Here is a 57,671-nt window from a genome sequence, read left to right on the forward strand (position 1 = left end):
GAGGACCAAATTCATTTCGCGAAATTCTACGACATCTGTATCTGCCAATTTTAACTCCTCATTTGATCGTACACTATAGCCTTTCATTTTCTTTAAATTGATAAGAAAGGGATTCCATATTTTCCTGCTGATAAAGTAATTAGTCAAAGTGCCCAGCACAACCAGCATAATTGCAATAGCGATAAAGATAAATCCAATCGTAAGAGAATAATTGGACCATCCAATGTAGGTAGTCATTACTTTGATGCGGTAATAACTATTGCCAATTTTTTTGCTGCCTGCCAGGTAATAATATCCTTCATTCACATCTTGTAACCGATCGTAGATGAGCGTATCCTTAAACACTTTGGGTATTTTCATTACTGCATCAGTACCCTTTACTACCTGGACCAATGGGAATGATACCGTTCTACCCAGGTCAATCTCATGGGCAACCATATCTGTCTGAAGCTCCAGTTGTTCTTCAATTTCAGTTGAGATCTCCGTCCGTAAAAAGAGATACAGCAAAAATCCCGTTAAGCACAGTACAAATAGGCTGAGCCAAAAGTAATAGTGACTTATTTTACTAAGCAACCGCATCAATGGGAAAATTTATAGCCTATACCATAAATGGTTTTAATGTAATCCTTGCCTGATACTGTGCTTAGCTTTTTTCTTAAGTTTTTCATATGGACATATATGGTGTCAAAATTGTCGTTTTGATCAAAGTGGTCTCCCCATAAATGTTCAACAATAGAAGCTCTGCTTAAAATTCTGTTTTTGTTTATCACGAAATAGATCAGTATATCACATTCTTTTCTAGTCAGGTTAATTTCCTGGTTTTTAAATGAGACAGCTTTAGAAAGCGGCTCTATTTTAAAGTCGTCAAAGCTAATTTCTATTTCACCTTTAAGTGCTTTGCGCCTGTATATGGCGTTTATTCTAGCGTTTAATTCTTCGAGAAAAAATGGTTTGGTTAAATAATCATCAGCACCTAGGTTTAAGCCAGAAAGCTTGTCTGATAAAGAATGCTTAGCGGATAGAATGATTATTCCTGTTTCCAGATTTTTCTGCTTAATTCTCTTAATCAAATTGATGCCATTCCCATCGGGCAGCGTAATGTCAAGAATTACCATGTCATATAAGTAATCCCTCAACTTCTGTTCTGCGGCGGTAAACGTATTGGCCAACTCACATATAAAATTTAAGGAATTAAAATAACATCCTATCTCATCAAGCAGTACAGGCTCATCTTCTACGAGCAGTATTTTCATTTATTTAATTTTAATTAGAATACTTCTAAATCTTTAGAAAATCTTTAGAATCGTTTATAATCTTTGTTGCGTCACTACTATTTAGACTTATTACAAACAATATTACTAATTAAATTATACAAACCCTTATGATGAAAAGAAATTATATGAAAAGCACTGCATTGTTGGCCCTCCTGTGTATAGGTATGGTATCTTGTAAAAAAGACGATAACAAGCTACCTGAAACAAAAACACCTTTACGACCTGCAATTGACTACGCTAAATTGGTTGATGGTACTAAATATGATGCTACCAATACCATTTTTGTAGACGCCTCAGGTAAATCTACAATTGATCTTACTACAGGAAATTTCAGATACAGAGCATTTCAGGGAATCAACACTTATGCTGGTTTATGGAAAACCCAAACGCTTGATGGTAACGTTTTGAAAAAAATGTATGCCAACTCGGGTAGTCCTTTTACCGTAATTTCTAATCCAGCACCAGCTGATTTTGCCGCTTTAAATGCATCTGGTGTTCAATTGCGCAATGTTACTGCTTCTTCTTTGAGCGCTGCTGATGCAGAAGTGGTAAGACTGAAGATAGAATCTGATATGACAACGCTTGCAACCATAAGTGCTTCGGCAAATGTTCCGGCCTCTAAAGGTGTTGCCGGATTTGTATCTACCACAAGCGGTGCCAGTGTAGTTACTAAATATATTGTTGATACTAAAGGTTTTGAAACGCCTCAAATCATTCAAAAAGGATTAATCGGTGCTTTTGATCTTGATTATATTTCAAATGTATTGTTGGTTAAAGGGTTAGAGGCTGATAACTATACACTAGTATCAGGTAAAAATTACACGCAATTAGAGCAAAACTGGGATGAGGCTTACGGTTCATTAACCTTAAATCCAATTTATCTTTTAGGTTCTACTGATGCGGTAAGAGGTACTACAGAATCATTCCTTGGATCTTACATCTGGGAATATGGTAAACCAACTACCAGTGCAGATTACAACTATACCAAGGTTTATGCTGCTTTCTTAAAAGGAAGGGCTGCGATAGTAAACAATGACATCACCGAATTGAAAAAACAAGCTGATATCATCAGAAAGTCAATGGAGAAGGCTATCGCCGGAGCTGCATTAGGCTATCTTGCTAAATGGAAAACAGGTACTGATGAAGGAATTCGTGCACACGCAATGGGCGAAGGTTTGGGCTTCGTTTATTCTTTACGTTTCGCTACATTGAGTGGTGGTTCCGCAGCTTTTTCCGATGGTATTCTAACTAATCTGGTTGGGTCTGCCGGCGGGTATTGGGATCTAACCAATGATAAAATTAATGCTGCTGACGCTGCAATCAGAGCTAAATTTGGCTTGTAAGTATCTTATAGAATAAAATTGAATTGGGTTACAGTCTCCGCTTAGAGGGACCGTAACCCAATTTTATCGTTATCATAATTTGTATAATAAACTCATGAATTTATCAAAATGGAAACAGGCAGGAATACTTTGCCTAATGATCGTAAGTATTTATGCCTGCTCTAAAAACAAAACCACCGATCCTGAACCGGAGGTAAAACCAAGCGTAGACAGAAAGGCTTTGCTAACTTACCTTGCAGATGATCTAATTATTCCCTCTTACGCCAATTTTAAGATTAAGTTTGATCTGATGCTTAACAAAGGTGACGCTTTTACCGCGGCGCCAACTGTGGCTTCTTTAACTGATTTTAGGACCGCATGGGTAAACGCTTATGTGGAATGGCAGAAGATTGAATTGATTGATGTGGGGCCGGCTCAAGCGCAAACAATTCGTTCATTTTTCAATATTTATCCAACTAATGTTGCCAATATTAATGCTGGTGTGGCAAGTGGTACTGCAAACTTCGATTTGCCATCAACTTACGCGCAACAGGGTTTTCCGGCTATCGACTATTTAATTAATGGACTAGGCACTACCGATGCTGAAATTGTAGCTAAGTATACTACCGCCGCTGATGCTGCTCAAAGAATCGCTTATCTAAAGAAGGTAACTGCGCAGATGAACACCATTTTCACTAAGGTATACACGCCCTGGACAACAGGCGGCTACCGCGATGAGTTCATTAACAAAACTGGTATTGATGCCAGTTCTTCTCTAGCGGTGTTGGTGAATGGGTATGTTTTAAATTACGAGCGCTACATACGTTCTGGTAAATTTGGTATACCGTCTGGCGCTATGGCAAATGGAGTAGTTTCTGCCGATAAGGTGGAGGCGGTTTACAAAAAGGACATCTCGCTAACCTTAGCTAAAACGGCCCAACAGGCATCTGTAGATTTCTTTAATGGTAAAAGTGTTAAAACCGGTTCGGAAGGTCTCTCTTTTAAAACTTACCTAAACACATTGGGTGCTAAAGACAGCCAATCCACAGTAACCCTTTCTCAATCAATCGTAAGCCAGTTTGCCACAACTACCGGAAAGCTTAACCTACTTACTGAAAACCTCAATTCAGAAGTGAAAACCAACAATCAAAAGATGATAGATGTATATACAGAGATGCAAAAGTCTGTACGGATGCTAAAGGTCGACATGACTTCTGCCATGAGCATTACCATCACATATACTGATAATGACGGGGATTAATACCTCTTTATTAGATGAATAACTATTTTCAAAAAACAACACATGCAGCGCCTATAGCCATTTACAGAATGGCTATAGGCATTATGCTTTTCTGCAGTATTGTTAGATTTTGGACAAAGGGTTGGATTGCAGAGTTGTACATCAAGCCCTTGCACTTCTTTTCCTTCTACGGCTTTGAGTTTGTAAAACCATTGGGCAATTACACTTATTTGTTGTTTTTTGTATGCGGACTGGCCGCTTTGATGCTTGCATTTGGCTGGTTTTATCGCGCTGCCAGCGTCATCCTTTTCTTAAGCTTTACCTATATAGAGCTGATGGACAGGAGCACATACCTAAATCATTACTACTTTATGAGTGTGGTGCTTTTTATCCTGATTTTTCTGCCTGCAAACCGATATTACGCTGTCGATGCCTGGAGGAAGCCAAGCATCCTGGCCGACCAGATCCCGAAATGGAACATAGATATTTTAAAGCTGATGATGGTGATCTTGTATTTTTATGCCGGTTTGGCTAAACTCAATAGTGATTGGCTCATGAAAGCTTTACCACTTAAGATTTGGCTGCCTGCTAAGAATGACATTCCTGTTATTGGCTGGCTTTTTAATTATCCAGCTACTGCTTTTGTTTTCAGTTGGTTCGGCTGCGCCTACGATCTAAGTATTGCCTTTTTATTATGGAATAAGCGCACACGAGTTATCGCCTATATTACTGTAGTCGTATTTCACGGCTTAACAGCCATCTTATTTCCCATTGGGATGTTCCCATATGTGATGATCGTTGCGGCTTTGATATTTTTCCCGGCTAGCGTTCATCTTCGGGTCATTAATTTGCTCAATAAGCTTTTCAGGCAACCTACGGGCTTTTTGCAGCCAAATAAGACATTCCACTATCCAACTGCTCTACAACAGCTGGTACTTGGGATGTTTGCCATTTTTTTTACATTTCAATTGTTGTTTCCGTTCAGGTACCTGTTGTATCCTGGTGAGCTGTTCTGGACAGAGGAGGGATATCGCTTTTCTTGGCGTGTGATGCTTATGGAAAAAGCCGGTTATGCGCAATTTACCATTAAAGATGCCAATGGGAAATTCGCAGTAGCCAACAATAACGAATTTTTAACCGTATTACAGGAAAAAATGATGAGCACACAGCCAGACATGATCCTGCAGTATGCACATATTTTGCGCGACCATTACACCAAACTTGGGTTTATAGCTCCAAGGGTTTATATAGATTCCTACGTTGCCTTAAACGGCAGGGCAGGGAGAGTTTTTATCAATCCAAACACAGATCTGGCTAAAGAGGAGGAATCTTTCCAGCATAAAACTTGGATTTTACCACTGAACGATGAAATTAAAGGTTTTTAATATACTATGCTTCTGTTTGCTTGCAGTTGCTGCCTCGGCTCAAGACACGACCAAAACCATCAAATCGGATACCACAGCTACGGGTAATAAATTGAAGGAAGTTCAAATCAAGAACAAGAAAACCAACTTTGGTTTCTCTCACCTAAAAGGCGTAGAAAACCTGGGGATTTATGAGGGTAAAAAATCTGAAGTCATCATCCCTGATCAGCTGGTTGCCAATCTGGCTACCAACAATGCCCGACAAGTTTATTCAAAGGTTGCCGGACTAAATATCTGGGAAAGCGACGGCGCAGGACTCCAGCTAAGTATAGGCGGTCGCGGTTTAGATCCCAACCGGACCTCCAACTTTAATGTTCGCCAGAATGGCTACGACATTAGTGCAGACGCCCTGGGATATCCGGAAAGCTATTACACCACGCCAAACGAGGCCGTAGGTCAGATACAAATTGTCAGGGGTGCCGCTGCATTACAATACGGTACACAGTTTGGCGGCTTGCTCAATTTTATTATGAAAAAGCCTGTGGCGGATAAGCCTTTTGAACTAACCCTACGCCAAAGTCTGGGTTCTTATAATTTTTACAACAGTTTTACCAGCGCCAGCGGTACTGTTGGAAAGCTGAGCTATTATGCCTTCTTCCAATACAAAAAAGGAGATGGCTTTAGGGGCAACTCAGATTTTAATGCCTATACCGGATTTGCCAACGTCAATTACCAGTTCAATGAACGCACCAAAATTGGTGCGGATTATACCCATATGAATTACCTGGCACACCAGCCTGGTGGCTTATCTGATGCCATGTTTGCAGAAGATCCGTCACAAAGTAACAGGGAACGCAACTGGTTTAAGGTAGACTGGAACGTATTTGCCGCCTATTTAGATCATAAAATTAACGCGAACAGCGAATTTAACTTGAGGGCATTCGGTTTATCTGCTAACCGTTATACTGTGGGCTTCAGACCAAACCGCGTAGCCACTATAGATTTTGGCACAGAACCCCGGGATTTGATCAAGGGCGATTTCGACAACTGGGGCCTGGAAGCCCGGTACCTCAACCGATACGAATTGTTTAATAAGAGATCTGTCCTGTTGTTAGGAGCCAGATATTATAAAGGCCATAACCACAGTGTACAGGGCATGGGAAGTACCGGCGCTGATGCCAATTTTAATCTGGTACAACCAGAAATCTTTACCTTAAATGATTTCACATTCCCCAACAAAAATCTTGCATTGTTTGCAGAGAACATCTTCTACGTAACAGACAAATTTTCTGTTGTTCCGGGTGTTCGATATGAATATATCCATACCAAATCAGATGGGTTTTACGCTAATATTTCTTATGATCTGGCGGGTAACGTGATTTCCAACGTGCGCATTCCTGAGACGAGGAATGATAAACGTAACTTTCCTTTGTTTGGTCTGGGCCTAAGCTACAAACCGACTACAACTGTAAACGTATATACCAACCTTTCTCAAAACTACCGTTCTATAACATTTAGCGACATGCGGACTTCTAATCCATCTGCATTTATCTCTCCCGATTTAAAGGATGAAAAAGGCTATTCCTTTGATTTGGGTGTGAGGAGCGAGCAAACCAGTCTATACGCCTATGATGTAAGTGCCTTCTTGTTAAATTATAACAATAGAATTGGTGAGTATGACTTTTCTCCAACACCAACAACCACAGGCAGGTTAAGAGATAATATTGGTCAGGCCGTGATTATTGGTATAGAGTCCTATGGAGAAGCTGATTTGCTAAGGTTACTGACTACAGAAGAAAACAGCTACAGCGCAGTGGTTTTTGCCAATACCGCTTTCATCAAATCTAAATACCGCAGAAGTCAAATCCCGGGTGTAGAGGGAAATCAGGTAGAGTTTGTTCCGGATTTAAATATCAAAAGCGGCATTAGGTTAGGCTACAAAAACTTAAAAGCCTCATTCCAGTATACACACTTGTCAGATCAGTATTCTGATGCCACCAATGCTGTAGATGGGGGCGTATCGGCAGTGATAGGGCTGATTCCTGCCTATTCGGTCATGGATGCCAGCGTGTCTTACGAGTATAAAAGGTATAAAATTGAAGGCAGCGTAAACAATCTGGCTGATACCTACTATTATACAAGAAGAGCTACGGGTTACCCAGGTCCAGGTATTTTACCGTCTGATAACAGGACCTTCTTTTTAACCTTGCAGGTTAAACTGTAAGTCGTACAGAATTTCTACATAATTGACCTATAGTTTAGCGCTATAGGTTTATTTTATGAAATTTAAATTCGTTTTTCTAGGATGTTTGTTGGCCGTGGCATCCCTTTCAAATGTTGGTATGGCGCAAGTAAAAGATAGCCTTACCTATAAACCGAGGCTGCGGGAATTTGTTGTGCCAGTTACGTTCATTGGTTATGGTGCGCTTTCTGTTATCGGAAATAATCCGGTGCGCGCCCTGGATTTTACCACCAAAGATGAACTTACGGAAGACCATCCAAAGTTTGCAGCACATGCTGATGATTACCTCCAGTTCGCACCTGCTGCTGCGGTGTATGCCCTTAACCTTGCCGGCATAAAAGGAAGGCACAGCTTAGGTGATGCCACAGGTTACTTCTTATTGTCTGAACTCATCATGAATGCTACTGTGCATTCTATTAAAAAGATCAGCAGTCGCGAGCGACCAGATCATTCCGGCTTTAATTCCTTTCCCTCCGGGCATACAGCAAACGCTTTTGCCACAGCAGAGTTTTTAAAACAGGAGTATAAGGATGTATCGCCATGGTACGGCTACGCCGGATATGGTGTGGCTTCTGCTACTGGGATACTCCGGATGTACAACAACAGACATTGGCTAAGTGACGTGGTCGCGGGTGCTGGTTTTGGAATATTATCCACAAAGGTTGCCTACCTACTCTATCCTAAATTAAAAACCTTAGTTATGGGAAAGAGAGGTGCTAATTACAACCTGGTCCCTTCTTATCAACAAAAACATTTTGGATTTTCTTTTAATGGCAGGTTTTAACAAATATATCGCCCTCGTAATCGGTGTTCTCTGTCTCAGGGCTCAAATTACAACTGCACAGCAAAAGACGAATGCGGCAAAAACGCTCGATTTTTTTATTGAACGCGCCACCGCTACCAGTCCTCTTTTGAAAGATTACAGCAACCAGTTGTTAATGACCAGTATTGATAGTCTGCGGCTTAAAGCAAGCTATGGCTTGCAGGTTATTGGCAGCTCTACAGGTATGTATGCCCCCATTGTGAAAGGATATGGTTTTGATGATGTGATTACGAATGGTCAGGCACTTGATGCCTTGCTGAGTGCCAATTACGCCATTACTGGCAAGGGATTAAAAGCCAATCAGTTGCAGGCCATTAGGTTGCAAAGGGATTCCATTACCTATGCCACATCGCTTTCAAAGCTCGACTTACGTAAAACCATCAGTGAACAATACATTGCCGCTTATGCCAGTCAGCAGCAGGTTAATTTCAACCGCGAAATATTTAGTTTACTTAATAAAGAAGACCAGGTGCTGAAGACCTTAACCCGTGCGAATGCCTATAAGCAAACAGAATACCTTACTTTTCTGGTTACTTTCAAGCAACAACAATTGCAGTTTAAACAAGCAGAGCTACAATTCAAAAATGACCTCCTAACGCTCAATTACCTTTCAGGCATTGCTGATACTGCTACTGTTGAATTGGCTGAACCGATGTTAAGAGATAGCAATCTGATTGCTTGTGAACGGAGTTTCTTTACCAAAAGATTTGAATTAGACAGCCTCAAAGCTGAAAACGACAGGAAAGCAATTGACTTGAGTTATCAGCCCAAAGCAAGTGTTTATGTAAACGGTGGCTACAATTCTTCGCTTACGCTGCAACCGTATAAGAATTTTGGAACCAGTGTTGGTTTTACCATTGCGCTGCCATTATATGATGGCCACCAAAGGAAAATGCAGTATGACCGTGTTAACCTTCGCGCCCAAACCACCACCGCATACCGGCAGTTTTTTAGTCGCCAACAACAGCAGCAGCTCAATTTACTAAAGCAACAAATCTCTGCCACAGATGCCACATTTCAGCAAATTAACGACCAGATCAAATTAACAAAAGGACTTATAGATGTAGATGCCAAATTGTTGCGTACCGGCGATGTCAAGATCGCTGATTTTGTAATCGCAATAAACAATTACCTGGCAGCGCAGAATTTATACAGGCAAACCAATATTAACCGCTTAAAGTTGATCAGTCAGCTCAATTACTGGAACAGATAATATGAAAGCTTTTAATCTACAAAACCCAGGAATCATCTTGTTTGTCGCAGCCTCGGTGTTTATCCTGTCCTGCGGACAACCTGCTGATCAATCTGCAGATTCACCCCTGGAGACCACAACGCCAGTAGAGGTTGCAACAGTAGATACTGCCTCACTTTCAGAATATACAGAATTAACAGCAGTTTCATCTTATTTACAGAAGAGCTATATCAAAGCTAGCATTAACGGTTACATTCAATCCGCCAGTGCTCAAGTTGGTCAGCAGGTACGGGCTGGTCAGATATTGTTCAGGTTAATCACTAAAGAAGCCCGTGCAATAGGTGATGGTGTGAACGAATTGGACCCTTCCTTAAAATTTTCAGGTCAAACCAGCATCCGTGCAGATCAGAGCGGTTTTGTTACATCGGTAAGTCATCAAAAAGGAGATTATGTGCAGGATGGTGAAGCTATGGCTGTTGTGACCACTCAAAACAGTTTGGTATTTTTGTTGAACCTGCCTTATGAATTAAATGGGTTAACGAAAACCAACCACACAGTAGAACTGACTTTACCAGATGGTGTGCAGCTAAAAGGAACATTAGGTGAGGCATTTGCCGGAGTGGATTCTGCCGCTCAAACCAAACGTTTAATCATTAAGGTAAATCCTGCCTCTGTGATTCCGGAAGGGCTTGTCGCTAAGGTAAGAATGCGCAATACTTATAGGTCGGCCACTCAAACATTACCAAAATCTGCCGTGCTTGCCAATGAGACCGAAGATGAATTTTGGGTGATGAAGCTGATCAACGACACCACCGCTGTAAAGGTTCTGGTTAAGCCCGGAATTACAACCAGCAAAAAGATAGAAGTGCTCAGTCCGAAATTTAACACTAAGGACCGTTTTATTACCGTTGGAAACTATGGCATTGCCGACACTGCAAAAGTAAAAATCATAAAGCAAGACGGTCATGAATAACTTTTTCGTATCGCACAAAAATCCGCTGATCATTGTGCTCATTTTGCTGCTTGCCGGGGGTTTTTATTCCTACGAACAACTAAAAACATCCCTTTTCCCGGAAATCACATTTCCTAAAATAAAAGTGATTGCAGAGGCTGAACTGCAGCCCGTAGATAAAATGGTGTTGACAGTTACCCGACCGCTGGAAAATGCCATAAAGCAAGTACCGGAACTTAAACTGATCCGAAGTACCACAAGCAGGGGCAGTGCCGAGATTTCTGCCTATATGAACAGCGCTGCAGATCTGGATTTGAGCCAGCAGCGAATAGAATCTCAAATTGCAAAGATCAGTGCCAGCCTCCCGGCAGGGGTCAACATTTCCGTAGAGAAGATGAACCCATCTATTCTACCGGTTAGTGGCTATAGTTTAGAAAGTCATAACAAGTCGCCCATTGAGCTAAAGCAGATTGCCAACTTTATAGTAAAGCCCTTTTTATCCCAGGTTACCGGTGTTTCGGAGGTTAGAATTATTGGAGGTAAGACAAAAGAGTACTGGCTGGAGCTCGACCAGCAAAAAATGACGGCACTCCACATTACTCCGGAGCAAGTTAACGCAGCCATCAGCCAAACGAACTTTATTAAGTCGAATGGCTACCTGTCTGATTACAGTCACCTCTACCTATCAATTACAGACGCAACAGTTAAAACAACTACTGATTTGGAAAACCTTGTGGTTAGCAAGAACAGCAGCCGGATTGTCACGGTAAAAGATTTCGCTACGGTAAAAGTGAGCGAAGGGGTAGAGTACACCAAAATCAATGCGAACGGAAAAGATGGTATTCTGGTTGCGGTAATCAAACAACCTAATGCAAACTTAGTAGATCTTTCCAAAGAGATGTCTGCTCAAATAGCCAAGTTGCGGCACCTACTGCCTTATGGAGTGCAGATAAAACCCTATTACGAGCAGGCAGATTTTGTTAACGAATCTGTAAGAAGCGTGAGCGACAGTTTGCTGATTGGCCTGGCGCTTGCCATTATTGTGGCCATTATTTTTTTACGATCAGTAAAAGCCAGCGCCACCATTTTAATCACCATTCCCGTCACACTCTGCCTGACAGTGATTGTGCTGTATGCCATCGGTTATTCACTGACCATCATGACTTTAGGTGCTATAGCTGCCTCAATTGGACTAATTATAGACGATGCCATTGTCGCCGTTGAGCAAATCCACCGAACTCACGAAGAACATCCGGAAGAACCAACTGTAAAATTGTTGCAGAAAGCCATGAACTATTTGTTCCCGGCTATGCTCGGTTCATCCATAAGTACCATAGTCATTTTTGTTCCCTTTGTTTTGATGACGGGCGTGGCAGGTTCCTATTTCCAGGTAATGACCAACACCATGATCATTACCCTGATCTGCTCTTTTTTTGTAACCTGGATTTGCTTACCGGTAATTTACCTGTTGCTTACAAAAAATGCGGGTAGCAATACCAAAGATGAAGGTGTTGCAGAGCACCAAGTTAAAAACCAGCAATGGGTGGATTATTTTATTCGCCGACCATACATTAGTATCCTGTCCATGTTGGTGTTGGTTGTAGCTATAATTTTTGTATTTCCACGGTTGCAAACCGGCTTCCTGCCGGAAATGGACGAAGGAAGTATCGTATTGGATTATCATACCCCTCCAGGTACTTCCCTGGAAGAAACAGACAGGATCCTGAAAGAGATAGAAAAAGGATTGGTTAAAATACCAGAAGTCCAAGCCTATTCGCGGCGTACAGGGACACAAATGGGCTTTTTCATTACAGAGCCGAATAGCGGAGATTATTTGATCCAGCTTAAACCGAATAGGGATAAAACAACTGAAGAAGTCACTTCAGAAATCAGGCAGATGATTGAAAGTTCACAGCCATCCCTTACAGTTGATTTTGGCCAGGTGATAGGAGATATGCTGGGCGATTTAATGAGCTCCACCCAGCCCATTGAGGTTAAGGTTTTTGGCGATGATGAAACACAATTACAAGAACTGGCGCGTAAAATCTCCGGTATTATTGGTGATATTCCCGGCACGGCCGATGTATTCGATGGGATTGTACTGTCGGGCCCAACAGTAAATATACAGCCAGACTTCTCAGCCCTGGCGCGTTATGGCATCACACCGGCCAGTTTCCAGTTCCAGGTTCAAACTGCGATGCAGGGCAATGTGGCAGGAAACCTGTACGATAGGCAACTGTCACCAATCCGACTCATTTACCCAGGAAGCAAATCATTTGGAACCAATGACGTAGAAAAGCTGAAAATCTTTTCAGCAGCGGGAGCTGCCATTCCCATACAAGGACTGGCAAAGGTGTCAATCATTAAAGGCACCTCCCAGGTAGAACGAGAGAACTTGCAATCCATAGGCGTGATCACCTCAAGACTGGATGCCAGAGATTTAGGTAGCGTAATGACGGAGGTAAAGAAAGCAGTTGGTGCCAAAATCAGTTTGCCTCCTGGCTACCACATAGAATATGGAGGAGCGTATGCAGAACAACAACAGTCGTTCAAAGAATTGCTGACCATCCTGATCACTTCCAGTTTACTGGTATTTAGTGTCATCTTGTTTCTATTCAGGGATTTCAGGATTGCTATCCTAATCCTGCTAATTTCCGTACTCGGAATATCAGGCAGTTACCTTGCCTTGTTTCTTACCCATACTGCATTAAATGTCGGTAGCTATACAGGCTTGATCATGATTGTTGGCATCATTGGCGAAAATGCCATTTTTACATTCCTCCAGTTTAAGGAATCTTTGCATAAGAAAACTGTAGATGAAGCGATCACTTTTGCCATTTCTACACGCTTGAGACCAAAACTAATGACAGCCTTGGGAGCCATTATTGCATTGTTCCCGCTGGCGCTTGGAATAGGAGCAGGAGCACAGTTGCATCAGCCACTCGCAATTGCGGTAATCGGAGGGTTTATAGTAGCGTTACCGCTATTGCTGATTGTGCTGCCAAGTATGATTCGGCTTTGGTATAAAGAATTTCAGAATTAATTCAGAATTCGATATTATCCTTGCATCCACAATGCAAACAATGTTGAACAGAATACTTAAAAGCAGGTACTCCATACTTTTTTCCTTTATGCTGGTATTCGTTGCCAGTTCTTTTCTGGTAAGATCAGTCTTGTTTGCGATCTCAATCAACAAGGCTGATTTTACAGTTCTCGGAGTACTGTTCTTTTACCTTCTTGGCTTTATCTACGATATAGGAGTTGCACTATTTTTAACCGCTTTGTATAACCTTTACCTGTTGATGTTACCAGGTAAATTGCTTAGTTCCAAATTCAATAAGATAGCTACTTATGGCTGGCTATTCCTAATCTTACTCATATCTTTCTTTTCTTTTTTTGCAGAGCTTACCTTTTGGCAGGAATTTGAAAGCCGCTTCAATTTTATTGCGGTTGATTACCTGATTTATACCTACGAAGTCATCAACAACATCAATGAATCCTATCCGCTGCCATTACTGATTGGCGGGGTGGTGGTACTTGTGCTGTTGGTTATGTTTGTTTTTCATTGCAAACAAATATTTAAAGCTGCTTTCGAAGCCAAAACGCCTTTTAAAAGCAGGTTGCTGGTGTCATGTACTATGTTGATTTTAACAGTGGTTTATCCGTTTCTACTCAGCAATAGCGCCGCAGAACATAGCACCAACCGTTACCAAAATGAGCTGGCCAAGGCAGGAATTTATTCCTTCTTTTCTGCATTTAAAAACAACGAACTGAATTACAACGATTTTTATGCGCTGCTACCTAATAAAGAAGCATATCGGCTAATCAGGCAGGATTTGCAGTCGGCCAGTGCGCAATTTGTTAAGCAAGGCAACTCCATCTTGCGAAACGTCACCAATGCAGGCACACCTATAAAACCCAATGTAATCATGATCACTGTGGAAAGCCTGAGTGCAGATTACATGGAGCATTTTGGCAATACCCAGCACCTGATGCCGGTATTGGATTCGTTGGCCGAGCATAGCGTGCTTTTTACCAATATGTATGCCACCGGAACCAGGACAGTAAGAGGTATGGAAGCGCTCACCTTATCAATACCGCCAACCCCGGGTAGTAGTATTGTGCGCAGGCAGGGCAATGAAAATCTGCAAACGGTAGGTTATATCTTTAAACAGGCAGGCTACAGTCGCACGTTTTATTATGGCGGAGATGGCTATTTCGACAACATGAACGAGTATTTCGGCAGCAACGGGTTCGACATTACGGATAGGGGAAGGAACATCAAATTGGATGATAATTATTTAACCAAAAGAACGGTAATTACAGATGACCAGGTGCATTTTGAAAACGCATGGGGAATTAGCGATGAAGATTTATTTGATGCAGTGATAAGGGGATCTGATGAACAATATAAAGATGGCAAACCGTTCTACAGCTTTGTGATGACGACATCCAATCACCGCCCGTTTACATTTCCTGCCGGAAAGATCGCAATGCCGAGAGGCAGCAGGGAAGCGGCTGTGCGTTATACCGACTACGCCATAGGCGAGTTTTTAAGAAAACTAAGCAGCAAACCATGGTATAAAAATACAGTGGTAATTATCGTGGCAGATCATTGCGCCAGCAGCGCAGGCAAGAATGAGATCGACATCAGTAAATATCATATCCCATGTTTGATCTTAAACCTGCCACAAGCCAAGCCATTAAAAATTAACCAAATGTGCTCCCAAATAGACTTATATCCGACTTTGTTTAATTTGTTGGGCTGGAATTACCAAAGTAACCTCTTTGGTAAAAATGTATTAGCGCCAGGTTACCAACCCCGCGCAGTCCTGGGTACCTATCAAAAACTAGCCTACCTTAAACAAGATAGCTTGGTGATCCTTGGTCCGCATCAAAAAGTGGAGACTTTCCTTTACCAGAAATCAACCAACGAACAAAAACCAGTAAAATTAACAGGTGAGGTAGTAAACTTGGCGAAATCCAATTACCAAATAGCATACGACCTCTTTAAGAATGGAGGTCTGCATCAGTAGGGGTGTGTATCGGCAGGCTGAACACAAAGGTACTGCCTTCTCCAGACTTACTCGTTACCCAGATTTTTCCATCGTGCCGTTGGATAATCTCTGCGCATAAATACAAGCCAATCCCGAAACCAGAAATTGATCTCATTTGCTCACCCTCCACGCGATAGTAGCGATCGAACAAGTGTTTCAAATCCTTTTCGGCTATGCCCATGCCTTCATCAGTTACGCTAACCTGGGCGTAGGCGTTGTCAATTTTAGAGGATACAGTTATTGTACTTCCTGTTGGAGAATACTTTACCGCATTGCTGATTAAGTTACTGAGCACCTGACCTATCTTATCATGATCTGCCTTCACCTCAATGGGCTCAATTTGTTCAAAAACAAGCCTATGGGAATTGTTGGTCGTCACAGTTTCTTCTTCAATCTCCTTCAGCAGGTCAGCCAAATCAAATACTTGCTTATCAATATAAATCTGGCTGGATTCCAGCCGGGAAACGTTCAAAAAGCTATTGATCATGTTGGTCATCTTTTTGATCTGCACATTTGCCTTATCCAAAGACGAGATGCCAAACTCATCTCCATTTTTCTTTGCGCGATTTTGCATCAGCTGGATATAGGCATTGATTGAGGTGAGTGGCGTTTTTAGCTCATGACTTACCATACCTATAAAATCGTTCTTCCTGATCTCGTCTCTTTTTTGATCAGTGATGTCCTGTACAGTACCGCTTAAACGGGTGGGTTGACCTTGATCATCAAATAATGCTTTTCCTTTTGCCCTAACTACCCGTGGTTCAGGATTTTTTGGATTAATGATGGTGTATTCGATATCATAATTTCCGCCCAGCTTAAAGTTTAATGCTTTTTGTATGGCATCCAACACGCGCAAACGGTCTTGCTCCATAATCACATCCGTAGCCTTTGAAAGTTCTATCTCCTCATCCGGATTCAACCCAAACCAGTATTTTAGCAGGTCATTCCCGGCGAATCTTCCGCTCCGCGGATTAAAATCAAAGGTACCCAGTCCGGCCGCATCAATGGCAAACTTGAGGTCGTCCTGGCTTTTTATCAAATTGGAGTAAGTTTCCAGTTGCTGAAATTGTACTTCCGTCAATTCCCGGTTAGCCTTTTCCAGCGCCTTTTTATCATTAATTTCGTTAGTGATTTCCATGACAATGCCCGAGAACATCGAGTAGTTGCCCATTTCATCACGGATAACCCTTCCGGTAGACCGCAGCCAGATTAACTCATTGTTGTCGAAACGGTGCTGACTAAAAGTAATGTCGTAATGTCCGCCATCCCTAATTGCCACAGCGATGGCCTCTCTGATTTCTAACCTGAATTCTTCACTTACCTGACCAATTGCATCCTCGTAAGTCATGGGCTCCTCACGCGTGTAACCATAAATCTCCGCAAGTACGTCGTTGTATTCCAGTGCTTTTGTTTCAGGATGAATGTACCATGAACCGATCCTGGCAGCCTCAACGGCCATGCGCAGTTGTTCAGCAATCCGCTCCGCTTCTTTATTTAGTTTCATGCCCAATTAAGTAGTTGAAAATAGCTCATTATAAATTTCCGCGCAGTAATTGCTGGAGAGCTGTAGCCGTTATGCAAAAAAAATAGGTTCATAAATGATGAGTACCAAAATACTAAATATTTAGTATTTTGTGGCATGCAGCCGATCCAACTCTCAAAAACAGATGCCCGTAAAATTATTTTACATGCGGCAGGACTTTCAAAGGAAGCCCAGTTTGGTACAGGTATAGAAGCCGTTTACCGGTTTATTGATCATCTTGGCTTTGTACAACTGGATACGAATTATGTGGTAGAGCGGGCCCATCACCAGGTAATCTGGTCGCGCGTGCCGGATTATGAGCAGGAATGGCTAAAGGATCTGCAGGAAGAGGGCCGAATATTTGAGTTTTTTACTTCAGATTCCGGTTTTATCCCGATGCATGACTTCCGCTTTTCATTACCTGTTAAGGATTCATTTGAAAAAAATAGGAAGGAGCTAACCCCTGCTGAAAAGAACCTGATGAAGCAAATCCTGGATCGTATTGAGCGCGAAGGACCGCTGATGGTGGGCGATTTTGACAACGACCGAATTGAGGCCAGTTCAGGCTGGTGGGATTGGCGACCAGCTAAAGTGGCATTGGAGCGCTTGTACCTAAACGGGCAATTGATGATTACACGAGACCAAAAGTTTCATAAAATCTATGACCAGCCGCTGAACCTTGTTCCAGCAGATACCGATTTAACCTTACCATCAGCAGAAGAATACGCAAGATTTGTGGTCATTAGGACGCTCGGCGCATTGGGCATTGCTTATGTTAAAGACATTGCCTGGCGGGCGCGGTATGTAAAAGGTAACCTGGTCAAACAAGAACTGGGGAAGATGGTGGCGGAAGGTTCGGTCATAAACGTTCAGGTTGAGGGCTTTAAGGGACCTCTGTATATGCTTGAAGATCAAAAAACAGCAATTGAAATAAGTAATGAAGCATTTATTCTTTCACCTTTTGATATTTTAAACGTCTTCCGCCATCGTTTAAGGGATTTCTTTGATTTCGATTATCAGGTGGAATGCTTTGTGCCTGCACCTAAGAGGAAGTATGGATATTTTTCTCACCCAGTTTTAGTGGGCGATAAATTTGTGGCAAGGTTAGATGCCAAGGCGGATAGAAAGAACAAAAAGTTAATCGTTAACAACCTACATTTTGAAGAGGTAGAACTGACTTATGAATCTTTGATAAAAATTACGGAGAAGCTAAAAGCATTCGTGTTATTTAATGGGTGCATGGATGTGGAATTGGTTAAGTCTAACCGTGAAGATTACCTGTTGGCCATTAAAAGTTGTTTGTGAAGGTAGGCGCAACCTTTTGTTTAAGCGATGTGTCCCAGCGGTTTTTAGAATACGAAGATGATTTCAAATTATGGGATGGATTTGTTACAGCAGAACAATTAAAGAAAAAGATACTAGAAGATTTTTTTAAGCAATGGATTTTTTTATAAACAAATCTCAATGAGGAAATTAGATAATATATTTTATGTGATTTTTATTTTATTGTTGATGTCTTGCCATAAAAGTCTTGACGATCGTAAAATAGAGACACTCGTAAAAAGCAAAAATATAGAAGATTTGATAATCGGGGTATTTGAAGCTGGTGAACGAGGAGATAAGAGATTTATCTCATTATTACTATTGAATGCTGATAATCCTTCTGCCAGCTTGAATATTAGGTTCACAGGATTTACTGTATATCAGCAAAAAATGTCTGCGCTAAAGAAAATCTTAAAAGTTAGCCCTCCAGTCCCCATTCAACGGAGTCCAGACTCTTTAGTCATTAAATTCCATAAGAATTATGTTAAGAATCACCATTTTAGTAAGTGATTTTAAAGAAGTCAGAAGTTAATCTCAACGTAAATTTATAATTGAATATCAATCTGTATGGGAATTTTAGTTGATGTAATAACCTTTCCTGAGATTTTCGCAAAGAAGAACGTTACTCCGCGAAAATTGAGAATTAATAACCAAATTTATAGTTGGTATGATAAAATGAAACATGCTTTTTTAATCACTGCAGTAGTATCGATATTGCAGGGATGCAATTTGTATAAAAAAGATTTCTATAGTTTAGGTGGCAGGGATGAGGCAATATCAAATGCCATTTCAGATTTTTTAAAAACCGAAAGGCAACTAAATAAAGATTCTGTCTATGACGTAAGTTACTCTAGTGGTGTAGAACAAAAAATTGAAATAAGAAGATCTGATGGTATTTATCAAGATTCAATTCTAGGAGTTGATTCAACCAGAATAAAGGTTGTTTTCTTTGCTTTGCATAAACCAGTCGTTTTCACATCAACACTTGGTTCAAATAATGCCCATATCCTAGATTATTCAAAATATATTGAAAAAGGGGGAAAGCTTTTTATTTTTAGGGACAAGCAGCCTGTGACTGAAAGTACTTTAGCCGTTTTTAGGAGATTTAATATCGTAAGCGATATCGATTCACTGTATTTATTGGCTGATCATGACCAAAAAGCAGTCTTCTATTATTTTTGCAAAAAAGATCTGCGAATATTTAAGAAGGTTAAAGGAGCTTATGAGAGAAAGTACGAGTTTAAGCCCCAATTAAACTGCCCGAAAAATTAAATGGATTGACAATTCTAAATTTGCGGACTGGAGGATCAAAAGCTTTGAATATAAGAATCTTGCGCAAGGTGATACGGAACAGGCTATACCACTAAACAACTTAGTACATCACTTGGTAATGGATTTGGGGCGTCCGCAATGTATAATTATAGAACTATATGAGTATCTAAATGATCAATAAAGAGTTTATTACTAGAAAAGATAGTAAGATTTTATATTTTGTTTTTGGCGTTCCGATGCTTGTGTTAATAGGATTTGTCGTTTATACAGCGACTACCGGGCCAAGCACTCAGGAGTTAATCGCTACAGGCGATTTGGCTGAAAGTTTTACTGGACGGGTTGATTCATTGTATTTTGATGAAAGGAACCATAATGGCAAATATGCCGTTTTGGACGGCGAGCAAATATGTCCAATAATAAGGCCTTGGGAGCAATATGTCGAGGTCGGTGATTCACTGTCAAAGAAACAAGGTTCTTTTCTTCTGGAAGTTTATAAAAGAAACCATACAAAGATGACTCTTGACTACCGAGATACATATAAAAAACGAAAGATAAAAGATATTACCTTTTAGATTCTTCTACTTTTATATTTCACAAGCCAGAAATAGGATTTTGCGCAAATGGTAGCTTACAAATAAGCAGAGGAATATGTTACGGCAACATTCATTAACATTACTATCACAAAATAAAATGCTAGACCTTAATTCAAATAAGTTACTCAAATATATCTCGACTTATCTTACACTAAACGCGACCGTAAGCCTAATTGCTATAATGTTTCTTTTTGTAAATTTAGATACAACGAACTTGTTTGCAGTATTTGGAGTTAGTGCAATGCTTCTACTTTCGATGATAACGTTAGTTGTGAATTTCTTTGTCTTAAAATCTGGTTTTTGTGACGCTAATAAACTTTATTTTAATTGTCTGATTTCTTTCGTGCAAGTCTTTCTTATTTTTACTAATGGCTTTTACTTCAAATACACTCAAGGATTAGAATGTATAGGGTATCATTATACCAATGATGCTATGATGAGTAGCGGCTTCAGATTTTTTCGACCTGAATTTAAAGCTTACCTTACATTAAATTTTGCAGACGCTACTGGTACGGTGGTTGGAGTGGATTTTGTCGCGCTAGTCTTATCTTTAATTTTATTAAATTATGCCATTAAAGTCAGAAATTCAAGCCGTTCAATTGAGATCGCATGACTATCTTTCACAGGGGTTTGATTACAAGGTATCCATCTGGGTTAAATGAAACGATCGAATTGATAAGATAGATTGAATTTAGAAAAGAACCACAATAATCTGACTGCAGTTAGTTGAACCCGGTACACGAGTAACTCATTGGAGATTTGAGATAGCAGTGTTTTAAACACCATTATTTATTAATTTTACATAACCAAGTAAACTTACGAATAACCACATACCATTCAAATAGCCCGAACCGCGGATGTAGTTTTGTAAGACTAAATAGACTTGCGAATATGATTAGAAGTGTAATTATAGATTCTGCTCTTATTCTTATCAATGGTGAATTGATGTCAAAAATCTCGGAAGGCTCAGATCCAGGATAGTTAGCAACGGTAATAAAAAATAGTCCGTCTGCAAAAATAATTTAGTTATGCTGTTAATACATGAATAAACATGAATTTCGATCAATTTAACTCCATTTTAAGTCCAATACTATTGATACTGGTGGGAATACTAATTAAGGTTTCGCCCGTTGCTCAGCGTACTTCTTACAAGAAATTTTGGTGGTCTTTTATCGTAATGGGCATCTTTCTATTGTTAAAGGAACTGTTTTATTAGACCCCAAGAAATAATAGGATGATAAAACGTCTTCGTCGGACGACTAACTATACTAACAGGCTATACGGTATTAGACAATCATGTTTCCCCATGAAAGGTCCTAACTTCTTGACCTTTTCCATTTTATATACTTCGGAAGAGCTACAAGCTTGATTAAATCCTCTGTATCAATTTCATTTGTCAACGTCCGCATCTCTAAATAACCAATCTCTTGTACACTAGCCTTTTCTCCCAAAAGATTATCTAGTACTAAATGTAAGCAGTTTATAAAATTGGATTTGTGATTTGGATCGTAATTAGGCTCATATACCCGTAAGCCAATTTTCTTGGATGAACTATTTTCCAGAGGCATGAAATACATAGTTTCTGCATCTAGCTTAACACCATCATAACTAATCACACCATCGTCAATCGCGGGTTTAAATGCAATAATATTCCAGTTTTCTAATGATGGCGCTGCTTCTACCAAAGTTTCCACTGCTTCAAAGAAATCCTCATTTCCTCCAGCCGTTACAATTAAATCCTGTTTCTCATCTGGCATGCCACCAATCTCGAAATACAAATTCTCACAGTACAGATGTAAATGTTCCAGGAAATCGTTCAAAATTTCCTCTCTTTCGTCATCATCCTCAATTTGATTAAGGAAAAAATATTTTGCTTCATTCTCTTTAAACCAGTTCCAGAATACGTGCTCTTTTTTCATTCCTTAATATTAATGTTTTTATCTGATTGTACGAATGTAAAATCCAAATCGCATATTTATATGTTAAAGATGGGTAAATACCCAGTGCAGATAAATCTCTTAAATGTCAGAAGAACCAAACAACTCTCAGTTCAACGAAATTGAAATTGTAGGGACCATTAACGACTTACATTTTTTAAAGCAATTTGTAGAACATTCTAACTCGGTCTCATTGTATGGTGAATTTGAAATTGAACCTTTTACAGTATTTTCTATAGAATTTCAAGCAGCCTACTGGTATCTCAAGTATCTGGTTTTAAAAAATCAAGTGGTCCGATTGGATTACGATACATACGCTTTTTATGATGAGAACAATCTGAATGTCATTTGGTTAAGCGTAAAAAATGAGCACAATTCAATAATCGAGTGTCGAGATGGAAATTGGTCAGTAAGACTGTCTAGAACAGATGATGGAAATAGAAAATTGTTCAGTCGCCATGATGTTTCACTGTAACTCATTAGTTAAAAATTGAGCCATGTTTGAATATTTATGGATTTAAATAAGAAAATAATGACTAGTATATTTGTTGATTTCAATAGTGTCGATAATCATGGTAGACTTCGTTTGAATAACCATCAAACATTGATTGATGTAAACGAAAAAAAAATTAAACTTCGAAATGGTGGGAAATTGAGTTTGAATGATCATGACGGTCTTATCACTGCTGGTACTGTTGAATTTTCTGAACAAGAAAATATTTGGGTTGCTAGGGTGGTTTAGGATAAACTAAAAGAGACTTAACGTCGCTTGGTAAAATTAATAAATTAACCGAGATTTGTAAGGGTAAAAATTTTATGGAGATTTTCATAGTTGTTATCATAATGTTTACCGCGATTACCGCACTTACCGTTCTTATAATTAGGACACTCATTAGAACTGCTGTTCGAAGACATATAATCCCCTTTTCATTCGGATCTAACTTTGTTTTAGAACGGTACAAGTTTGCTGGACCATTTAGCAATGGTGACTTCCCAGAACCGGAATTCAAGATTGGTTTTGTCTCTATTCACGGATCAATTATAAATTCCAATATGTGTATCTATACATAAAGCATATAAATCATGTCGATTCACATAGAATCACTGCGAGAATTGATACCTTATTTTTTTGGATAAGAAAAATAGAATATAGTCATGAATTAAGTTCCTAACTTCTTGACCTTTTCCATTTGATGTACTTTGGAAGAGCTACAAGCTTGATTAAATCCTCTGTATCGATTTCATTTGTCAACCTCTTGCTGGGTTAATATTAACTTGTCTTGTCTGTTATCGCAGAAGAAAAGTAATCCTATATAATCTTTTTTAACCTCATAAAAGACACTGGACTGTGCTACAATCACCGCTTTTCTTACATTAGGTAAATCTGTTTCTGGAAACATCATGGGCATTGCGGATACCGCCCTTAGCAATTTCTTTGTTTTCTTAATGAAGCTTCTGGACGCTGAGATACCTCAGTTATTTGTAATAAAAATTACAATTGAATCAAATGTCTCCTCTGCTTCGGGAGACCAAATCACCTGCATTAAATTTGGTCGTATTTCTTAAATACTTCTTCAGATGTCTTACCCATACCTTTTTTTAGCTGGTCTTGCCCTCTTTTTATGCCCTCAACTACATGGACAGGAAGAGGGTCATCCTTCTTCTTCTCAAAAGGAACCGCTAAAGCTTTTAAAAACGCCTTTAATGCTTTTTCTTGCGATTTGTCCGGATGTACAAGATATGTTTCCATAATTCAAATATAGCTAAATTGAATTTATCATGATATTCCAATCTCAAAATATTTCCCGAACTTGATGTCTCAACATTACCCTATGTGTTTGGGTTTTTATGATACTCCAGAAATCTAGCCGTACGGAAGCAGTTCAATTTATATACGCAGAAATGAAAAAAAGAACTAGTAAAAAACTACCTAAAGAAATAATCAGAGCGATTTATGATCATGATTTTTCACAAGTTGAAAATTGGAGTTCTATAAATGGGGTTGACTGCGTTGATAACGATTTCCGAAGCTTACTTTTTTTCGCAATATTTTCAGATTCATTTACTGCGGTTGAAAGATTGATTAGTAATGGAGCTGGTGTCAATTTAAAAGATGGTCTTGGATGGTATCCGCTACACTATGCTTCACAAAGATATTTGCCAGAAGTTGTCAAGGTACTTGTTCACGCTGGAGCAGATTTGGAAGTAAAAGATGAATACGGTAATACACCGCTTTGGAGAGCGACATTTAGTTCTGACGGAAGAGGGGAGGTGATCAAGTTATTGCTTTCAAAAGGCGCTAATCCAAATAATCAGAATAACTTTGGAATAAGCCCAATTAAACTAGCGGAAACAATTGCCAACTATGATGTAAGCCAATACTTTTCCAAGGTATATTAAAATCGGCTTGGTTGTTATTCAGGGGTCTATTATGAATTCAATATACATTCAATGGTCAACGTCTGCATTTAAATCAAGTTTAACTAAGTTGAATAACTACTTATCTTGATACAACTTTCCAAATTCATTATTGACTTTGTCTGTGAATGCCTTAGAAAACGTTTCTCTGGCGGTTTGATCCAATAATGGATTGTAGATCATTGGAACAGACTGGTCACCACTACCAAATTTCTTGTCCTTATTGGAATCTAGTACCGTTTGGATTAACATTACTCCTGAGGGATTTGTAAATGTCCAGCTAACCACGTGTGCATTATTTGGAGAGATTTGTCTAAATCTGGCGCCAGATAAATCAGAAACAAATAAGTAAGCAGGGTCATTGTATCCCAATTTTCCATCGCCATTGAAATCAGTCGTAGTCACTTTGTACAAAATAAAGTCTTTCCTACGCTCAAAGTTGGTGATCAATAAAGCTCGATTAGAATCCAATAATTTTGAAGCACCGGTTTCCAAATTGTAAAATGCAATATTCCAATAGTTTTCTGCTTCGCTGTCAGAGGAGTAACGCTTCATGTCCCCCTCATCTTTCAATGATGAAATTCCTAAGGGATACAAGATGTAAGAACTACCGTCGACAGCCACGCCTTCATGAATGGAAAAGACCATACTGTTACCAGTTTTAGTGGGTTCTTTACCCTGGTTACTTTTCTTATCATTCGCCACTGGGATGCCATCATTGCTTTCAGTATTACACGACAATAGCGCGATCGACGCAATGATTATAGCTTTATAAACTTTCATGAGAGGGGGATTTATCTTTATCAAATTATTGGTGAGATAAAAATTTTCGGTTTTTGTTACCGTTAATGAATGATAATAATCTAATTGCTTGCTGCTTGTAAGGATTTGAGGTCAAATATATAATAAGAAGTTCTTCTCATAATTACTATATTAAGTCAATAGAAAGTAATATTGATTACATTTTTAAATATATATTTAGCTATTAAACCAGCTAACAATGAAGATTCGTGTTTCCGTCAAGCAACTAGGCAAAAAGAATCCGGTAATCCAGGAAAAAAGTATTGATCTAAATATTTCAAATACATTAATCAGCGCCCGCAATCACTAAATGGATACGTAAAATTGATAAGGATTGCATATATCACCTTAAGCTCAAGGTTAAAACTTTTGAAGAATCGGGATGTGATTATGACTACCCCCAAACGGGTCGAATTAGGATTAAGAAAGATACACTGATATTGACAACAATTGATTTGGAATCTAATCTTCCTGGTAGCAACAAATATATAGCAGTTTCAGTGGCTAATTATTTAATTAAAGGTAAGAGTCTCCTTCTCGTCGCAGTAAAAATCAATTACGACGGTAAATGGAGTTCTGAAAAACCACCAAAAGGATTTGTTTTTCACTAAGCTCAATAAGTGATAATATTGATTCTATTTATCTAGATCTCACTTGATTCCAATGCGCAATCGGCAAAAAGCATAGAGTTAGCGAAGTACTACTCAAAATATCAAGTGAGCAAATTGCAAATAGACCGACGTGAAAAACTCGATAAATAATGACAAAGAAGGAATTTTTAAATATCATAAGAAAAAATATTGTTAATAATGGGTATCATATCACGCTAGTCAATGGCGGGCAAAATCCAGATTTTTCTTATTCCATAGGATTAACTGAAAAAATCGGGTTTGAATTAATTATTGCAGGAGGATTTAATTCTGTAGAAGAGAATGAATCGCTATTTAGACTCATATATCAAAATTTAGAATCTGGATCTACAGTGGATTCCCAGTTTTTTTTATCTGACAATAATGTTTACTATTTAGGTACGGTAGATTCATCCTGGAGTAAAAAACTTATGCTGGGTGTTTATGATTATTATGAGTTAGATGATATTATAGCTTATCAGATTATTCCGCTAAATAAAACTATGGATACACCATTAATGTCGGAAGCAAGAACATTAAGTAATCCTATTTGGAAATGGCTAGATATGGATTGGAATATAAAAGCGCCTGATAACTCATATGTAGTAACTGATATTGATGCTTTAAAAGGCAAACCAATAATTGAACTTGTGAGATGGGAAGAACATAAATGGGAAATGTTTTCAGGTCCAGGGCCAGATGTAACAGAAGACGATATAAGAATAGTTCCGTTAGGCACAGTCTTAGGAATTGACAATACATTAGAACCTATCTTAAGTTTAGCTGTTGGGGATGGTTTGTGGCGAGATAGTAAAGAATCAAACTGGCAAGATTGGTAATTTAAAATTTGGCGACATCTTGTCCCCGATCGAGCACTGCGTTCTCAACCTAATGCGTTAAAAACCTATATGCCTAGTTTATCAAATAAATAGGGTTATTTTTAAATAAAAATATGAAGTCCAATTTAATAGTGAGCATCTTAACTGTTTCAGGTTTGGTTAATTCAGGTATGCACTCAAATTCTGAAGGCCATCATTCTTTAAAGCGTCAAAAATTAATTGATATCAAAAACACCAGGTGGATTAATAGAGTTAGTAGTGATTGTTTAAATTATCTCAAAATTAAGAATACAGCCTACGAGGAGTATAATTGCGAAATGGATTATTTGGTTTCTGGGAAGTTCAAGTTAAAAGGAGATACGCTAATCTTGACAGAAATAGATCTTGAATCCAATGTGTCAGGAAAAGAAAAGTATATCGTTACAGCGGTAAGTAAATATCTGATAAAAGATAATAAGTTGTCGCTCGTTTCAGCAAAAGAAAAATATGACGATGTTTGGAAAACAACCCAATTTAATTCCTCAAATCGCTTTACGTATTATAGAAGTAAGAATTAGTCCACCTTCATAGAACTTATTAATATAAAGGAAACAACATGAGACAGAAAGAAACCATTGGGGCATTTTTTAAGGTTCCACTAAATGAGGGTTTTCACACCTATGGTAGAATAATAAGAAATTGTGTCTATGCATTTTATGACCATAAGACGCACAAAGATATCCTGGACTTGACTGACATCGAAAGTGCTCCGGTGCTCTTTAAAGTTTACGTCATGTCAAGTGTTATAAAAAAAGGTCGATGGCCTATAATAGGAATTAGTGAATTGCCAAAAAACTTGGATGTTGTAGAGCCGTTTTTCATACAAGATATTGGGGATCCAAAAATTTGTTGGATTGACTATCATGGTGAAAGGACAAAAGTCAGTCCAGAAGAATGCATTGGCTTGGAACAGCTAGCGGTTTGGGATTATATGCACGTTGAGAACAGACTTATTGACTTTTATAATGGTATTACTTACAAGTCAAGACTTGAGCTGTAAATAGCTAGCAAAGGAGCTTTATCGGGTTCGGGAAACTCAATGAGGGAATATGTGCCCACAATTATGATTTAAAGAAAAATGGTTTGACTATGATGATACCGGAAAAAATCATTGATCTGTATAAAATGAAAATAAACATATGACAAGTGTGGTAATGAGATTTTTATTCTTCTTATTTATTGTTAGCATTTTTTGTCAATGCCAGAATAAAGCTGAATTAAAAAAGAAAGCTAGCACTTCAACATGGCATGCCTGGACCAATGATAAATGCGGATGTAAAGGTATTCGAAACAAGGAACTAGCTTTGAATTTATTAAAGAAACATGCCCTAATAGGTGCCTCAAAGGGAGTATTTCTAAATATTTTTCACCAGCCGGATACCTTTAGAAAGAAAGCGGATGATGAAGTCTATACCTATTATTGTAATTCTATTTGCCAAAATGGAAAAATCGTCGGAGGATCTGATAGATGTTTCGCTAACTTTTATTTTAGAGATGAGAAGTTATATCTTTTCGATTTCACTTGCGAATAGGTCAGCCTAAATTAGTGGCTATCTTTTACTCAAGTTCTGCTTATAATTGCTACATTAAGTAAATAGAAAAGAATATTTATATGAGCCCACAGTTTCCCGCATTTTTTGGAGAACAAGTCGTGTTATCACGAGCAGATGTTAATACGGGAAAGGTCTTGGATGAAGCTTTCCATTACGCAATTAACTTCGAACAAATAGTATATACTGTATAATCAACTCCTCTTGAAGGCATATATGCAGCGAATTCAATTGTGAAAGCAAGAACAGATGTTGAATGTTATGTTCACGATAAGGACAAAAAACTGGTTTTTTTTTGGTCACAACATTTTATAAAATAGTAGCTTTACTTTCTGCTGCTAAGTGCGTTTTGATTGAGCTAGTAAAAATAATAGGTTACAATAATGGCCTTTTAGAGACAGGACTTCAAGAATTTCGATCTGATGAATTGCTTCGTTTATCTTGTAAACTAATCTGTGTTCTTTATTGATTCTACGAGACCACCTGCCTGAGAGCTCGTGTTTTAACTGCTCAGGTTTACCAATTCCACTGAAAGGATTTTCTTGGATAGCAGAAATTAATTCCTGGATTTTCTTTTGTATAATTTTATTACCTGATTTCTTCCAATATTGTAAATCTTCAGCAGCTTTTGGAGAATAGATTACTTCCACAAATCTTCAGTAGCTATTTTCACGCCTTTTCCGTTTTTTATATCTTCTTCACCTTGTAGAATCTTTTTTACAAATTCCGGGTTATAGATTTCCTTCTCAGACTTAAAGTCAATCTTAAATGCTTTGGCTATAGCTTTCAATGCACTTAACTGCTCTTTATTTTGCGGATGCATGATTAATGTTTCCATAGTACAAATTTAAATAATATTCTTAACAAAAATAGCACCCTTTAATTTGACTAATTCCCAATCGGCTAATTCTTGCTATCGCTTAAGAATGCAACCTGAATAGGAGGGTCGTGGCCGTAATCTTCGCCACCTTCACCGTCCCCAAATAAATACTATCGCCTGCAACTTGCCATCTGCAGAAGAAAAGCTGAGGTAACAATGCCCAGTTTTACCGGAAACATGGCCATTATGTCAAATAGGGAATTTTTAGATATCATATGAAACAACATTGACAATAACGTTTTTCTATTTAGCTGGAGATTCATCCTGGCGTGAAAAATTAATGTCAGGAGTTTATGATTATTATAGTATATTAATCAAGGCTTATCAAATTATCCCGATAAAAAGAACACTGGGTACACCAATAATGTCGGCAGCAGTAATTCCAAATGACCCTGTTTAGAAATGGCTAAATATGGATTGGAATATTGATGCACCTAAAAATTATATAAAAACTGATTTGATGCTTTAAAGGGCAAAACAATAACTGAAGTCGCTAAATGGGAACTTTTTTCAGCTTCAGGAAAGGAGACATGCTAATCTTAACAGAAATAGATCTTGCATCCAATGTGCCAGGGGAAGAAAAATATATTATTACAGCGGTAAAAAAATACTTACTAAAAGGTAATAACTTGTCGCTCGTTTCAGGAAAAGTAAAATATGATAATGTTTGGAAAACAACCCAATTTAATTCCTCAAATCGCTTTACGTATTATAGAAGTAAGAATTAGTCCCCTCGCGTAACTCAATTAGACATTCTTTCACTACAAAAGATTAAGAAAGGTAAAAAGAAATGAAAGCGTTAATGAAATTCATTATAGAATCATTAAAAACGAAAATAGAAATTAGTATTGATGAAAATATTGAATTAGAATTTATCAATGGAATTGAATATGACGGTCAGTATAAATATGACAAAATAAAGGCGCTCCTATTAGATTATCAGTTAGACACTGTGAAAGAGATAAATGATTCAAATTTTAGCGGATTACATGATAACTTATTAATTTTTGTTGCAAAAATAGGAGGTAAATTAAGATATGTTGTGATCGTAGTCGATCTTTTTGATATTGCCCATATGCCTGAAATTATCGATATAATTGCTGTGTAGCAGGAATAATTACCCCTAACCAAATATTTTAAACGTGATGAAAGAATACCTTGCCATATCAATTATCATACTTTTGATTTGCCTCTATAAAGACAGTGATCTGTCTGCTCGCATCCAAGGACATGCCAACCCGGAAAGGATGCAGAACATGAAAAATACCAGGTGGGAAATTAAAGATTCGGACGGTTGTATAAATTACATTTTCTTAAAAAAAACCGCTTACAATAGTTTTGTTTGTGGATTTGATTTTCCTAGGTCTGGAAAATATTATATAAAAAACGACACTTTGATTTTAACAGAGATAGATTTAGTTTCTGATTTGCCGGGAAATAATAAATATGGTGTCACAGCAGAAACTAAGTGGATACTAATTGGCAAAAAACTGATACTACTTTTACGAAAAGATCTGGGCTATACAAAATGGGTAAGTGTTGACCCAAAGGGCACTCGCGGATATTCATTGGTAAGAAAGTATTAAGATAGTAATTATAAAGGCCGTATAACTAATGAGAATTGCCAGCTATTATAACGAGACTCATTGCCCTTTCTGCATATTTCAAATGCCTATATAAGTTTTAACTCGCCTTCATCGGCTAGGCTAATAGAATGCTTTATACCTTTTACAACATAATCAGGATAAACTTGCTTCTTTTGCTCGAAAGCAATCTTCACCGTTATAGGTAAGGATACAACTCTAACTTCTTCAAACATAAAATAACGCTTAACATTCATTTAAGCCTTCGCCACCTTCATCGTCCCTAAATAAATGCTATCTCCCTGCAACTTTCCATCTGCAGAGGAAAAGCTGAGGTAACAATGCCCTGTTTTACCGGCAACGTGGTTCATGTCTAAACTGACCGATAAATCGCCACGTTCGCAAATACTCTGCAAACAAGTGGCATCACCTTTTTTTAGGTCCCTGTAAAACAGGAAGTGTATTTTATCGGTATACTGGCATAAACGTGATTGGGGTTGCGCAAGCCAGCTCATGTTGATGTGCCCATTTTCTGATACCATTTCTAAGCCTTCCAATTCTTCCACATTACCGCGACTGATCACCAGTTTGGAAAAATCCAGCTTCACCACTTCATCTGCTATTGCAAAAGCATGCTCGTAGTTAAAGCTGTATGCGGTATTTACCGGTGTGCCATGTTTAGATTTTTTAAATCCAATATTCACCAGCGAAGCCGCACTGTTCAAAAAGACATTGAGCTGGGCAAACTTATTGCGGGCTACTAGCCGCTTAGGCGTTCCTTTCTTTACCTTTCCGGTTATGCGGTATAACCCGGTAATTAAATCCTGACCCCTGTGCTTACGTCCATTTACAGACCCTGCCTTTTTACTGAAGCCCCCTAATATCCCTGTTTCTAAAATTCCCATAACTAAATCCTAAATTCAATAACTAAGTTCCGGTATCTGCTCCTGGTGCCTGCTGGTCATCCAATGGAGGTACTTTTTGTTGATCATCCTTTGGTGGTGCTTTTTGTTGATCATCCTTTGGCGGTGCTTTCTGAATATCCCCCTGAGGCGTCAGTCGGCTATTTATTGGCTTTCTTTTACCTTTAATGTGCTTGTATGAAGGTGATTGCGGTTTACTTTCCGCTGCTGTGGCTGCTGCTGTTGCTGTTTTCTGTTTGCTGCTCATTGTCCGGTTAGCCGGATCATCGTTCCCAGCTACCTCTGTTTGCAAATGATCATCAGCGGCTCGTGTTTTCTGGGCCTCCTCTACAACCGGCTTGTTCACACTTCCTGTATAGATACTATCGGAAATCTGCTTCCTGTCGGCCGATACGAAACAAACATAGGTCTCTGCGTATTTACCTAACAAACTGGGCTTCAATGCCAAACTATCATTACCTAAAATACGGCTGTTTCCGAAAAGCTTGTAAACTACTTTGTCCTGCTCAGGGAAATAAGCAAGCAACATCACCTGATCAGTAGATTCTGCCCATGGCATCTTCGGATCTGTTTTCCAGTTGAATGAAATACCTTCTGCAGATGCGGATGAACTCAATTCTTCACCAGGTTTTAAAAAGCCACTGCTGACTACCAACCTGGAGTAATCTACTTCCAGATTGGGATATTCACCCTTGAACATTTGAGGCCTATTTTCCTTAACTGCAAGATTGAATGCGTTTTTATCAGTTCCCAGGGCTGCTATGCCAAAACCAACGTTGATAAAATCCAGCATGCGGCTAAAGAATTCTGAGGAGAGCTTGGTGATTTCCCTTGCACGAAGTTGTGGCAGGGTAGGCTCTTTATAGCTCTTCCCGATCTTTCTAACTACGTTTTTTCCATTGAGTACGTAGTACACTAAATTATCTACCCTGCCGGTTATTGCACCATGAGGGCCATTCGTTAAAACACCCATAATAAGTTAATTGAGAAACAAAACTAATGGAACAAAATGAATTTGTCAAGAGTAGGATTACAAAATATAAACCAAGTAACTACTAAAAAATTATTATATAAATAGTAGGTTGAATTATCCTTGATATATCATTGAAATATAGTTAGCATATCATTGAGATATCCTAATAGATAACGCAAGGATATGTTAATCATAATAATAACATATGTATAAATAATACTTATATAGTAGTTATATGGTATTTTATATATAAATAATGGGAATTATTGTGAGACTAATTAGCATGTCTTACTGCTGGGTTTATTATAAATTCCGACTTGGTTATGCCAAATCAATAATCTTCAGTATTTTAGATAGCAAATGAACCAACCAAATAAGTATCGTAACTCTTGTCGCGCGCTAATGCTTCTGCTGATTGCTTTACTTTTTCTAACGATGTCGAAAATTTTAATAAGCAAGTATTTGATCCAGATAAAAGAATAGGACATTAATGAAAAGTGAAAAAATATTTCAAAACGTGATTTGCTTATTGACGTTTGTTGTGACCTTAGGTTTGGTTAATTTAGCTGTTGCTCAGTCGTCAATCAGGCTTGCTGCTGCAAATAAAGCAATTCATGAATTTGTGAGTAATAGTAAAATATCTTCGAAAGCGAAAGTATTCTGGGTAGCGGTCAACGATAATTTGGCGAGATATGAGCTTCAGAAGGAACCGGACAGTAATGGTGTACATTTTTCTATTCCTGTGGAAACGTTTGATGGAATTTTTGTCTCAATAAAGGTTGAGTGTTATCAATATCCGGTTAGTAAGTTGGGCTTGGCGAACAATCCAATACTCCCCACAAGAGCTCTGCAAGTCGGAGAAAAGCTCTTTATATGGCGAGATAAGGACAATGCACTTACTGAGGAAACATTAACAATTCTACGAAAATACAATTTGCTTTTCGACGATGAGGGTGGGGTACGTAATGTAATGGAAAAAGTATTTCCAACAAAATATAAACCCACTTACTATTATTTTTGTCGCACAGATCTCACGAAGTTTAAAACTATATTGACTTGGAATTCTAGCGAGTATGTATCTTTTCCAAAGCTTAAGTGCCCATAAATCAAGTAAAGCCCGGCTAGTCCGGGTTTTACTATTTCAAATAATTCCGACAATAGATTTATATCTATAATAAGTTGTTATCCGGCTTTATATAAGTTAATCTACCGATTGGCTATAGTGCTAATGTATTGATAGTGATACCGAATTATCATTGTAGTAAATGAGATCGGAGAGAATTTGGGGAGAAGCTTAAGAATGAAATTTCCATTAACGTATGTGTTAGCCTCTAATAAATGTTTTATAGCCTGAATAACAAACAGCGATGCAATAAGCGGCTAAATGTTACTGCTTTCTGAGATTAGAGTCATAATTTAATGATAAATCAAGTGAGTGATTTTCGTTTACTTAAACTCCAGCAGTGGCTAAAAGTTCATTAACCAACTGCGGTACTCCCAGTGATGCGGGTTGTTCAATCGCAATTATATCTGATCCGATGCTTGGGACTTTAAGATCTACAATATATTTTATACACTTTTTCGGAACATATTGTGTCAAGTTTGCAGCTGGGTATACCTGCAGACTGGTGCCTATTATGATCATGATATCGGCCGTAGCACAGCGTTCCATGGCGGGAATCATATTTGGTACGGCTTCACCAAACCATACAACATGAGGTCTCAGCGGTATGCCGTGTTCGCACAAATCTGTGAACTTCAATTCCCAACCCGTAATGGGGTAGGTTAGATTTGCATCCACATCAGACTGGGATCTGGTAATGATACCATGAAGGTGTAATACATGATTAGAGCCGGCACGCTCGTGCAGATCGTCAACATTTTGTGTGATGATCTGGACATTGTACTGCTCTTCGAGTTTTGCCAGCGCAAAATGAGCAGGATTTGGCGTTGCTTCCAACACAGATTTTCGCCGTTCGTTATAAAATTTTTGTACCAAAACCGCATCTTTTTCCCAAGCCTCTGGTGTCGCCACATCCTCAATTTTGTAACCCTCCCATAGTCCGTCTGCATCCCGGAAAGTCTTGAGTCCGCTTTCAGCACTTATGCCGGCTCCAGTAAGTACAACTATATTTTTCATTTGCCCAATTCGTTTTATGCATTATAAAGGTTTTCTGTCCATCACCGATGTGGTTTGAAAGATACTTTAAAATATTTCTAAAATTACAAATAGCTAACTCATTATCTGTCTTTGATCTTCATCCAGCTGCTATATAAAGCAAAGGACTTGACTAACGCGACAAAGAAATACACCGGATAAAAAATGATCTAAAAGCTTATTGGCTGTGCTGCTAAATGTTGGAGCTTTTCCTGATCGACATTTTCCGAGAAATCCTTTAATAGTTGCTGTAGCTTCGGATTTACAATGTTTTGGCAAAACGGTTTTTCGGGGTCCCGATAGTAATAATTCAAGTATTCAGGTTTATTCAGTTTAAAACCTTCAAATTCTACAACTTCAGTAATTATCGGTTCAGTAAAATCCTTTTGCAGCAATTGTAAACTGGCATTTGCATAAACCTGTTGTCTCGGTCCAAAAGTATAAATCGCAGAGCGGTATTTATTTCGCATGCTATGCGAAGAGGTGCAGCTGTGGGTATGCAGATGTATAGTGATCAGTGTTTCTAATGAAATCACTAAAGGATCAAAACGAACCAATACCGCTTCAGAAAATGTTGATGGGCTGTCTGATGAGGTCATCCAGCCTTGTTGCACCTCAATTACTCCCTTCAGTGATAGAAATATCGCTTCGGTACACCAATGGCAGCTACCGCCAAAACCAATCTCCTCCATTTTTAAACAATTATTTTGCTTTAACAATTTAGCAGGCCAAAAGTTTTACCATTACCCTCGTTGTGATCAAGTCTTTGGTCAATCAAAAAACATTGCCTTGGATTAAAACGATTTGCGGCCTCGTATGTTTTTCGATAAATAAGGGATAATTTTGAAAAATGCGAGACCACAGGATTTGGCTGTCCTGTTACAGAACAAGCTGAAACTCACCAAGAGCAAGTTTCCGGTACCAGAGATTTTTATTTTGGAAAAACTGTTGATTTGCCTCTTCTATGTGAGTATGTGCAAGGAAGAAAGCGACCTGGTAAAAGTTACGGTTACGTTGATTGATCCAGCTAACCCGGATCCCTTTCCACCTAAAAAGCCGGTGGCCGAGCGCTGGAGCTGTGTAAGTTTTGAACAACCGATCCCTATGACGACCAAGGCGCTGGCCAAACTCTCCAAGGCTGCTGATCCATGCAGTACAACATTGGCCATCTATTACCAGGGTGAAGAGTTATATATATGGGGGATGATAGATCAGGCGATGCATTATCAGAACTTTCTCAATTATGAGTCTGATACGGATTCAGAGCAACCAGGCTTATTTCAGGTGTCCGTGAACGATATCGGAACATTAAACGTCTTGTTTAATTATGAACTATTGGCCACCCTTAAACAAGATACGTTAGTGCAGCGTTACCTGGACGTACTAACTATCGGCCCCATTTCTAAAATCCTTAAAAGTAATGCAGATTTTTTGAAATCGGCTTTAAAAGAATACCTGGCACTTAGTCATCCTGAAGAAGCCTTTCTGGACTGGCAGGAGTTTCTGGACAACCTGTGGATACAAACCTTTTCCCGCTTATTGCTCAAAATTCAGAGCTACCAGCATGGGGGTGCCATTTTAATCCACCAAGATGATACAGATCTGGATATTAAATATAAAATCCATTACCAGAGATTAACATTGGCCATGATCGCCCATGCCAAGGCATCTGTTGATCATTATGTACTGGAAAAAAAGACTGCCGCGAATCTCAAATCCAGGAAACCCTTTGTTAGTAAAGAATTATACCTGTCTGGATCAGCAGCGCTTAAGCTGAAAAAGGGTACGGCAGACGAGATCAGTGGCGCCATTAGCTTTATCGCTTCTCAAACCTGTGTAGATGGGGTAGTCTTATTTGATGAGAATATGATCTCCAGTGGATTCGGAGCGGTACTTCGTTCCAAGCGCATGCCTAAGAAAATCTACCGATCCGGTACTGCAACAGCAACAGCAAAATCATTAAACCCTGCAGATCCCAAGCACTACGGAACCAGGCACAGGTCAATGATTGCGTATTGCTGGAACCATCCGAGGTCGCTGGGGTTGGTCATCTCTCAGGACGGAGAAATTAGGGTATTCACTAAGATTGATGACAAGCTAATTATGTGGGAAAACATTAAGATTCAGCAATATGTAAAAGATAAACACCAAAGTAAGTGGAAGTATTAAATCGCTTTAACTTTTAAATTAATGTTGCCAGTAATTCTATTTTTTGTTTATTATTGGGCGGGATTAAACTTTAAAACTTATTCATTTTGTTAACACTGTCAAAACAGTTCTGCTGTATTGCTGTTATGCAACGAAAATATTACATTCACTAGCTCATTTGTATGAAAGTATTAAAATACGTTAAACGAGATATTCCAAGAATATTTATTGATGCGCCAGTTACTGAGGTTTATGAGAAACTACAATGCGGAAGTTGTTTTGTAGTTCAGGACGAAAAGGAGAATGTAGTTGGAATCCTTAGTTATGCTGATCTGTGTGTCCCGAATCAAACAGTGATACGTGATGTGCTAACCACCAAACCCCAGCTGTCTCCTAAGGATAATGTGGAGGATGCATTGGTATCGATGGCTACATTTGGTACAGATTGTTTACCCGTGTATGAAGCGGACAATTTCCTGGGCGTGGTTTTTCAGCACGACATTGCGCTAGGGTTGGTCAATAAAGTAAATAAGCAGAACAGGGTATACCGGAATATGGTTCATGATCTGCGTACAAGTATAAATAACATTAGTGGACTGAACACACTTTTGTCCCACAATATCACAAAAAAAGAAAATGTAGAATTGATTGAGCTTTCTACTCATGTAACCGACCATTCACTCCACATCTTGGATGATTTACAGTCTGATGAAAGTTTAAAACAAAATTTTGAACTGGAAGAAGTTAATGTGCCGTCATTCGTTGAAGAATCCGCGGAAGAAATGAAGGGAAGGGCATTCGCAAAGGATATTGATTTTGTTTACGACCTGACAAAGGAAGATTTTCTTTATACTGTGCAGACCACTATTTTCAAACGTTCCATCCAGAACCTGCTCTCTAATGCCATAAAATTCACGCCAAAAGGGGGTACAATTACCGTTTTTGTTGGGGTAGACAGGGACCTGTGCACCATAGAAATTCGTGATAACGGCATAGGTATTCCATATGAAAAGCAACATCAAGTTCTAAACGATCCTGCTAAATTGAGTAAAATTGGAACGGAGGGCGAGCTGTCAAGCGGGTTAGGATTGCAATATGTTAAATCTTCATTAAAACATATTGGTGGCGAGCTAACTTTCAGCAGTACTGAAGGCAAGGGATCTACTTTTTCTATTTTATTAAGCAGGAAGTAATCAGGCGATGTGCACGGCCCTTATTAATGAGCCACCGCACACTGTGCATAAATGATGGTAAGAATAAAAAAACTTGTAATATCTTAGAGCCGATATTAATTCGACGTCATAAAATTCAAACTGAGCTTATCCAATGAAGGTTTTTAAAGTTTTATTTGTTTTGGTGATTCTTGCAATCATCCTTTTCTCATACTGGGTTTATAGTTCCTTAAATACAGCAATTGCGCACAATAAGAGCAACCAATACATTCAAATTCCACATGGCTCATCCCAGATACAAATTCTCGATAAGTTAAATGCTGAGGGCATTATTTCCAATCAAATTCCACTAAAAATATATCTTAAAATTACCGGACGGGGTAAAGACATGCAAGCTGGAGAATACCAGTTTAGCTCGCCAATTTCACCTCTTAAAGTGTTGGAGGAGCTCAGTAAAGGTCGACTAAGAACAGTGCAGTTGACCATACCGGAAGGTTTTACCCGTTTTGATATCGCCAAAAGGATTGCCGAGAAATTCCCTCAAAATCAACCTGCAGGGGAAGATGAGGTATTGAAGCTTATGGATGATGTTTCACTTATTAAAGATATCGCACCTGAAGCCAAAAATTTGGAAGGATATATGTATCCGAATACTTACGACTTCCCACGTGAGGTGAGCACAAAGGCCATCATTGAAAAAATGGTGGGAGAGTTTAAGAAGGTTTGGACGCCGGAATATGCAGATCAATCGGTTAAATTGAAAAAGTCGCCCCACCAAATCATTACCATTGCTTCCCTTATAGAGACGGAATCGCGATTGGATGAGGAGCGCCCTATCATCGCCTCAGTCATCTATAACCGTATCAACAAGGGAATGCCCCTCGGAATAGATCAGACCGCTGTTTACATCGCAAAGATGGAAAATCGATGGGATGGAGTCATCAACAAAAGCGACCTGGAATCAAATTCTCCTTACAACACCAGAAAGGTTGTGGGTTTACCTCCGGGCCCAATTTCATCCGTTTCTGAAAGCTCTATCAAAGCCGCGCTTCATCCTGCAAGTACAAATTATATTTACTACGTTTTAAATGTGGAGAAAACTGATAAATCGCATCAATTTTATGCAACTGCTGCAGAATTTGAACGTGGTAAAGCTGCCTATCAAGCCTGGTTGTCTAAGCAAAGAAAATAACTTATTTCTTTGCTTTCTTGCCAAACTGTCTTGGATAGTAGGATAAAGTAGTCATAAAATATTGTTTCAGTACGTTCTGCGTACCTATGGTAAAGCTATTGGCATCGCCATAGTTAATTACGCTTGTATTCTGTCTCAATAAATCCAGCGCTGCAAACTTAACCTCCGCATTATTGCCTTTAAGGAACCGGTAAACCACATTTGCATTCCATATCGTATAGACAATGTCTTTCGCATTAGAAGAGGTACTCGTATTGTTACTGATGTTGCTGTTGAGCGTAAGCTTCTTGGTGATGTTATAGCTGGCCGTCAGGGTTGTTCCAACATTCTTACCGCTGTATTGCGTATTAAATGCCTCTTGTTTAGATTTGTAGGTGGTCCAATCCTGACTAAGCGCAACAGCCAAATAGCTCTTGTAGGTATAATTTACACTACCTCTAGTGTAAGTATTTAAATTAGTGGAATAGCTAAACACGTTATTGGTGTACCCCGGATTTCTTCCGGTGTTAAAGTTACCATATAGACCAAACTGAAATTCTGAAGTTTTAAGCTTGTAGGTCTTACGGATATTTCCTTCACCATTTAGGTATTTATTCCCATCTGCATTCACCAAATACACGGTGCGTCTGTTCTGCTCATCAATCAACAAGCTGTCGACAATGTTATTGGCAATCAAACCTGCCCTAAGCGTAAGGTTATAGTTGAGCGTATTTTTGCCATGTTGATCATAGCTATAGAAACTGAACGACAATTCGCGCTGCACCGCTTCTTTCAGATTAACGTTTCCTCTTCTTAGATTAAAAATATCAGTACTATCGGTCAACGGCGCAAGCTGATTAATGTCCGGTATCCTTATGGTGGTCCGGTAGTTTAATTCATACTGTCTGGAAGTCTCCCCGTACTGATTGTTATAATAACTAATATTTGCATCAGGAGCAAATTGTGCATAACTGCGACTGATGTTTTGGAACGACCTGTCAGATTTGGTATCCTGATAAATTAGCAATGCTTTTGGTTGAAAACTGATATCCAGATTCTTATAGTACCTGTTAGACATGCTTTTAGAAAAACCTCTGGATATTCTCAACCCAGGCGTCTCTTCAATTACATTGGTGGTCACTTTGTTATTCAAATACGCATTGGTTCGGTACACGTTATTTATCGTATCCAAATCCTGCACCCTGTTGTCGTTCTTATCGGAGTTCAGCAATAACCTGTTGGTTACATCGAAATTGGTACGTGAGAATTTTTTGTTGCCAAAAATTAAGCCTTTCACATCCCTTAAGCTAACATTAAGCTCCTGTTTAAATCCATCAGTAAATGTATTGTACTTCCTGTTAAATTTTTGATTTGCCGCTGTTCCCGTAAAAGACCTGAACTCAGTCAAATTTAAACGCTCACTTTCATTATTATAGGCGTTTAAACTATAATCGGCGTCTAAGCCTCTAAAACGCGTGTCTTGTGTGATGATATAAGGGGAATAGCGATAGCTCCCGCCGAATCTAAAACTCTTATTATTGTAGTTCCCGGTATTCATGGAATTGTTTGTACTGGTCAGTACATCCTGTATATTGGTAGCCCTTCTAAAAGTTTGATTGACATTGTCACCTTGATTAAAGTTTACCTCCTGCGAGAAATTCAAATTGTGTCCCTTTTTGGAATATTCGTAATTGGAATCAAAGCGCTGTGTAGTGTTGGAAGATTGATTGTTGGTGCTGCTGTTTTCAATTACTTTGTCAGTACTGTTTACTGACGTTGTTGTCTTTACATCAGCTAAGTAATTGGTATTCTTATCCTGTAAAAAATAGTTGGATTTGAGTGTATTTTTAAGTTCCCAGGTAGGCTTTTCTATAAAATTGTAGGTAAAATTCGCCCCAAGTGCGCTGGGTCGGGTTATGCCCTCTGCCCTGAAATCAGGCTGGTACTCCACATTCGTTCCAACTCCCTTGAATGTACTGTTAGACTGGAGGTCGCCCGTATTGTCGGCAATTTTGTTGATATTATTAATGGCACCCACAACAGCAAGCTGCATTTTCGGTGTAAACATGTTGATGCTGGCATCCGTTTCAAAACGCCCGTCTGTACCGTATCCGGCGCCTATTTTTCCGAAGAAGCCAACATCTTTCCCTTTTTTAAGCTTGATGTTCATTTCCAGCGTAGAATCTGCCGGATTGGTACTTTGCTGGTTTCTGGCTTTATTATATACCTGTATTTTCGAAACCGCATTTTTAGCCAGATTTTGAGTTGCCAGTTTCATATCACCACCAAAAAACGATTTTCCATTTACCAGTAAACTTTTTACTTCCCGTCCATTCACAGTGATCTGTCCGTCACCCCACAGGGTGATGTTCGGTATTTGCCTTAATAAATCCTCTACTACCGCATTGCTGTCCAATTTAAAAGCGGAAGCGTTAAATTCAAGCGTATCACCATTCATGGTAATTGGAGGCACAGTAATGACCACATCCTCAAGCGTGATGTCTTGTCTATTTGCAATGATGGTATGGAGGTCTATGGTATTCTTATCCGCAGGAATGGTGAATGTTTTTCTTGATGTAGCATAGCCAACGTTATTGACATCCAGTCTGAGCAACACATTTACCGGCAAATTTTTAAAGCTAAATTCCCCATAATTGTTGGTTACCTGATAGCTTAACAATGTGCTGTCGGACGCTTTGTAAACAGAGACTGTGGCCGATTTTAGTACGTAATTTTGAGCAGTATCCCTTACTATCCCTTTAGCAGTTCCGGGATTTACAGCTGCGCCTTGTTGCGCTTTAAGCGTAAGACAAGTTATACTGAGCAGAAATGCCAGCGTTAATGAAGTTAATTTGAACATGGAGCGTTAGAATTTTTTTGGTTTCAATTGGATAATTATCGGGTTACTTTTCTTGTTTTGTGTTTTAAAATACTCCGTTAATACGGCATTATATTTCCTGTTTTTATCTTCGTTCTGTTCTTTCGCGGTAAAAAGCGTTAACGAAGAATAGCTGGTGTAGAAATATTCAGGAGTAACGATATGGAATCCTTTATTGGTGAAATCGTATTGCGAGGCCAAATCTGTAACCGGCAAAAACTGGGAAGTAGAATCTGGTTCGATATCTGCGACAGAAGTGAGTTCAGTCGTTTTCAAATTGTAAATAAAAGCCTTTTTCTCATCCCTGCTCCAGTTCCAGTTCCGTACCTGGAAATAGAGATTGTTGTAATGCAGGTAACTGTTTGTCAGTTCAAAAAAAACATCCCTGTTTTTTTCATAATAATCGAAACCCTTCCCTTTATAAATCGGGTTGGTGTCGTAATCCATCGGCAGCGAGTTTGAAGCCGGAAACAAGATTCGATAAGCCAGGGACAATTTTTTAGCAGTTAATTTGTAAATGTTGTAATAGAAATTTTTTACGAACAAATACTCATCCGGATTGCCGTAATCATAGACCCGGCCACCATGCCAGCGCTCATCACCTTTATGATCAGCAGTACGGTAGGGGAAATAGCTCTCTACGCGCTTGCCGTCTTTCAGTATGCTCAAATTATAGTAGATGCTATCTTTATCATTTTTCTCCAGGAAATCCTGATCGATCACTGTACCATCACTAAACTTTTTATAGTTGGTATAATCTATCTCATCATCTTTTTTCGTGACAATCGGAACTTTCTTAACCAGCTTTGCGGTTAGATCAAAATAATAGATTTGTTTACCTGCAGCAATCTGTATCAAGGTTTTACCATCTTCCTTTATGATGTTAAAGTCATAGAAGCTCTGATCTTTAACTTTAGGATCTTTCTCAATCTTACTGGCATTAATCTTACCCACAAACTTACCTGCTTTGCTAAAAATCAAAACCGCTTTGGTTTCCCAATCATAGATCACATAATTCTCTTCAGCAATTTTTAGCGTATTGATCGAGCCAAAAAGACTTTCTTTAGTGGTTTCCAGGGGAATAAAATTTACTTCATCAAAGAATTGAGATACACTTGCACCACGGGCGCTGCTGGGATCAATCCGGAGCGTGACCATTCCGGTACTGTCAACTTTGCTGGCCTGGGCCATAATTTGGCCTGAAAAAAGAGCGCAGATAACTAAACTGCGGAGAGCATTTTTAAACATAAGGTTAATCATTTGGTTCTCTAAAGATATTCATTTCCGTCTTTTGCAACGAATAAGGCACACTTATTTAAGAAAATTTAACATTTCAAACCTTTATCTTTGGTCACTGCGTATATGTTTAAGATTACAGCAACATATCATTAAACAACAACAATTCGTTAAGCCAAATATTTTAAATGCCCCCAAGATCGCTTTTTAAAATACCATTACTTCGATGCCATATCACCAAAATCATTGGCATTTTTGTCCTTGTTTTGGGTTTAGCGTTGGCCATATCGCCAAGTGTCTTCGCGCAGCAGGTTGCACTAAACGAATGCGTGCATTTACATACCGACAGGTCTTCCTATGCTATAGGAGATACCATTTGGTTTAAAGGATATATCACCACTGGCACCATGCAACAAAAAAGCGCATTGAGCAAAGTGCTATATATAGACCTGATTAACGAAAAAGATTCCATACAGAAGAATCTGAAACTTGAAATCGTAAATGGTACCGTCTATGGAAATTTTGCCATTACCGGCGATATGGAGGAGGGATTAATCAGGCTTCGTGCCTATACCAAATGGATGCGTAATTTCTCTGACGATTATTTCTTCGATAAAACGATACTCCTGTTTAACCCTTATACTAAAGAGCTTGCCGCAACTCCAAGTTATGATTACAAAACTACTGAAGGGGTTTCATCGTTAAGCACAAAAATTAAATTTACCAATCCAGATGGCACTAAAATGGCGAATACCCAGGTAGGGTATAGCCTAATGGCCAATCATGAAACTGCGGTTAAAGGCAGCACAAAGACAGACGCTGAAGGAATGTTGATTGTCAATATTCCCGCTAAATCCAGTAACACGGCTGTTTCTACCTATCTGGAAACCTCAACCGTATTCAAGAATCAACAGGGCATTAGTAAATCATTCTCGATCAACGCGCCTTTAAAAGATATAGATGTTCAGTTCCTACCTGAAGGTGGAAGTCTGATCTACGGTCGGCCCAGTAAAGTAGGATTTAAAGCAATAGGTATTGATGGCAGGGGTTTAGCAATTACAGGCACTTTGGTGGATGACCAGGGAAAAAAACTGGCTGCAATCAAAAGCCAGTTTGCCGGTATGGGTAGCTTTACTTTTACCCCTGAAACAGGTCGTACCTATTCGGTATTGATAGATAATCAACCAATTAAACAACGGCAATATGCGTTACCTCAAATAAAATCACAAGGTTATGCCTTGGCGGTAACACAAGGCAATGATAGTGTTTATGTTAAAATATATGGCGTATCGGCTACCATTACTGATTCTCTAAAATTAAAAATCAGCAGCGGTAGCTATGTGATAGCTATGAAATCTGTTGCTCAAAAAGCTATTAACAGCCAACTCGCTTTTAGCAAAAATGATTTTCCATATGGGATATCGCAAATTAGCTTAATAACCGGCTTAGGCCAAATTGCTTCACAACGAATTGTATTTATAAAGAATGCGAAGAAATTAGACTTAAGTTTTGCTGCAGATAAAGCGACCGCTGATTATGCAAATGTAAATGGCTATGCTTTCCCGACCAATCAGCCAATAAAATTGAGCATCAAGGCATTAGAGGCTGGGAAAATTGATACCTCAGCCAATTTATCTGTTGCCGTATCCCGTGAAGAATTCCAAATTAAAGAACAAGACGAAAGCACCATCTATACCAGTTTGTTGTTGTCGCCCGAGCTAAATGGATACATAGAATCTCCAAACTATTATTTCTTGTCAGACAGTGCCAATACAGATGAGGCATTAGACAACCTGATGCTCACTCAAGGATACCGGGATTATACTCCTTTAACAGCAATTAGTTCCCTTCTGAAAGGGTCTCGGACCCCTTCGGTCGCAGATCTTGCCCTTTCGACTTTACCCAAGGAAATTCACTTCTGGCCTGAAATTAAAGGAATGGATGTAGCTGGAATCGCTAAAAATAACAATGGTTCTGTTGCGGGAAATGCCAGGGTGACGCTGTTATCCTTAAATGCCGGCATCATGGAAGAAGTCATGAGCGGTCCGGATGGCAGGTTTGCTATAGATAGCTTAAACTTTTTAAACGGGACAAAATTTACTGTTCAAGCCAAATACCCAGAAAATACCAAGAAGATCCGGGTAACCATGTTTAATGCCTATCCACAACCTGTTGCTGTAAGCAGAAACGCAGCTTCAATACCAATGTTTTATCCTGAACAAAGCACATTACCTACGGAAAACAGTGAACTGCCTTTAGCATCAAGATCAAGGGCGCTAAAGGAAGTCAGCATCCAGTCGAAGGCAGGCGATAAAATTGTATATGCGCGTCAGGCAGGTTTACAAATTCCGGAGGGATCCTCGGATCAAACGATTTACCTCAATTCTCCGGAAAAATGTGCAAACCTGGGCATCTGCCTTAACGGACTCGCCGCCGGCATTGTTTTTAAGCCATACCAGTCTGTAATGAGCTATCCTTTTTTTAGAGACAGCGCTATGAACGTGATTTTGAATGGACGATTGGTTACCGATTCCATAGAGATTGCAGGAATTTTCGACAACAATGTGGTACAGCCAGATGATATCGGAAGAATAGAGGTAGTGCGGACTAACCTCGCTATTATCAATTCTTTAACAACCAACAGCCGGCCAGCCATTTTGATCCTTACCAAACGTAACTACAACAATCTGGATACTTATATACCAGACTTTACCTATTATATTCCAGAGGGATACAGTCAGACACCCAACCTCTACATTCCCAAATACAGCTACGAGGGAACAAATACCTTAAAATCATCGGTTTATACGTTGTATTGGGATTCAAATGTACATCCAGACCAGAATGGTAAGGTGGATTTGGAACTCACTAGTCAAGCACCCACAGGATTTTACCGGGTGACGATAGAAGGAATCAGCTCAACAGGGGCTGTTGGTCGCAAAACTTTTAGATTTAGTGTGAAGTGATGAAGAGGAGGGTAATTTATTTAATGCTGACTACAGTTATTTTGTTGTGTACCAATATAGCAAATACATATGCTCAATTTCCAGTTTATGGCAACAGTCAAAAATTAAAAGGCAAGGTGAAGTCGTTCGTGGAAACGTGCTACGATACCTCATTTGGAAACAAAACGCTGGTTGTCAAGCGTAATTTTATATTTGATGCGAATGGCGTATTGCAGCAGTGCATAATCTACGACACAATTGATAGCAACAAAATTCAGGACACCATTAAGTACCAATACGAGAATAAGTTGCTGATGCAGGAAACAGCGAAGGAATTCGTTATCAGGTATTTGTACGATGACAAGGGTAATCTCTCAGCTAAAAGATATCGTTCTGGTACCGTCAATTACCTACACAGGTTTGTATATAATAAAGAAAATCAGATGCTGGAAGCCGTATCCTATAACAACAAAAACAAATTGATCTTTCGGGATAACTTTAAATATGACGATCAGAATAACATGATCGGCAGGAGCCATTTTGTAGCCGATTCTTTATCTGAGAGTTTCAATGCAGCGTACACCTATGATTTACAACACAATAGATTTAGTGAACGGGTTTACGCTTTAACCGGTTACGTGCTCTATTTCTCTAAATTTTGGCACGATAGCGATAATAACCTGGTATCTGACTGGCGTTATAATGCCTCAGGAAGTTTTGAAAGAAGGAAGGAATATACTTACCTAAAAGATCAGTTTGGCAATTGGATCAACATGGTTACTAAAAGTAAAAAGAATACATTTCTAACCACAAGAACCATTCAGTACCAAAGTAATTAGTCTTGCTGCCTGATCTTGTCTTTCTCGGCCTCCAATTTCACGGCCTCATCTATAGAATGAGATTTGTGGATGTCATCATCCTCCTCGGCAACGTCAGATAGTTTTTCGTAATATTTTTTAAGTACATCTAACTCGTCTTCCGTCAAATCCTCTATATCTACCAATCGGTTGCTGGTATGTCTTGATGCTGCAATAAGTTCATTCAGTTTAAGTTGTATGGCCTTGCTGTCTTTATTTTGTGATTTCTGGATCAAGAAAACCATTAAGAACGTAATAATGGTAGTACCCGTGTTGATAACCAGTTGCCAAGTTTCAGAATAACCAAACACGGGACCACTAAGTGCCCAAACAATTACTATAAGTGCAGCAATGCCGAACGCAGGTCCGCTCCCTGTCCAACAGGTAATTCTGTTTGCTATGCGCTCAAATAAGCTTCCTTTATTTTGTTTCATGAGATGATGTTTCTATGTCACTATAACCCACAGGAATACGAAATGTTTTGTTCGGGTCTATATTGCAGGGACTAAAAGGATTGAGGCCATATTTCTCTTCTGTCATTTGTTGTTTTTTTAATAAGCTAATGGCCAAAGGTTTCTTCTAATGGCTTGCAAGCGGTCAACCACTAGCCAAGCAAACATCGAAGAAGGAGGGAACCATCCACTAGCGTAATAGGAATAATTGTTAATTAAACTTTCAATAAGTTTTGAAAGTTTAATAAATTGATTATATTTGTACATGGAATTAGCAGAAGGAAAACAGAAATTTATTGAAGCCTGGGGTAAGCTCGGTTCTGAGTGGGGTATTAACCGCACCATGGCACAGGTTCATGCGTTGTTACTGGTATCTCCAGAAGCATTAACCACAGAGGAAGTGATGGAAACACTCAATATCTCCAGGGGTAATGCCAACATGACCTTAAGGGATTTGATTGGCTGGGGATTGGTTGAGAAACAACACAAGGCCGGCGAGCGGAAAGAATATTTTTTTGCAGATAAAGATACCTGGAACATTGCAAGGCAAGTGGCCAAAGAACGCAGGAAGAGAGAGCTTGATCCAGTATTAAAAATTCTGGCAGAATTGACACAATTAGAGGGAGACAAGAAAGATCCGGAATTTGCAACCTTTAGTAAGTCGATTAATGATATCAATAAGCTCGCTAAAAATGTAGATAAGACCTTAGATACTATGCTTAGAGCTGAAGAGAGCTGGTTCTGGGGTTCAATTTTTAAAATCTTCAAGTAAGATTTTTTTGTCCAGATAAGTTTCAAAAATTACTGAAAGTTTAATATTAAGATTATGAATACGCTTAAAAACCACCTGATCCTTTTCGATGCTGAATGTCCTATGTGTAAAATCTATACTCAAGGATTCGTAAGTATTGGCATTTTAGACCAGCAGGGGAGGATTTCCTATCAGGAGCTCCCGGAACAAGCTTGCCCGATGCTGGACAGGCAGCGTGCGGCAAATGAAATAGCCATGGTTAATCGGGAAACTGGCGAGGTCACTTATGGCGTCCAAAGTCTATTTAAGATTTTTGGAGCTGCAATTCCCTGGTTAAGATCCCTATTTGAATTCGCACCATTTGTGTGGGTTATGAACAAGATTTACGCTTTTGTTTCTTACAATAGGAGGGTTATAATTCCTCCTAGTATTAAAGAAGTGGGTTTGCAACCAACTTTCCGGTTAAGTTATCGCATTGCCTACTTGATTTTTACTTGGGCCATAACGGCTTACATCCTTTCTGCATATGCTACTTCGATGAACGGGCTACTTCCGGAAGACCACCTTTATCGTGAATATTTGATATGTGGCGGTCAAATACTTTTTCAAGGTATTGTGATTGGATTTGTAAACAAGGACAAACGTTGGGCGTATCTCGGGAATATGATGACAATATCATTTGCCGGTGCCTTGCTGCTCTTACCAGGAATACTTGTCGCAAAATACTTTGATCTCCATGTATTTTATTTTGTTGTTTGGTTTATTGGTGTGGCCGGTGTAATGTTCCTGGAGCATATTCGCAGAAGCAGACTGTTAAACTTAGGATGGATCATGACCATCTGCTGGGTTACTTACCGCATTTTAGTCCTTTTATTGATCATCTTAAATAAATAACCATGAAATACAATAAGATAGTACTGGCAGGGGGGAATGGTTACCTCGGCGGTGTTTTAGCTAATTATTATAAAAACCTGGCTACCGAGATTATCATTTTAAGTAGAAAGTCTGCAACGGAAAAAGGCAATATTAAGACCATAGTTTGGGACGGTTGTACTGAAGGCAATTGGACACCATCCGTTGGCGGGGCAGATCTTCTCATAAATTTATGTGGTAAAAATGTGAATTGCAGGTATACAAAAAAAAATAGAGAAGAGATAGTCCGTTCAAGGTTGGTCCCTACAAAATTATTGGGACGAGTAATAGAGAAACTGCAAAATCCGCCAAAACTTTGGATTAATGTTACCTCCGCCACCATTTATCGCCATGCAGAAGATCATCCGCAAGACGAGCAGACGGGCGAAATTGGTTCCGGTTTCTCCATTGAAGTCTGTAAACAATGGGAGCAGACATTTTTTGAAACTGATACACCTCAGACCAGGAAAATAGCGTTGCGGATGGGTATCGTGTTAGGGCGCGAAGATGGGGCGTTTCCGAGGATACTTAATTTAGTGAAGTTCGGATTGGGCGGTCAGCAGGGCAATGGACAGCAATATGTCACCTGGATTCATGAACAAGATGCTGCAAAAAGTACAGAGTGGCTTTTAGACCATGAAGAAATGAACGGAGTTGTCAACTGTGCCGCACCAGAGCCAGTTAGAAATGCGGAGTTTATGAAAATTACTCGTGAGTGTCAAAGTGTGTTTTTCGGTTTGCCATCGCCAGCATGGCTTTTGGAATTGGGGGCGATAGTAATCGGTACAGAAACAGAGTTGATTCTGAAAAGTCGCTGGGTTGCGCCAAAGCGTTTACTTGACTCCGGTTATAAATTTCTTTTTCCCAGTCCTTCAGTTGCCATTAAGGATATCGTAAAGAAACGCGTCTAATTTAACTTATCATGAATATCAACAACTTAAAATCTAATTTATCAAGAGGATTTATTGTTTCAAACCTATTTGCCATGGTTGCGGTTGGATGTTTAAAGTACCTTAGTTCTGGGCAAAGCGGCTCCCAAAACAGTGCAAACTTGATTTTTTCAACTTTTATCATCGTGCCATTTGTAATGGGGATTATCAACGCTTGGTTTTGGAATAAAATTGAGACGGTTCATAAGACAAAAACATTTGGCTGGTACTCCGTTTTGAATAGTCTGATAGCCATATTTTTAAGTGCCGTTTTTTTGGGAGAAGGCGTCGTTTGTCTGCTCATTGTTTCACCCTTGATTTTTGCACTGAATTTTACTGGCTTAATTATCGGCAAGATGATGTTTAGGAAGAAAAATAATACCCTTAATGTAAGTGTGTTCTCTATCTTACTCCTGGTATTTCTGGTTGATTCCATATCTGAACATAGTTATGTTAATCTGGTTGCTGATGAGGTGGTGATCAATGCCTGCCCGGAAGAAGTTTGGAAGCATGTAGTGGCGTTTGAAAAGATTGAGGAGAAGCCCAAATACTGGTTGTTCAACGTTGGAATGCCAAGCCCGATGCAAACCACTGTTGATGGTTATTACGAAGGGTCTGGCCGTAAGTGCATATTTAGCAACGGTTATGTATTCGATGAGAAAATTGTAACCTATCAGCCCAATAAAAATCTCACATTTGATATTGTTGGTCAGCCTTTAGATCCGGAAATTATGGGCCATATAGATATTTTGCGCGGACAGTTTTTATTGAAGGATAATAGGGACGGAACGACAACCCTGGTTGGAAACAGCTGGTACCGATTGCATGTTTTCCCAATTTGGTATTATGATATTTGGGCTAAAAGTGTGACCAGAAATGTACATTTGAGGGTGATGGAACACATAAAGGAGTTGAGTGAAAACTAAAAGTTTCTTTTCTTTAGTGGTGCGTTATTTGGGCTTTTTTAAGCGCCTACCTTTGTTTCCACATGTCTTTGATAGTTTATTGATGCTGTTGACTTTATTGACCAGACCTTATTTGCTAGATTGGTTTGACGAAATTGAAAATGAAGTTTTAAGTTGGGAAGATACCTACACCAGCTTGCATAAATATGGCGGCTTGCAATTTAATGCAAAGGGAAAGGAGATTGGACATTTACACGGAAATGGTCTTCTTGATATACCATACAGCAGAAAAGCAAAGGCACTGTTGTTAAAGGATGGGAGAGTTGAAGCCCATCACGTATTTCGGCAATCAGGCTGGATAAGTTTTAACATCATCAATTATGATGATAAGAGGTATGCTGTTGAGCTGCTGGAAATTGCCTACAACTTAAAAGTGAAGTAGAATAACTGTAGTAGATTTACAGCTTAAAGGTTCATGCTCTCAAAATAAATATTTCAAAAAGGTTGTCTTTTTATCTTTGAATTAAGGAGTTTGGTTACATAGGTAAATAATATATATGACAACAACTACTCGTTACATTGATCCATTAACAGATTTCGGTTTTAAGCACTTGTTTGGCAGCGAGCCCAGAAAGGAAATGCTGATTGAATTATTGAATGCCCTGTTTGAAGGCGAAAAACACATTATCGATTTAAGTTATGCTTCGACGGAACATGCCGGTGAAACAAGCAATGAAAAGAAAGTATTTTTCGATCTGCGTTTTACTGGTGAAGATGGAGAGCATTTTGTAATCGAAATGCAAAGGAGTAACCAAATTCACTTTAAAGATAGGTGTATTTTTTACTTATCACGTTTAATAAGCGGTTTATTACCCAAGGGAGAGACCCCCTGGAATTCACCACTGGAAGAAACTTATTTAATTGCAATTATGGAATTTGCATTTAGGGATGGCAATAACAATTACCTCCAACACGTAGCTTTGATGGACAGAGAAACAAAACAAATTTTTTACGACCGCATGGGTTATAAATTCCTTGTTTTGGCTAACTTTGATAAAGAGGAAAACGAGATTGTTTCTAAAGTAGACCAATGGTTTTATTTTTTAAAGAACTTGAGTCACTTAGAAAAAATTCCTCACTTTTTAGACAAACGTGTTTTTCAAAAACTATTTGATCTTGCTGAAATGAATAAACTAAATCCAGAACAACAGGCGCTATACGAATCAGACCTTAAAGCCAAATCAGATTATTACGCAAGTATCCAATATGCTGCCGTTGAGGCTAAGGAGGTAGGCAAAATAGAGGGTGCAATTGAAAAAGCAAAGGCTATAGCCTTAAAAATGGTAAAAAGAGGCGATGCAGTCAAAGATATCAGTGAAATTACCGGCCTTACCACTCAACAAATCGAAGATTTAAATTACTAACAGCCTTAAGAATTTCTATCGCTTTGGGATTCTGACCTTAAATCCAGAAGAGACTGTCGTGCAAGTATCCATTACGCTGCCGTTGAGCCTAAAGCTGAAGGTAAAAAGAGGGTGGCTATGAAAAAGTGAAAAGTATAAAGCTTGATTGAATAAACCTAAGGAATTCTGCTTAGAGAAAAGGTGAGGATAAAACAGGATGCTGGTTAAAGGCATCCTGCATAGTAATCGATTAGTAATGGATTGCGAAATGCTAACCGAATTTCCCGGTAATTGTATACTATTGTATTTCGATATCACTAAATTAGGTGTAAGGGAGTTAATACATGGTTGATTATACTACATATACTGATCAGGAACTTGTGGCTTTGCTGAAGCATGGCGATAGGTTGGCGCTTGCTCAGATATTTGAAAAGTATAACGACTTGTTGTATGCGCATGCGTATAACAAACTTCGCTTAAAAGAAGATGCCAGAGATATTGTGCAGGATGTTTTTGTGAAGCTTTGGAATAGGCATGAACGACTGGAAGTGACCAGCAACTTGCCCGGGTATTTGTTTATGATGACCAGGAACGCCATTTTTTCTCATTTGGCACATAAAGTTGTGGTAAGCGATTATGCAGAATCCTATCAACGTTTTAAGGAAGAAGGAGAGGCGGTTACAGATCACCTGATTAGAGAAAAGCAGCTCGCAGCCATCATTGAGAAAGAAATTGCAGCACTTCCGCCGCGGATGCGTGAGGTTTTTGAGCTCAGCAGGAAAGAAAATCTGAGTAATAAGCAAATTGCGGAACGGTTGGGGATCTCGGAAGCAACGGTAGCGGACCAGATTAAAAAGGCATTGCGGCAGTTGAGAATTAAGATTGGCTTGGTACTGGTATTGGCGTATTGGTTTATGCCGTAAAAATACTCCCTTCTATTTCCCCAGAATTTCTTCGCTGTGCCTGATGATTTCGCGGACAACCTCATCCAATTGCGCTGTGGATTTTTTGAGGTTAGTAAATATTGGTTTTTTCTGAAGTTCCTGATATTCAGTGATAATAAGCTCTGATAGGGCCATGATATTGGTCAACGGTGAGCGGATTACATGCGCTTGCATAAATGCAATTTCCTGTAACTTTTGATTTTGATGTTTGATTTCATGTAAATGGTTGACTTTTTCTGTTGTATCCACAACTGTGACCAAGCGTGAGGGTTTTCCCTGATATAGGACACTGGTCCATTTAATATCTACATAGCATACGTCCCCGTTTTTTTTGATGAGTTTCTGTGAAGCCGAAGTTTGGTGTGTGTCCTGTTGTATCTTACTCATAGACAACAATTCGTCCTGCGTATATCCGTATACATGAATGGCTGCCTCATTTGCTTGTCGTATTTCGTTGGATTCGATGTCATAAATCCATTTGGGCAGTGGGCTTAAAAAGAAGAGGGTTTTATAATAGGCTTCAGATTCCGCTAGTTTTGTATTCAGCTCAGCCACTTCATTCAGTTTATTTTGAAGTCTGCCGAAGAGAAGCGCTTCTTTAAGAATGGAACGGTCGAGATTGACCAGCGTTTGCCTAATGATCACGACCGTAATGACATTCAAAAACATCAAATTGGAGATAAAAAGCATAAATGGCCCAAGTGTAATGGTGAACGGAATCCAGCTTATCTTGTAATAGATACACGCAGCCATCGTGTTAAATATCAATAAATTGACCAGTATGCTGAAATAGGCATGTTTCCTAGAGTATTGATAGGCAACGAAAATACTCACGCCGAAAAGATAAATCGCGCCGACAAGGTAGTAACCGAAGACCAGCGAAGAGGCCATGGAAAATATTACGGCAGCCACGATAAGGATGAGCCTTTTGTTCTTCAAATGGATATTTCTGCTCAACAACAGCACGGTTACCATTGCAATTGTGAAAATATCGAAGCAGGCAACTACGTAGTGACCCGTGTCCGCTTCGATTACAAGACAGGGAATTAGTGCAATAATGCTAAATGGGATAAGGTAAATGGTTATGGATGCAAATAGCTTGTTTTGCCAGCTTTTTAATGTGTTCCTGGCAGTAATTGGCTCAATTTTGAAGCTGTTGGCTACGAATGACTTATACCATGTCCAGGTAGTTTGAAGATTAGGAGCAGTAATTTTCAATTTATAGGGATTTAGCCGTAAAGTTAATAATTGTAACGTAACGTTATTCAAAACTATTGGTTTTTTAACTATGACGGCCTAAATAACAACCATTCCTTATTGGAACAGTTGTCTAAGCTTTTCTTGTAATCTTCAAAATTGCACAGTTTTTTATAGGCATGCGAGATCAACAGTCCTTTATACCGGTGATAGATTTGTTCGAAGGCCTCATGATCCCCTGACTTTAAAAGCAGGACGAGATCATCATCCCCCGTGTTTTTAAGGTCTCGCATGCTACTGGTTTAGTGTGTCAACACAAAACTAGCTAAAAAAATTCGTTGATCAATATCGCTGTGGCTTGTGGTGTTTTATTGCTGTCGTTTGGAGAACCCATTTCGCCAAAGAACTGTCCATGTGTGCCAGGCAGAACGATAAGGCTGGCACCAGGTATTAAACGCGACATGGCTAAAGTATGTTCAACAGAGATCACATCCTGATCGGCCACCATGAAAAGCGCAGGCGCTTTGATGCCGGCTATTGCGTTGTCGCTGATGTCTTTGAAATCGATCATGCGCTGTTTGTCCTTGTTAAACATGTTTAACAAACCTTCCTGACTAGGCGTAACCCTTAAATAGGCATCCTTTAGTGGCTGAGGCATTGAATCAAAAGCAGCAGTTTTCATGAAATCGAAAAAGCCGGTCATGAAGCCCTCACGTTTGTAAGCACCAGACATGATGACCATTTTGTTGATGAGCTTCGGATGCCTGATGGCGATTTGGAGGGTGGTGGTGCCGCCATTGCTAAAGCCAATGATGTTAGCCTTTTGCACTTTCAGATACTTTAGTAAAGCAGCCACGTCATCTGCATCTTGCTCAAAAGATTCAGGCGAATTACGATCGGACGTGCGGCCGTGGGCCTGAAGCTCTACAGCGATCACTTTGTGAGTAGTGGCAAGTAAGGGCAACAGGATACCAAATGAGGTTTCAATGGTAGAACCACCGCCATGAATGAGAACTATGGGGATTTCGCCCTTGCCATGGATTTCATAATACATGTTGATGCAATTGATGGGGGCGTGGGTTGAGGTGACTGAAGTTTCCATTTTCTTTGTAGGTTTTTGTGCGAATGCCGGAATGAAAATACATAACATAGCCGTCAATAAGAGGAGCTCTTCGCGAGTAAACAATCTCATGATTTGGTTAATTGTTGAGTTAAATAAGCTTGCAGCTTTTCGCCGTTCTGTTTCAGGCCTTCGGCAGCATTGTGCGCTTTGATTACTGCCTGGAAATTCTCTGCCGTATCGAAGAGCATGTGCCAGTTGAGTTGAGTTTTTTCGCCGTCTGCTTCAAAATCGATAGTGGCTATGATGTGTGGGTTGAAATGCTCATAGCTGATGCGTTTAAACTCAACCACTTCGATGAAGTAGCTTTTATTGGGGTAATCGGTTCCATCGGGACCATGCATAATTAAGTTCCAACTGCCGCCGGGTACTAAGTCCATTGTGGTTATGGTATTGGTAAAACCATTCGGTCCCCACCATTTGGCAATGTGTTCGGGCTTGGTCCACACTTCCCACACGAGTTCGATAGGGGCGTTAAGAGTTCTGATTAATCGCAGTTCACGGTCTTTGGTATTACTTTCCATGCTTTCTTTCTTTTTTAAGTTTATCTAAATAGGTTTCCAGGTTGTCCAGTTTACTTTCAAAATGCTGACGGTATTGATCTACCCAATGCGCTACTTCGTTTAGCTGACCCAGTTGTGCTTCACAAACGCGCTCCCGCCCAACCTTTTTCATTTTGAGCAATTCGCATTCTACCAGGATCTTAATGTGGAGGGATATGGCTTGTCGGCTTACATCGAAGCTTTCGGCAATGGCATTCACATTTAATGGCTGTTCGGCCACCATGCTGATGATTTGTCGGCGGGTAGGATCGGCAATGGCCTGGAATACATCTCTTCTGGTTAACATTATGCAAGTATATGCTTGCAAATATAAACGCAAGCATTTACTTGCGCAAATAAATTTTCATTTCGTATCCCCGATTGTGATTTCTGAACAGTCTTACTTATATAAAGCCAAAAAAGGATGCCTGAACAGGAAGAAGAGTTTAGATTGCTGTTAAAAAAATACGAGGACGGTCGTTGCAGTGCAGAGGAAATAGCATTGCTGGAAAGCTGGTATTTGGATTTACATAGAGAAAAAAGGCTGAGCTTGAGCAGGGAGGAACTAGATGAGGCGACCCCAAGGATGTGGGAGTCGATAGCCCAACGCATTGGCGAGAGGAAAACTGTAAAACTATGGCCAAGAATAGCGGTTGCAGCAGCAGCAGTTGCGGCGATAGTGTTTGGCGTATGGATGTATAATTACAGCAATTCTGAGGTCCTGAAACCAATTCAGGATGACGTAGCAGTAAATGATGTAGCACCTGGCCGGAGCGGAGCAACGATTATGCTTGCCAATGGAAAAGTGATTGAGCTGAGTGGAGCGAAGAAGGGGGTATCAATTGGTTCGAAGAAGTTAAAATATATTGACGGAAGCGAGGTTGATACTATCATAAGGAATCCTGATAACCAAGAGGTATTTCCTTACAATGACGACAGTGAGTTTGACCAGCACAGAAGTAAGAACGCGCCAGTCCTGACCGCAAGTACAGCAAAAGGCCAAACCTACGAGTTCACTTTACCAGACGGAACACATGTTTGGTTGAACGCAGATTCAAAGATCACTTTCCCTTCTCAATTTATTGGAAGGGAACGCAAAGTTTTGCTAAGTGGCGAGGCCTACTTTGCAGTGAAGCATAATGCCAAACAACCATTTAGGGTAGAGAGCACTGGTGCAGATGGTAAAAGTCAGATTGTAGAAGA

Annotated in this window: 58 protein-coding genes (2 of these 58 running past the window's edge); 37 read left to right on the forward strand and 21 right to left on the reverse strand. The window is 39.3% G+C overall.

The window, feature by feature from the left end; genetic code table 11:
- Window positions 1-579, reverse strand: partial view of a sensor histidine kinase gene (locus tag ACXZ1K_RS11330; protein WP_458969776.1) — the 5' end (the start) only. It extends 660 nt beyond the left edge of the window; only the first 579 of its 1,239 coding nucleotides appear in the window; the start codon lies at window positions 577-579; its stop codon lies beyond the left edge, outside the window.
- Complete coding sequence (locus ACXZ1K_RS11335) at window positions 579-1,253, reverse strand: response regulator transcription factor (RefSeq protein ID WP_458969777.1); 675 nt, start codon at window positions 1,251-1,253, stop codon at window positions 579-581. Before ACXZ1K_RS11335 ends, ACXZ1K_RS11330 begins: the two co-directional genes overlap by 1 nt.
- Before the next feature lie 128 nt (window positions 1,254-1,381).
- Here ACXZ1K_RS11335 and ACXZ1K_RS11340 point away from each other — a divergent pair, with 128 nt between their 5' ends.
- From ACXZ1K_RS11340 to ACXZ1K_RS11380, 9 genes are all read left to right on the forward strand, one after another.
- Window positions 1,382-2,617, forward strand: coding sequence for a DUF4856 domain-containing protein (locus ACXZ1K_RS11340; RefSeq protein ID WP_458969778.1), 1,236 nt, complete (start codon window positions 1,382-1,384; stop codon window positions 2,615-2,617).
- A 94-nt stretch (window positions 2,618-2,711) separates the two neighbouring features.
- Entirely contained in the window at window positions 2,712-3,857 is a 1,146-nt protein-coding gene (locus ACXZ1K_RS11345) for an imelysin family protein (protein ID WP_458969779.1), read from the forward strand.
- A gap of 14 nt (window positions 3,858-3,871) precedes the next feature.
- Window positions 3,872-5,221 (forward strand): HTTM domain-containing protein, encoded by a 1,350-nt coding sequence (locus ACXZ1K_RS11350; protein ID WP_458969780.1) that lies wholly within the window; start codon window positions 3,872-3,874, stop codon window positions 5,219-5,221.
- Window positions 5,202-7,424 (forward strand): TonB-dependent receptor family protein, encoded by a 2,223-nt coding sequence (locus tag ACXZ1K_RS11355; protein WP_458969781.1) that lies wholly within the window; start codon window positions 5,202-5,204, stop codon window positions 7,422-7,424. The genes ACXZ1K_RS11350 and ACXZ1K_RS11355 overlap by 20 nt, the downstream gene beginning before the upstream one ends.
- A 55-nt stretch (window positions 7,425-7,479) precedes the next feature.
- On the forward strand, window positions 7,480-8,226 hold the full coding sequence (locus tag ACXZ1K_RS11360; RefSeq protein ID WP_458969782.1) for a phosphatase PAP2 family protein: 747 nt from the start codon (window positions 7,480-7,482) through the stop codon (window positions 8,224-8,226).
- Window positions 8,198-9,478, forward strand: a complete 1,281-nt coding sequence (locus ACXZ1K_RS11365) for a TolC family protein (RefSeq protein ID WP_458969783.1) — start codon at window positions 8,198-8,200, stop codon at window positions 9,476-9,478. The genes ACXZ1K_RS11360 and ACXZ1K_RS11365 overlap by 29 nt, the downstream gene beginning before the upstream one ends.
- Before the next feature lies 1 nt (window position 9,479).
- Window positions 9,480-10,430, forward strand: coding sequence for an efflux RND transporter periplasmic adaptor subunit (locus ACXZ1K_RS11370; RefSeq protein ID WP_458969784.1), 951 nt, complete (start codon window positions 9,480-9,482; stop codon window positions 10,428-10,430).
- Entirely contained in the window at window positions 10,423-13,452 is a 3,030-nt protein-coding gene (locus ACXZ1K_RS11375; RefSeq protein WP_458969785.1) for an efflux RND transporter permease subunit, read from the forward strand. Before ACXZ1K_RS11370 ends, ACXZ1K_RS11375 begins: the two co-directional genes overlap by 8 nt.
- Window positions 13,453-13,492: 40 nt before the next feature.
- On the forward strand, window positions 13,493-15,445 hold the full coding sequence (locus ACXZ1K_RS11380) for an LTA synthase family protein (RefSeq protein WP_458969786.1): 1,953 nt from the start codon (window positions 13,493-13,495) through the stop codon (window positions 15,443-15,445).
- Here the strand turns inward: ACXZ1K_RS11380 and ACXZ1K_RS11385 are convergent.
- The gene (locus tag ACXZ1K_RS11385; protein ID WP_458969787.1) at window positions 15,420-16,970 is read right to left on the reverse strand and encodes a PAS domain-containing sensor histidine kinase; all 1,551 of its coding nucleotides are present in this window, start codon (window positions 16,968-16,970) and stop codon (window positions 15,420-15,422) included. The genes ACXZ1K_RS11380 and ACXZ1K_RS11385 overlap by 26 nt on opposite strands.
- Window positions 16,971-17,105: 135 nt before the next feature.
- Between ACXZ1K_RS11385 and ACXZ1K_RS11390 the strand changes: the two genes are divergently transcribed.
- From ACXZ1K_RS11390 to ACXZ1K_RS11410, 5 genes are all read left to right on the forward strand, one after another.
- Complete coding sequence (locus ACXZ1K_RS11390) at window positions 17,106-18,293, forward strand: winged helix-turn-helix domain-containing protein (RefSeq protein ID WP_458969788.1); 1,188 nt, start codon at window positions 17,106-17,108, stop codon at window positions 18,291-18,293.
- Window positions 18,294-18,452: 159 nt separating this feature from the next.
- A complete protein-coding gene (locus ACXZ1K_RS11395; protein WP_458969789.1) occupies window positions 18,453-18,821 on the forward strand; it encodes a hypothetical protein in 369 nt (122 codons plus the stop codon).
- Window positions 18,822-18,878: 57 nt separating this feature from the next.
- On the forward strand, window positions 18,879-19,583 hold the full coding sequence (locus tag ACXZ1K_RS11400; RefSeq protein ID WP_458969790.1) for a hypothetical protein: 705 nt from the start codon (window positions 18,879-18,881) through the stop codon (window positions 19,581-19,583).
- Window positions 19,584-19,753: 170 nt separating this feature from the next.
- Window positions 19,754-20,155: a hypothetical protein gene (locus ACXZ1K_RS11405; protein ID WP_458969791.1), complete on the forward strand. Its 402-nt coding sequence runs from the start codon at window positions 19,754-19,756 to the stop codon at window positions 20,153-20,155.
- A gap of 1,072 nt (window positions 20,156-21,227) precedes the next feature.
- On the forward strand, window positions 21,228-21,392 hold the full coding sequence (locus ACXZ1K_RS11410; protein WP_458969792.1) for a hypothetical protein: 165 nt from the start codon (window positions 21,228-21,230) through the stop codon (window positions 21,390-21,392).
- A gap of 100 nt (window positions 21,393-21,492) precedes the next feature.
- On the opposite strand, the gene ACXZ1K_RS11415 is transcribed toward ACXZ1K_RS11410, so the two are convergent.
- Window positions 21,493-22,095 (reverse strand): hypothetical protein, encoded by a 603-nt coding sequence (locus tag ACXZ1K_RS11415; RefSeq protein ID WP_458969793.1) that lies wholly within the window; start codon window positions 22,093-22,095, stop codon window positions 21,493-21,495.
- A gap of 103 nt (window positions 22,096-22,198) precedes the next feature.
- Here ACXZ1K_RS11415 and ACXZ1K_RS11420 point away from each other — a divergent pair, with 103 nt between their 5' ends.
- Both ACXZ1K_RS11420 and ACXZ1K_RS11425 read left to right on the forward strand, forming a co-directional pair.
- Window positions 22,199-22,588 (forward strand): hypothetical protein, encoded by a 390-nt coding sequence (locus ACXZ1K_RS11420; RefSeq protein WP_458969794.1) that lies wholly within the window; start codon window positions 22,199-22,201, stop codon window positions 22,586-22,588.
- Window positions 22,589-22,624: 36 nt separating this feature from the next.
- Window positions 22,625-22,855: a hypothetical protein gene (locus ACXZ1K_RS11425; RefSeq protein ID WP_458969795.1), complete on the forward strand. Its 231-nt coding sequence runs from the start codon at window positions 22,625-22,627 to the stop codon at window positions 22,853-22,855.
- An 801-nt stretch (window positions 22,856-23,656) separates the two neighbouring features.
- Here the strand turns inward: ACXZ1K_RS11425 and ACXZ1K_RS11430 are convergent.
- The gene (locus ACXZ1K_RS11430) at window positions 23,657-23,863 is read right to left on the reverse strand and encodes a DUF2683 family protein (RefSeq protein WP_458969796.1); all 207 of its coding nucleotides are present in this window, start codon (window positions 23,861-23,863) and stop codon (window positions 23,657-23,659) included.
- A 152-nt stretch (window positions 23,864-24,015) separates the two neighbouring features.
- Between ACXZ1K_RS11430 and ACXZ1K_RS11435 the strand changes: the two genes are divergently transcribed.
- The gene (locus tag ACXZ1K_RS11435; RefSeq protein ID WP_458969797.1) at window positions 24,016-24,513 is read left to right on the forward strand and encodes an ankyrin repeat domain-containing protein; all 498 of its coding nucleotides are present in this window, start codon (window positions 24,016-24,018) and stop codon (window positions 24,511-24,513) included.
- Window positions 24,514-24,609: 96 nt separating this feature from the next.
- Here the strand turns inward: ACXZ1K_RS11435 and ACXZ1K_RS11440 are convergent, their stop codons facing one another.
- A complete protein-coding gene (locus tag ACXZ1K_RS11440) occupies window positions 24,610-25,314 on the reverse strand; it encodes a hypothetical protein (RefSeq protein ID WP_458969798.1) in 705 nt (234 codons plus the stop codon).
- 778 nt (window positions 25,315-26,092) lie between these two features.
- Between ACXZ1K_RS11440 and ACXZ1K_RS11445 the strand changes: the two genes are divergently transcribed.
- The 3 genes from ACXZ1K_RS11445 (at window position 26,093) to ACXZ1K_RS11455 (ending at window position 27,839) form a co-directional block, all read left to right on the forward strand.
- Entirely contained in the window at window positions 26,093-26,800 is a 708-nt protein-coding gene (locus ACXZ1K_RS11445; protein WP_458969799.1) for a DUF4262 domain-containing protein, read from the forward strand.
- 113 nt (window positions 26,801-26,913) lie between these two features.
- Window positions 26,914-27,357, forward strand: coding sequence for a hypothetical protein (locus ACXZ1K_RS11450; protein WP_458969800.1), 444 nt, complete (start codon window positions 26,914-26,916; stop codon window positions 27,355-27,357).
- Window positions 27,358-27,395: 38 nt separating this feature from the next.
- The gene (locus ACXZ1K_RS11455; RefSeq protein WP_458969801.1) at window positions 27,396-27,839 is read left to right on the forward strand and encodes an immunity 26/phosphotriesterase HocA family protein; all 444 of its coding nucleotides are present in this window, start codon (window positions 27,396-27,398) and stop codon (window positions 27,837-27,839) included.
- Between the two features lie 888 nt (window positions 27,840-28,727).
- Here the strand turns inward: ACXZ1K_RS11455 and ACXZ1K_RS11460 are convergent.
- Together ACXZ1K_RS11460 and ACXZ1K_RS11465 are read right to left on the reverse strand one after the other, a co-directional pair.
- A complete protein-coding gene (locus tag ACXZ1K_RS11460) occupies window positions 28,728-29,039 on the reverse strand; it encodes a Txe/YoeB family addiction module toxin (RefSeq protein ID WP_458969802.1) in 312 nt (103 codons plus the stop codon).
- The gene (locus ACXZ1K_RS11465; protein ID WP_458969803.1) at window positions 29,030-29,227 is read right to left on the reverse strand and encodes a DUF2683 family protein; all 198 of its coding nucleotides are present in this window, start codon (window positions 29,225-29,227) and stop codon (window positions 29,030-29,032) included. Before ACXZ1K_RS11465 ends, ACXZ1K_RS11460 begins: the two co-directional genes overlap by 10 nt.
- A gap of 539 nt (window positions 29,228-29,766) precedes the next feature.
- Between ACXZ1K_RS11465 and ACXZ1K_RS11470 the strand changes: the two genes are divergently transcribed.
- The 3 genes from ACXZ1K_RS11470 to ACXZ1K_RS11480 all read left to right on the forward strand — a co-directional run bounded on the left by ACXZ1K_RS11470 (window position 29,767) and on the right by ACXZ1K_RS11480 (window position 30,855).
- A complete protein-coding gene (locus ACXZ1K_RS11470) occupies window positions 29,767-29,997 on the forward strand; it encodes a hypothetical protein (protein WP_458969804.1) in 231 nt (76 codons plus the stop codon).
- A 62-nt stretch (window positions 29,998-30,059) separates the two neighbouring features.
- Window positions 30,060-30,377 carry a hypothetical protein gene (locus ACXZ1K_RS11475; protein WP_458969805.1) on the forward strand — a complete coding sequence of 106 codons (318 nt, stop codon included), beginning with the start codon at window positions 30,060-30,062 and terminating at the stop codon, window positions 30,375-30,377.
- 37 nt (window positions 30,378-30,414) lie between these two features.
- Window positions 30,415-30,855, forward strand: coding sequence for a hypothetical protein (locus ACXZ1K_RS11480; RefSeq protein WP_458969806.1), 441 nt, complete (start codon window positions 30,415-30,417; stop codon window positions 30,853-30,855).
- 86 nt (window positions 30,856-30,941) lie between these two features.
- On the opposite strand, the gene ACXZ1K_RS11485 is transcribed toward ACXZ1K_RS11480, so the two are convergent.
- From ACXZ1K_RS11485 to ACXZ1K_RS11495, 3 genes are read right to left on the reverse strand one after another with little or no spacing between them, the layout of a single operon-like run.
- Entirely contained in the window at window positions 30,942-31,088 is a 147-nt protein-coding gene (locus ACXZ1K_RS11485; RefSeq protein ID WP_458969807.1) for a hypothetical protein, read from the reverse strand.
- A gap of 21 nt (window positions 31,089-31,109) precedes the next feature.
- Complete coding sequence (locus tag ACXZ1K_RS11490; RefSeq protein ID WP_458969808.1) at window positions 31,110-31,757, reverse strand: DUF6266 family protein; 648 nt, start codon at window positions 31,755-31,757, stop codon at window positions 31,110-31,112.
- Window positions 31,758-31,779: 22 nt separating this feature from the next.
- Window positions 31,780-32,748 carry a DUF6266 family protein gene (locus tag ACXZ1K_RS11495; RefSeq protein ID WP_458969809.1) on the reverse strand — a complete coding sequence of 323 codons (969 nt, stop codon included), beginning with the start codon at window positions 32,746-32,748 and terminating at the stop codon, window positions 31,780-31,782.
- Window positions 32,749-33,238: 490 nt separating this feature from the next.
- Here ACXZ1K_RS11495 and ACXZ1K_RS11500 point away from each other — a divergent pair, with 490 nt between their 5' ends.
- A complete protein-coding gene (locus tag ACXZ1K_RS11500) occupies window positions 33,239-33,853 on the forward strand; it encodes a hypothetical protein (protein ID WP_458969810.1) in 615 nt (204 codons plus the stop codon).
- 345 nt (window positions 33,854-34,198) lie between these two features.
- Here the strand turns inward: ACXZ1K_RS11500 and ACXZ1K_RS11505 are convergent, their stop codons facing one another.
- Both ACXZ1K_RS11505 and ACXZ1K_RS11510 read right to left on the reverse strand, forming a co-directional pair.
- Window positions 34,199-34,888, reverse strand: a complete 690-nt coding sequence (locus ACXZ1K_RS11505) for an SIR2 family NAD-dependent protein deacylase (protein WP_458969811.1) — start codon at window positions 34,886-34,888, stop codon at window positions 34,199-34,201.
- 188 nt (window positions 34,889-35,076) lie between these two features.
- Entirely contained in the window at window positions 35,077-35,598 is a 522-nt protein-coding gene (locus ACXZ1K_RS11510; protein WP_458969812.1) for a peptide-methionine (S)-S-oxide reductase, read from the reverse strand.
- A 151-nt stretch (window positions 35,599-35,749) separates the two neighbouring features.
- Here ACXZ1K_RS11510 and ACXZ1K_RS11515 point away from each other — a divergent pair, with 151 nt between their 5' ends.
- The 3 genes from ACXZ1K_RS11515 (at window position 35,750) to mltG (ending at window position 39,418) form a co-directional block, all read left to right on the forward strand.
- Window positions 35,750-37,075, forward strand: coding sequence for a putative sensor domain DACNV-containing protein (locus ACXZ1K_RS11515; RefSeq protein ID WP_458969813.1), 1,326 nt, complete (start codon window positions 35,750-35,752; stop codon window positions 37,073-37,075).
- A gap of 161 nt (window positions 37,076-37,236) precedes the next feature.
- Window positions 37,237-38,247 carry an ATP-binding protein gene (locus ACXZ1K_RS11520; protein WP_458969814.1) on the forward strand — a complete coding sequence of 337 codons (1,011 nt, stop codon included), beginning with the start codon at window positions 37,237-37,239 and terminating at the stop codon, window positions 38,245-38,247.
- Window positions 38,248-38,380: 133 nt separating this feature from the next.
- Window positions 38,381-39,418 carry an endolytic transglycosylase MltG gene (gene mltG / locus ACXZ1K_RS11525; protein ID WP_458969815.1) on the forward strand — a complete coding sequence of 346 codons (1,038 nt, stop codon included), beginning with the start codon at window positions 38,381-38,383 and terminating at the stop codon, window positions 39,416-39,418.
- Between the two features lies 1 nt (window position 39,419).
- Here the strand turns inward: mltG and ACXZ1K_RS11530 are convergent, their stop codons facing one another.
- On the reverse strand, window positions 39,420-42,257 hold the full coding sequence (locus ACXZ1K_RS11530) for a hypothetical protein (RefSeq protein ID WP_458969816.1): 2,838 nt from the start codon (window positions 42,255-42,257) through the stop codon (window positions 39,420-39,422).
- Between the two features lie 6 nt (window positions 42,258-42,263).
- Window positions 42,264-43,523, reverse strand: coding sequence for a 6-bladed beta-propeller (locus ACXZ1K_RS11535; RefSeq protein ID WP_458969817.1), 1,260 nt, complete (start codon window positions 43,521-43,523; stop codon window positions 42,264-42,266).
- Window positions 43,524-43,699: 176 nt separating this feature from the next.
- Between ACXZ1K_RS11535 and ACXZ1K_RS11540 the strand changes: the two genes are divergently transcribed.
- Both ACXZ1K_RS11540 and ACXZ1K_RS11545 read left to right on the forward strand, forming a co-directional pair.
- Window positions 43,700-46,477, forward strand: a complete 2,778-nt coding sequence (locus ACXZ1K_RS11540) for a carboxypeptidase-like regulatory domain-containing protein (RefSeq protein WP_458969818.1) — start codon at window positions 43,700-43,702, stop codon at window positions 46,475-46,477.
- The gene (locus tag ACXZ1K_RS11545; protein WP_458969819.1) at window positions 46,477-47,295 is read left to right on the forward strand and encodes a hypothetical protein; all 819 of its coding nucleotides are present in this window, start codon (window positions 46,477-46,479) and stop codon (window positions 47,293-47,295) included. The genes ACXZ1K_RS11540 and ACXZ1K_RS11545 overlap by 1 nt, the downstream gene beginning before the upstream one ends.
- Here the strand turns inward: ACXZ1K_RS11545 and ACXZ1K_RS11550 are convergent.
- Complete coding sequence (locus ACXZ1K_RS11550) at window positions 47,292-47,747, reverse strand: low affinity iron permease family protein (RefSeq protein ID WP_458969820.1); 456 nt, start codon at window positions 47,745-47,747, stop codon at window positions 47,292-47,294. The two genes, ACXZ1K_RS11545 and ACXZ1K_RS11550, sit on opposite strands and share 4 nt — an antisense overlap.
- Window positions 47,748-48,030: 283 nt before the next feature.
- Between ACXZ1K_RS11550 and ACXZ1K_RS11555 the strand changes: the two genes are divergently transcribed.
- The 7 genes from ACXZ1K_RS11555 to ACXZ1K_RS11585 all read left to right on the forward strand — a co-directional run bounded on the left by ACXZ1K_RS11555 (window position 48,031) and on the right by ACXZ1K_RS11585 (window position 53,588).
- Complete coding sequence (locus ACXZ1K_RS11555; RefSeq protein ID WP_458969821.1) at window positions 48,031-48,537, forward strand: GbsR/MarR family transcriptional regulator; 507 nt, start codon at window positions 48,031-48,033, stop codon at window positions 48,535-48,537.
- Window positions 48,538-48,591: 54 nt separating this feature from the next.
- Window positions 48,592-49,410 carry a DCC1-like thiol-disulfide oxidoreductase family protein gene (locus tag ACXZ1K_RS11560; RefSeq protein WP_458969822.1) on the forward strand — a complete coding sequence of 273 codons (819 nt, stop codon included), beginning with the start codon at window positions 48,592-48,594 and terminating at the stop codon, window positions 49,408-49,410.
- 2 nt (window positions 49,411-49,412) lie between these two features.
- A complete protein-coding gene (locus ACXZ1K_RS11565) occupies window positions 49,413-50,339 on the forward strand; it encodes a TIGR01777 family oxidoreductase (RefSeq protein WP_458969823.1) in 927 nt (308 codons plus the stop codon).
- An 11-nt stretch (window positions 50,340-50,350) separates the two neighbouring features.
- Window positions 50,351-51,283, forward strand: coding sequence for an SRPBCC family protein (locus ACXZ1K_RS11570; protein ID WP_458969824.1), 933 nt, complete (start codon window positions 50,351-50,353; stop codon window positions 51,281-51,283).
- Complete coding sequence (locus tag ACXZ1K_RS11575; protein WP_458969825.1) at window positions 51,273-51,704, forward strand: luciferase domain-containing protein; 432 nt, start codon at window positions 51,273-51,275, stop codon at window positions 51,702-51,704. The genes ACXZ1K_RS11570 and ACXZ1K_RS11575 overlap by 11 nt, the downstream gene beginning before the upstream one ends.
- A 115-nt stretch (window positions 51,705-51,819) precedes the next feature.
- Window positions 51,820-52,686 (forward strand): Rpn family recombination-promoting nuclease/putative transposase, encoded by an 867-nt coding sequence (locus ACXZ1K_RS11580; protein WP_458969826.1) that lies wholly within the window; start codon window positions 51,820-51,822, stop codon window positions 52,684-52,686.
- Between the two features lie 323 nt (window positions 52,687-53,009).
- Window positions 53,010-53,588 (forward strand): RNA polymerase sigma-70 factor, encoded by a 579-nt coding sequence (locus tag ACXZ1K_RS11585; RefSeq protein ID WP_458969827.1) that lies wholly within the window; start codon window positions 53,010-53,012, stop codon window positions 53,586-53,588.
- Window positions 53,589-53,600: 12 nt separating this feature from the next.
- Here the strand turns inward: ACXZ1K_RS11585 and ACXZ1K_RS11590 are convergent, their stop codons facing one another.
- The 5 genes from ACXZ1K_RS11590 to ACXZ1K_RS11610 form a co-directional block, all read right to left on the reverse strand.
- Window positions 53,601-54,827, reverse strand: a complete 1,227-nt coding sequence (locus ACXZ1K_RS11590; RefSeq protein WP_458969828.1) for a nitrogen regulation protein NR(II) — start codon at window positions 54,825-54,827, stop codon at window positions 53,601-53,603.
- A 68-nt stretch (window positions 54,828-54,895) separates the two neighbouring features.
- Window positions 54,896-55,099, reverse strand: a complete 204-nt coding sequence (locus ACXZ1K_RS11595) for an RNA polymerase sigma factor (RefSeq protein ID WP_458969829.1) — start codon at window positions 55,097-55,099, stop codon at window positions 54,896-54,898.
- Between the two features lie 32 nt (window positions 55,100-55,131).
- Window positions 55,132-55,998, reverse strand: coding sequence for an alpha/beta fold hydrolase (locus tag ACXZ1K_RS11600; RefSeq protein WP_458969830.1), 867 nt, complete (start codon window positions 55,996-55,998; stop codon window positions 55,132-55,134).
- The gene (locus ACXZ1K_RS11605; protein ID WP_458969831.1) at window positions 55,995-56,450 is read right to left on the reverse strand and encodes an SRPBCC family protein; all 456 of its coding nucleotides are present in this window, start codon (window positions 56,448-56,450) and stop codon (window positions 55,995-55,997) included. Before ACXZ1K_RS11605 ends, ACXZ1K_RS11600 begins: the two co-directional genes overlap by 4 nt.
- Complete coding sequence (locus ACXZ1K_RS11610; RefSeq protein ID WP_458969832.1) at window positions 56,440-56,775, reverse strand: ArsR/SmtB family transcription factor; 336 nt, start codon at window positions 56,773-56,775, stop codon at window positions 56,440-56,442. The genes ACXZ1K_RS11605 and ACXZ1K_RS11610 overlap by 11 nt, the downstream gene beginning before the upstream one ends.
- Before the next feature lie 117 nt (window positions 56,776-56,892).
- On the opposite strand from ACXZ1K_RS11610, the gene ACXZ1K_RS11615 reads away from it, so the two are divergent.
- Window positions 56,893-57,671 carry the 5' portion of a FecR family protein gene (locus ACXZ1K_RS11615; protein WP_458969833.1) on the forward strand. 430 nt of this gene lie beyond the right edge of the window, so only the first 779 of its 1,209 coding nucleotides appear in the window; its start codon is at window positions 56,893-56,895; the stop codon falls past the right edge of the window.

It is taken from the genome of Pedobacter jaeyakensis, from assembly GCF_054461315.1.

Coding starts and splice junctions, on each gene's coding strand:
- ACXZ1K_RS11440 (WP_458969798.1), bottom strand. CDS start 25,314: ATGAAAGTTTATAAAGCTATAATCATTGCGTCGATCGCGCTATTGTCG.
- ACXZ1K_RS11370 (WP_458969784.1), top strand. CDS start 9,480: ATGAAAGCTTTTAATCTACAAAACCCAGGAATCATCTTGTTTGTCGCA.
- ACXZ1K_RS11390 (WP_458969788.1), top strand. CDS start 17,106: ATGCAGCCGATCCAACTCTCAAAAACAGATGCCCGTAAAATTATTTTA.
- ACXZ1K_RS11565 (WP_458969823.1), top strand. CDS start 49,413: ATGAAATACAATAAGATAGTACTGGCAGGGGGGAATGGTTACCTCGGC.
- ACXZ1K_RS11605 (WP_458969831.1), bottom strand. CDS start 56,450: ATGGAAAGTAATACCAAAGACCGTGAACTGCGATTAATCAGAACTCTT.
- ACXZ1K_RS11505 (WP_458969811.1), bottom strand. CDS start 34,888: ATGAAAAATATAGTTGTACTTACTGGAGCCGGCATAAGTGCTGAAAGC.
- ACXZ1K_RS11335 (WP_458969777.1), bottom strand. CDS start 1,253: ATGAAAATACTGCTCGTAGAAGATGAGCCTGTACTGCTTGATGAGATA.
- ACXZ1K_RS11540 (WP_458969818.1), top strand. CDS start 43,700: ATGCCCCCAAGATCGCTTTTTAAAATACCATTACTTCGATGCCATATC.
- ACXZ1K_RS11395 (WP_458969789.1), top strand. CDS start 18,453: ATGAGGAAATTAGATAATATATTTTATGTGATTTTTATTTTATTGTTG.
- ACXZ1K_RS11445 (WP_458969799.1), top strand. CDS start 26,093: ATGACAAAGAAGGAATTTTTAAATATCATAAGAAAAAATATTGTTAAT.
- ACXZ1K_RS11465 (WP_458969803.1), bottom strand. CDS start 29,227: ATGGAAACATTAATCATGCATCCGCAAAATAAAGAGCAGTTAAGTGCA.
- ACXZ1K_RS11555 (WP_458969821.1), top strand. CDS start 48,031: ATGGAATTAGCAGAAGGAAAACAGAAATTTATTGAAGCCTGGGGTAAG.
- ACXZ1K_RS11405 (WP_458969791.1), top strand. CDS start 19,754: ATGATCAATAAAGAGTTTATTACTAGAAAAGATAGTAAGATTTTATAT.
- ACXZ1K_RS11450 (WP_458969800.1), top strand. CDS start 26,914: ATGAAGTCCAATTTAATAGTGAGCATCTTAACTGTTTCAGGTTTGGTT.
- ACXZ1K_RS11420 (WP_458969794.1), top strand. CDS start 22,199: ATGTCAGAAGAACCAAACAACTCTCAGTTCAACGAAATTGAAATTGTA.
- ACXZ1K_RS11355 (WP_458969781.1), top strand. CDS start 5,202: ATGAAATTAAAGGTTTTTAATATACTATGCTTCTGTTTGCTTGCAGTT.
- ACXZ1K_RS11510 (WP_458969812.1), bottom strand. CDS start 35,598: ATGGAGGAGATTGGTTTTGGCGGTAGCTGCCATTGGTGTACCGAAGCG.
- ACXZ1K_RS11600 (WP_458969830.1), bottom strand. CDS start 55,998: ATGAGATTGTTTACTCGCGAAGAGCTCCTCTTATTGACGGCTATGTTA.
- ACXZ1K_RS11435 (WP_458969797.1), top strand. CDS start 24,016: ATGAAAAAAAGAACTAGTAAAAAACTACCTAAAGAAATAATCAGAGCG.
- ACXZ1K_RS11490 (WP_458969808.1), bottom strand. CDS start 31,757: ATGGGAATTTTAGAAACAGGGATATTAGGGGGCTTCAGTAAAAAGGCA.
- ACXZ1K_RS11375 (WP_458969785.1), top strand. CDS start 10,423: ATGAATAACTTTTTCGTATCGCACAAAAATCCGCTGATCATTGTGCTC.
- ACXZ1K_RS11495 (WP_458969809.1), bottom strand. CDS start 32,748: ATGGGTGTTTTAACGAATGGCCCTCATGGTGCAATAACCGGCAGGGTA.
- ACXZ1K_RS11545 (WP_458969819.1), top strand. CDS start 46,477: ATGAAGAGGAGGGTAATTTATTTAATGCTGACTACAGTTATTTTGTTG.
- ACXZ1K_RS11430 (WP_458969796.1), bottom strand. CDS start 23,863: ATGGAAACATATCTTGTACATCCGGACAAATCGCAAGAAAAAGCATTA.
- ACXZ1K_RS11415 (WP_458969793.1), bottom strand. CDS start 22,095: ATGAAAAAAGAGCACGTATTCTGGAACTGGTTTAAAGAGAATGAAGCA.
- ACXZ1K_RS11580 (WP_458969826.1), top strand. CDS start 51,820: ATGACAACAACTACTCGTTACATTGATCCATTAACAGATTTCGGTTTT.
- ACXZ1K_RS11410 (WP_458969792.1), top strand. CDS start 21,228: ATGAATTTCGATCAATTTAACTCCATTTTAAGTCCAATACTATTGATA.
- ACXZ1K_RS11360 (WP_458969782.1), top strand. CDS start 7,480: ATGAAATTTAAATTCGTTTTTCTAGGATGTTTGTTGGCCGTGGCATCC.
- ACXZ1K_RS11595 (WP_458969829.1), bottom strand. CDS start 55,099: ATGCGAGACCTTAAAAACACGGGGGATGATGATCTCGTCCTGCTTTTA.
- ACXZ1K_RS11585 (WP_458969827.1), top strand. CDS start 53,010: ATGGTTGATTATACTACATATACTGATCAGGAACTTGTGGCTTTGCTG.
- ACXZ1K_RS11345 (WP_458969779.1), top strand. CDS start 2,712: ATGAATTTATCAAAATGGAAACAGGCAGGAATACTTTGCCTAATGATC.
- mltG (WP_458969815.1), top strand. CDS start 38,381: ATGAAGGTTTTTAAAGTTTTATTTGTTTTGGTGATTCTTGCAATCATC.
- ACXZ1K_RS11480 (WP_458969806.1), top strand. CDS start 30,415: ATGAAAGAATACCTTGCCATATCAATTATCATACTTTTGATTTGCCTC.
- ACXZ1K_RS11550 (WP_458969820.1), bottom strand. CDS start 47,747: ATGAAACAAAATAAAGGAAGCTTATTTGAGCGCATAGCAAACAGAATT.
- ACXZ1K_RS11425 (WP_458969795.1), top strand. CDS start 22,625: ATGGATTTAAATAAGAAAATAATGACTAGTATATTTGTTGATTTCAAT.
- ACXZ1K_RS11560 (WP_458969822.1), top strand. CDS start 48,592: ATGAATACGCTTAAAAACCACCTGATCCTTTTCGATGCTGAATGTCCT.
- ACXZ1K_RS11485 (WP_458969807.1), bottom strand. CDS start 31,088: ATGTTTGAAGAAGTTAGAGTTGTATCCTTACCTATAACGGTGAAGATT.
- ACXZ1K_RS11340 (WP_458969778.1), top strand. CDS start 1,382: ATGATGAAAAGAAATTATATGAAAAGCACTGCATTGTTGGCCCTCCTG.
- ACXZ1K_RS11470 (WP_458969804.1), top strand. CDS start 29,767: ATGGGAACTTTTTTCAGCTTCAGGAAAGGAGACATGCTAATCTTAACA.
- ACXZ1K_RS11380 (WP_458969786.1), top strand. CDS start 13,493: ATGTTGAACAGAATACTTAAAAGCAGGTACTCCATACTTTTTTCCTTT.
- ACXZ1K_RS11400 (WP_458969790.1), top strand. CDS start 18,879: ATGGGAATTTTAGTTGATGTAATAACCTTTCCTGAGATTTTCGCAAAG.
- ACXZ1K_RS11385 (WP_458969787.1), bottom strand. CDS start 16,970: ATGAAACTAAATAAAGAAGCGGAGCGGATTGCTGAACAACTGCGCATG.
- ACXZ1K_RS11520 (WP_458969814.1), top strand. CDS start 37,237: ATGAAAGTATTAAAATACGTTAAACGAGATATTCCAAGAATATTTATT.
- ACXZ1K_RS11350 (WP_458969780.1), top strand. CDS start 3,872: ATGAATAACTATTTTCAAAAAACAACACATGCAGCGCCTATAGCCATT.
- ACXZ1K_RS11500 (WP_458969810.1), top strand. CDS start 33,239: ATGAAAAGTGAAAAAATATTTCAAAACGTGATTTGCTTATTGACGTTT.
- ACXZ1K_RS11455 (WP_458969801.1), top strand. CDS start 27,396: ATGAGACAGAAAGAAACCATTGGGGCATTTTTTAAGGTTCCACTAAAT.
- ACXZ1K_RS11570 (WP_458969824.1), top strand. CDS start 50,351: ATGAATATCAACAACTTAAAATCTAATTTATCAAGAGGATTTATTGTT.
- ACXZ1K_RS11535 (WP_458969817.1), bottom strand. CDS start 43,523: ATGTTTAAAAATGCTCTCCGCAGTTTAGTTATCTGCGCTCTTTTTTCA.
- ACXZ1K_RS11475 (WP_458969805.1), top strand. CDS start 30,060: ATGAAAGCGTTAATGAAATTCATTATAGAATCATTAAAAACGAAAATA.
- ACXZ1K_RS11610 (WP_458969832.1), bottom strand. CDS start 56,775: ATGTTAACCAGAAGAGATGTATTCCAGGCCATTGCCGATCCTACCCGC.
- ACXZ1K_RS11530 (WP_458969816.1), bottom strand. CDS start 42,257: ATGTTCAAATTAACTTCATTAACGCTGGCATTTCTGCTCAGTATAACT.